The organism is Paenibacillus cisolokensis (assembly GCF_018403665.1).
GTDB lineage: Bacteria > Bacillota > Bacilli > Paenibacillales > Paenibacillaceae > Paenibacillus_AH > Paenibacillus_AH cisolokensis.
On record NZ_BOVJ01000064.1, the window covers coordinates 1 to 57,671 of the forward strand.

52 protein-coding genes, 2 tRNA genes and 9 pseudogenes (1 of these 63 running past the window's edge) are annotated in these 57,671 nt (G+C 56.6%); 41 read left to right on the top strand and 22 right to left on the bottom strand.

What is annotated here, in order from left to right:
• Positions 1-519 precede the first annotated feature (519 nt).
• From PACILC2_RS09190 to PACILC2_RS09225, 8 genes and pseudogenes are all read left to right on the top strand, one after another.
• Positions 520-1,065, top strand: a complete 546-nt coding sequence (locus PACILC2_RS09190; RefSeq protein WP_213528618.1) for a GNAT family N-acetyltransferase — start codon at positions 520-522, stop codon at positions 1,063-1,065.
• 85 nt (positions 1,066-1,150) lie between these two features.
• Positions 1,151-1,921: a DeoR/GlpR family DNA-binding transcription regulator gene (locus tag PACILC2_RS09195; protein ID WP_213528619.1), complete on the top strand. Its 771-nt coding sequence runs from the start codon at positions 1,151-1,153 to the stop codon at positions 1,919-1,921.
• Positions 1,922-2,246: 325 nt separating this feature from the next.
• Positions 2,247-2,360: pseudogene (locus tag PACILC2_RS26650) on the top strand (NUDIX hydrolase); the annotation flags it as partial.
• A gap of 297 nt (positions 2,361-2,657) precedes the next feature.
• Positions 2,658-3,332, top strand: coding sequence for an HAD family hydrolase (locus PACILC2_RS09205; RefSeq protein ID WP_213528620.1), 675 nt, complete (start codon positions 2,658-2,660; stop codon positions 3,330-3,332).
• Positions 3,333-3,464: 132 nt separating this feature from the next.
• Complete coding sequence (locus tag PACILC2_RS09210; RefSeq protein ID WP_235593167.1) at positions 3,465-3,914, top strand: GyrI-like domain-containing protein; 450 nt, start codon at positions 3,465-3,467, stop codon at positions 3,912-3,914.
• A gap of 50 nt (positions 3,915-3,964) precedes the next feature.
• Positions 3,965-4,777 (top strand): PhzF family phenazine biosynthesis protein, encoded by an 813-nt coding sequence (locus PACILC2_RS09215; protein ID WP_213528621.1) that lies wholly within the window; start codon positions 3,965-3,967, stop codon positions 4,775-4,777.
• A 45-nt stretch (positions 4,778-4,822) separates the two neighbouring features.
• Positions 4,823-5,077 carry a DUF2164 domain-containing protein gene (locus tag PACILC2_RS09220; RefSeq protein ID WP_213528622.1) on the top strand — a complete coding sequence of 85 codons (255 nt, stop codon included), beginning with the start codon at positions 4,823-4,825 and terminating at the stop codon, positions 5,075-5,077.
• A gap of 348 nt (positions 5,078-5,425) precedes the next feature.
• Positions 5,426-6,553 (top strand): annotated as a pseudogene (locus PACILC2_RS09225) (glycosyltransferase family 4 protein).
• A gap of 60 nt (positions 6,554-6,613) precedes the next feature.
• Here PACILC2_RS09225 and PACILC2_RS09230 read toward each other — a convergent pair.
• A complete protein-coding gene (locus PACILC2_RS09230; RefSeq protein ID WP_213528623.1) occupies positions 6,614-7,672 on the bottom strand; it encodes a YkvI family membrane protein in 1,059 nt (352 codons plus the stop codon).
• 156 nt (positions 7,673-7,828) lie between these two features.
• Between PACILC2_RS09230 and PACILC2_RS09235 the strand changes: the two genes are divergently transcribed.
• The 4 genes from PACILC2_RS09235 (at position 7,829) to PACILC2_RS29280 (ending at position 9,669) form a co-directional block, all read left to right on the top strand.
• Positions 7,829-8,398, top strand: coding sequence for a xanthine phosphoribosyltransferase (locus PACILC2_RS09235; RefSeq protein WP_062493427.1), 570 nt, complete (start codon positions 7,829-7,831; stop codon positions 8,396-8,398).
• A 79-nt stretch (positions 8,399-8,477) separates the two neighbouring features.
• Entirely contained in the window at positions 8,478-8,798 is a 321-nt protein-coding gene (locus tag PACILC2_RS09240) for a hypothetical protein (RefSeq protein ID WP_062493425.1), read from the top strand.
• 149 nt (positions 8,799-8,947) lie between these two features.
• Complete coding sequence (locus tag PACILC2_RS09245; protein WP_244863375.1) at positions 8,948-9,211, top strand: hypothetical protein; 264 nt, start codon at positions 8,948-8,950, stop codon at positions 9,209-9,211.
• Positions 9,208-9,669, top strand: coding sequence for a TFIIB-type zinc ribbon-containing protein (locus tag PACILC2_RS29280; RefSeq protein WP_372447090.1), 462 nt, complete (start codon positions 9,208-9,210; stop codon positions 9,667-9,669). Before PACILC2_RS09245 ends, PACILC2_RS29280 begins: the two co-directional genes overlap by 4 nt.
• Before the next feature lie 107 nt (positions 9,670-9,776).
• Here the strand turns inward: PACILC2_RS29280 and PACILC2_RS09255 are convergent, their stop codons facing one another.
• The 9 genes and pseudogenes from PACILC2_RS09255 to PACILC2_RS09295 form a co-directional block, all read right to left on the bottom strand.
• Positions 9,777-10,322: a methylated-DNA--[protein]-cysteine S-methyltransferase gene (locus PACILC2_RS09255; protein WP_213528624.1), complete on the bottom strand. Its 546-nt coding sequence runs from the start codon at positions 10,320-10,322 to the stop codon at positions 9,777-9,779.
• Positions 10,323-10,338: 16 nt separating this feature from the next.
• Entirely contained in the window at positions 10,339-10,908 is a 570-nt protein-coding gene (locus PACILC2_RS09260) for a bifunctional transcriptional activator/DNA repair enzyme AdaA (protein WP_213528625.1), read from the bottom strand.
• Between the two features lie 135 nt (positions 10,909-11,043).
• A complete protein-coding gene (locus PACILC2_RS09265) occupies positions 11,044-11,358 on the bottom strand; it encodes a PadR family transcriptional regulator (protein WP_213528627.1) in 315 nt (104 codons plus the stop codon).
• Positions 11,359-11,369: 11 nt separating this feature from the next.
• Positions 11,370-12,047 carry an RDD family protein gene (locus PACILC2_RS09270; RefSeq protein ID WP_244863376.1) on the bottom strand — a complete coding sequence of 226 codons (678 nt, stop codon included), beginning with the start codon at positions 12,045-12,047 and terminating at the stop codon, positions 11,370-11,372.
• Positions 11,960-12,214: a DUF1700 domain-containing protein gene (locus PACILC2_RS29285; protein ID WP_213528629.1), complete on the bottom strand. Its 255-nt coding sequence runs from the start codon at positions 12,212-12,214 to the stop codon at positions 11,960-11,962. Before PACILC2_RS29285 ends, PACILC2_RS09270 begins: the two co-directional genes overlap by 88 nt.
• Before the next feature lie 150 nt (positions 12,215-12,364).
• Positions 12,365-12,451, bottom strand: a tRNA-Leu gene (locus PACILC2_RS09280).
• Positions 12,452-12,561: 110 nt separating this feature from the next.
• The gene (locus PACILC2_RS09285; protein ID WP_280515299.1) at positions 12,562-14,637 is read right to left on the bottom strand and encodes an ABC transporter ATP-binding protein; all 2,076 of its coding nucleotides are present in this window, start codon (positions 14,635-14,637) and stop codon (positions 12,562-12,564) included.
• 11 nt (positions 14,638-14,648) lie between these two features.
• Positions 14,649-16,402 (bottom strand): annotated as a pseudogene (locus PACILC2_RS09290) (ABC transporter ATP-binding protein).
• Positions 16,403-16,898: 496 nt separating this feature from the next.
• A tRNA-Leu gene (locus tag PACILC2_RS09295) sits at positions 16,899-16,985 on the bottom strand.
• Positions 16,986-17,178: 193 nt separating this feature from the next.
• On the opposite strand from PACILC2_RS09295, the gene PACILC2_RS09300 reads away from it, so the two are divergent.
• Positions 17,179-18,012, top strand: a complete 834-nt coding sequence (locus PACILC2_RS09300; protein ID WP_244863377.1) for a divergent polysaccharide deacetylase family protein — start codon at positions 17,179-17,181, stop codon at positions 18,010-18,012.
• Here the strand turns inward: PACILC2_RS09300 and PACILC2_RS28540 are convergent.
• Positions 18,009-18,284 carry an N-acetylmuramoyl-L-alanine amidase family protein gene (locus tag PACILC2_RS28540; RefSeq protein ID WP_307860473.1) on the bottom strand — a complete coding sequence of 92 codons (276 nt, stop codon included), beginning with the start codon at positions 18,282-18,284 and terminating at the stop codon, positions 18,009-18,011. The two genes, PACILC2_RS09300 and PACILC2_RS28540, sit on opposite strands and share 4 nt — an antisense overlap.
• 14 nt (positions 18,285-18,298) lie before the next feature.
• Positions 18,299-18,520, bottom strand: a pseudogene (locus PACILC2_RS28545) (N-acetylmuramoyl-L-alanine amidase); the annotation flags it as partial.
• Between the two features lie 388 nt (positions 18,521-18,908).
• Between PACILC2_RS28545 and PACILC2_RS09310 the strand changes: the two are divergent.
• A complete protein-coding gene (locus PACILC2_RS09310; RefSeq protein ID WP_062493407.1) occupies positions 18,909-19,151 on the top strand; it encodes a YqzE family protein in 243 nt (80 codons plus the stop codon).
• Here the strand turns inward: PACILC2_RS09310 and PACILC2_RS09315 are convergent.
• The 4 genes and pseudogenes from PACILC2_RS09315 to PACILC2_RS29290 all read right to left on the bottom strand — a co-directional run bounded on the left by PACILC2_RS09315 (position 19,110) and on the right by PACILC2_RS29290 (position 22,934).
• On the bottom strand, positions 19,110-20,036 hold the full coding sequence (locus PACILC2_RS09315; RefSeq protein ID WP_213528630.1) for a hypothetical protein: 927 nt from the start codon (positions 20,034-20,036) through the stop codon (positions 19,110-19,112). The two genes, PACILC2_RS09310 and PACILC2_RS09315, sit on opposite strands and share 42 nt — an antisense overlap.
• A gap of 153 nt (positions 20,037-20,189) precedes the next feature.
• The gene (locus PACILC2_RS28550; RefSeq protein WP_307860483.1) at positions 20,190-20,708 is read right to left on the bottom strand and encodes a YqhG family protein; all 519 of its coding nucleotides are present in this window, start codon (positions 20,706-20,708) and stop codon (positions 20,190-20,192) included.
• Complete coding sequence (locus PACILC2_RS28555) at positions 20,642-21,130, bottom strand: YqhG family protein (protein ID WP_307860475.1); 489 nt, start codon at positions 21,128-21,130, stop codon at positions 20,642-20,644. The genes PACILC2_RS28550 and PACILC2_RS28555 overlap by 67 nt, the downstream gene beginning before the upstream one ends.
• A pseudogene (locus PACILC2_RS29290) lies at positions 21,024-22,934 on the bottom strand (DEAD/DEAH box helicase). Before PACILC2_RS29290 ends, PACILC2_RS28555 begins: the two are co-directional and overlap by 107 nt.
• A 333-nt stretch (positions 22,935-23,267) precedes the next feature.
• Between PACILC2_RS29290 and PACILC2_RS09330 the strand changes: the two are divergent.
• From PACILC2_RS09330 to PACILC2_RS09400, 18 genes and pseudogenes are all read left to right on the top strand, one after another.
• Entirely contained in the window at positions 23,268-25,841 is a 2,574-nt protein-coding gene (locus tag PACILC2_RS09330; protein ID WP_372447091.1) for an adenosylcobalamin-dependent ribonucleoside-diphosphate reductase, read from the top strand.
• 129 nt (positions 25,842-25,970) lie between these two features.
• Positions 25,971-26,708 carry a MarR family winged helix-turn-helix transcriptional regulator gene (locus tag PACILC2_RS09335; RefSeq protein ID WP_244863378.1) on the top strand — a complete coding sequence of 246 codons (738 nt, stop codon included), beginning with the start codon at positions 25,971-25,973 and terminating at the stop codon, positions 26,706-26,708.
• Entirely contained in the window at positions 26,675-26,947 is a 273-nt protein-coding gene (locus PACILC2_RS26660; RefSeq protein ID WP_372447094.1) for a GNAT family N-acetyltransferase, read from the top strand. The genes PACILC2_RS09335 and PACILC2_RS26660 overlap by 34 nt, the downstream gene beginning before the upstream one ends.
• A 146-nt stretch (positions 26,948-27,093) precedes the next feature.
• Positions 27,094-28,152: an AbrB family transcriptional regulator gene (locus PACILC2_RS09340; protein ID WP_244863379.1), complete on the top strand. Its 1,059-nt coding sequence runs from the start codon at positions 27,094-27,096 to the stop codon at positions 28,150-28,152.
• 296 nt (positions 28,153-28,448) lie between these two features.
• Positions 28,449-28,618 (top strand): annotated as a pseudogene (locus PACILC2_RS09345) (alcohol dehydrogenase); the annotation flags it as partial.
• 137 nt (positions 28,619-28,755) lie between these two features.
• Positions 28,756-28,893: pseudogene (locus PACILC2_RS28560) on the top strand (HTH domain-containing protein); the annotation flags it as partial.
• 81 nt (positions 28,894-28,974) lie between these two features.
• The gene (locus PACILC2_RS09350) at positions 28,975-29,694 is read left to right on the top strand and encodes a helix-turn-helix transcriptional regulator (protein ID WP_307860484.1); all 720 of its coding nucleotides are present in this window, start codon (positions 28,975-28,977) and stop codon (positions 29,692-29,694) included.
• A gap of 274 nt (positions 29,695-29,968) precedes the next feature.
• Entirely contained in the window at positions 29,969-31,474 is a 1,506-nt protein-coding gene (locus PACILC2_RS09355; RefSeq protein WP_213528632.1) for a response regulator transcription factor, read from the top strand.
• Positions 31,471-33,216: a sensor histidine kinase gene (locus PACILC2_RS09360; protein ID WP_213528634.1), complete on the top strand. Its 1,746-nt coding sequence runs from the start codon at positions 31,471-31,473 to the stop codon at positions 33,214-33,216. Before PACILC2_RS09355 ends, PACILC2_RS09360 begins: the two co-directional genes overlap by 4 nt.
• A 115-nt stretch (positions 33,217-33,331) precedes the next feature.
• Entirely contained in the window at positions 33,332-34,309 is a 978-nt protein-coding gene (locus tag PACILC2_RS09365) for an ABC transporter substrate-binding protein (protein ID WP_307860476.1), read from the top strand.
• Complete coding sequence (locus tag PACILC2_RS28565; protein WP_307860477.1) at positions 34,306-34,686, top strand: hypothetical protein; 381 nt, start codon at positions 34,306-34,308, stop codon at positions 34,684-34,686. The genes PACILC2_RS09365 and PACILC2_RS28565 overlap by 4 nt, the downstream gene beginning before the upstream one ends.
• A gap of 78 nt (positions 34,687-34,764) precedes the next feature.
• Positions 34,765-35,631: a carbohydrate ABC transporter permease gene (locus PACILC2_RS09370; RefSeq protein WP_213528635.1), complete on the top strand. Its 867-nt coding sequence runs from the start codon at positions 34,765-34,767 to the stop codon at positions 35,629-35,631.
• Entirely contained in the window at positions 35,628-36,455 is an 828-nt protein-coding gene (locus tag PACILC2_RS09375) for a carbohydrate ABC transporter permease (protein WP_062493375.1), read from the top strand. Before PACILC2_RS09370 ends, PACILC2_RS09375 begins: the two co-directional genes overlap by 4 nt.
• 36 nt (positions 36,456-36,491) lie before the next feature.
• A complete protein-coding gene (locus tag PACILC2_RS09380) occupies positions 36,492-39,383 on the top strand; it encodes a family 78 glycoside hydrolase catalytic domain (RefSeq protein ID WP_213528636.1) in 2,892 nt (963 codons plus the stop codon).
• Between the two features lie 148 nt (positions 39,384-39,531).
• Positions 39,532-40,340: pseudogene (gene pdaA / locus PACILC2_RS09385) on the top strand (delta-lactam-biosynthetic de-N-acetylase).
• Positions 40,341-40,684: 344 nt separating this feature from the next.
• Positions 40,685-41,689 (top strand): methionine ABC transporter ATP-binding protein, encoded by a 1,005-nt coding sequence (locus PACILC2_RS09390; protein ID WP_062493372.1) that lies wholly within the window; start codon positions 40,685-40,687, stop codon positions 41,687-41,689.
• On the top strand, positions 41,686-42,345 hold the full coding sequence (locus tag PACILC2_RS09395) for a methionine ABC transporter permease (RefSeq protein WP_062493371.1): 660 nt from the start codon (positions 41,686-41,688) through the stop codon (positions 42,343-42,345). Before PACILC2_RS09390 ends, PACILC2_RS09395 begins: the two co-directional genes overlap by 4 nt.
• 73 nt (positions 42,346-42,418) lie before the next feature.
• Positions 42,419-43,264, top strand: coding sequence for a MetQ/NlpA family ABC transporter substrate-binding protein (locus tag PACILC2_RS09400; RefSeq protein ID WP_244863380.1), 846 nt, complete (start codon positions 42,419-42,421; stop codon positions 43,262-43,264).
• An 88-nt stretch (positions 43,265-43,352) separates the two neighbouring features.
• Here the strand turns inward: PACILC2_RS09400 and PACILC2_RS09405 are convergent, their stop codons facing one another.
• The 4 genes from PACILC2_RS09405 to PACILC2_RS09415 form a co-directional block, all read right to left on the bottom strand.
• Positions 43,353-44,633, bottom strand: a complete 1,281-nt coding sequence (locus PACILC2_RS09405; RefSeq protein WP_213528637.1) for a serpin family protein — start codon at positions 44,631-44,633, stop codon at positions 43,353-43,355.
• Between the two features lie 104 nt (positions 44,634-44,737).
• On the bottom strand, positions 44,738-46,321 hold the full coding sequence (locus PACILC2_RS09410; RefSeq protein WP_244863381.1) for a sensor histidine kinase: 1,584 nt from the start codon (positions 46,319-46,321) through the stop codon (positions 44,738-44,740).
• A complete protein-coding gene (locus tag PACILC2_RS26665; protein WP_244863382.1) occupies positions 46,234-46,563 on the bottom strand; it encodes a hypothetical protein in 330 nt (109 codons plus the stop codon). The genes PACILC2_RS09410 and PACILC2_RS26665 overlap by 88 nt, the downstream gene beginning before the upstream one ends.
• The gene (locus tag PACILC2_RS09415; protein ID WP_213528638.1) at positions 46,560-47,276 is read right to left on the bottom strand and encodes a response regulator transcription factor; all 717 of its coding nucleotides are present in this window, start codon (positions 47,274-47,276) and stop codon (positions 46,560-46,562) included. The genes PACILC2_RS26665 and PACILC2_RS09415 overlap by 4 nt, the downstream gene beginning before the upstream one ends.
• A 220-nt stretch (positions 47,277-47,496) precedes the next feature.
• On the opposite strand from PACILC2_RS09415, the gene PACILC2_RS09420 reads away from it, so the two are divergent.
• A complete protein-coding gene (locus PACILC2_RS09420) occupies positions 47,497-48,555 on the top strand; it encodes a M23 family metallopeptidase (RefSeq protein ID WP_244863383.1) in 1,059 nt (352 codons plus the stop codon).
• Between the two features lie 58 nt (positions 48,556-48,613).
• Here PACILC2_RS09420 and PACILC2_RS09425 read toward each other — a convergent pair.
• Positions 48,614-49,306: pseudogene (locus PACILC2_RS09425) on the bottom strand (queuosine precursor transporter).
• Positions 49,307-49,599: 293 nt separating this feature from the next.
• On the opposite strand from PACILC2_RS09425, the gene PACILC2_RS09430 reads away from it, so the two are divergent.
• The 3 genes from PACILC2_RS09430 to PACILC2_RS09440 are packed head-to-tail and all read left to right on the top strand — an operon-like array spanning position 49,600 to position 51,763.
• Complete coding sequence (locus tag PACILC2_RS09430; protein ID WP_213528653.1) at positions 49,600-50,595, top strand: aldose 1-epimerase; 996 nt, start codon at positions 49,600-49,602, stop codon at positions 50,593-50,595.
• A gap of 30 nt (positions 50,596-50,625) precedes the next feature.
• Complete coding sequence (locus PACILC2_RS09435; RefSeq protein ID WP_244863384.1) at positions 50,626-51,327, top strand: DsbA family protein; 702 nt, start codon at positions 50,626-50,628, stop codon at positions 51,325-51,327.
• A gap of 1 nt (position 51,328) precedes the next feature.
• Complete coding sequence (locus tag PACILC2_RS09440) at positions 51,329-51,763, top strand: disulfide oxidoreductase (RefSeq protein ID WP_213528640.1); 435 nt, start codon at positions 51,329-51,331, stop codon at positions 51,761-51,763.
• 117 nt (positions 51,764-51,880) lie between these two features.
• On the opposite strand, the gene PACILC2_RS09445 is transcribed toward PACILC2_RS09440, so the two are convergent.
• A complete protein-coding gene (locus tag PACILC2_RS09445; protein ID WP_062493364.1) occupies positions 51,881-52,735 on the bottom strand; it encodes a helix-turn-helix domain-containing protein in 855 nt (284 codons plus the stop codon).
• A gap of 228 nt (positions 52,736-52,963) precedes the next feature.
• Between PACILC2_RS09445 and PACILC2_RS09450 the strand changes: the two genes are divergently transcribed.
• The 5 genes from PACILC2_RS09450 to PACILC2_RS09465 form a co-directional block, all read left to right on the top strand.
• Positions 52,964-53,956, top strand: coding sequence for a phytanoyl-CoA dioxygenase family protein (locus PACILC2_RS09450; protein ID WP_213528641.1), 993 nt, complete (start codon positions 52,964-52,966; stop codon positions 53,954-53,956).
• On the top strand, positions 53,953-54,993 hold the full coding sequence (locus PACILC2_RS09455) for a YkvI family membrane protein (RefSeq protein WP_213528643.1): 1,041 nt from the start codon (positions 53,953-53,955) through the stop codon (positions 54,991-54,993). The genes PACILC2_RS09450 and PACILC2_RS09455 overlap by 4 nt, the downstream gene beginning before the upstream one ends.
• Before the next feature lie 245 nt (positions 54,994-55,238).
• Positions 55,239-57,047 carry a 1,4-alpha-glucan branching protein GlgB gene (glgB, locus tag PACILC2_RS09460; protein ID WP_307860480.1) on the top strand — a complete coding sequence of 603 codons (1,809 nt, stop codon included), beginning with the start codon at positions 55,239-55,241 and terminating at the stop codon, positions 57,045-57,047.
• Positions 56,933-57,178 (top strand): alpha amylase C-terminal domain-containing protein, encoded by a 246-nt coding sequence (locus PACILC2_RS28570; protein ID WP_307860481.1) that lies wholly within the window; start codon positions 56,933-56,935, stop codon positions 57,176-57,178. Before glgB ends, PACILC2_RS28570 begins: the two co-directional genes overlap by 115 nt.
• 2 nt (positions 57,179-57,180) lie before the next feature.
• A protein-coding gene (locus tag PACILC2_RS09465) for a glucose-1-phosphate adenylyltransferase (RefSeq protein WP_213528644.1) crosses the window boundary here: on the top strand, positions 57,181-57,671 show its beginning. The gene runs 676 nt beyond the window's last position; 491 of the gene's 1,167 nt are visible here — the first part of the coding sequence; its start codon is at positions 57,181-57,183; its stop codon lies beyond the right edge, outside the window.

Here is a 57,671-nt window from a genome sequence, read left to right on the forward strand (position 1 = left end):
AAAGTGCAGGATTTTTGCCCCCGACAGATGTCTTTGGCTCAAATTACTGCGAAAGTGCAGGATTTTTTGATCACTTCCGCCTTACACGCCGCTTGGAGGCCGAAAATACTGTATTATCGCAGGAATTTGAGCGTTCGGGCTGTTAATAGTGGAAAAAATTGCACTTTTGCAATATTGGTTTTGAGCCGGGGAAAACTTATCGAATATCCCTCGCACACCAAGCTGACAAATGAGCCATGAACATGTGAGACAGCCACTTCGTTGGAGACATTCACTTGAGACAGCCACTTGAGACGGTCACTTGAGACAGTCACTTGAGACAGCCACTTGACACAGCCACTTGACACAGCCACTTGAGACAGTCACTTCGTTTTGCGGCATCGATGCGGCCAGGTTGTTAATCTTATAAATGATTTATGCTATTAAAGATAAATCGCTGTCGTCGCAACATTCGTCCCTGCTATAATGGAAGGAAGAATTTTAACGAAAAAGCATCATAGAGAAGGAAGGTTCGGTACCGTGATCATTCGAGATGCAAACGAGGAAGATATGCCCGCTATCCAGCGGATTTATGCCTGTCATGTGCGGCATGGACTGGCCACTTTCGAAGAGGTGCCGCCGGATGTGCCGGAGATGGCGGCCCGCCGCAAGCAAGTGCTCGGACTCGGCTTGCCGTTTCTCGTCGCCGAAATCGACGGCCGAATTGTCGGGTACAGCTATGCGTCATCGTTCCGGACGCGGTCGGCGTTTCGGTTTACGGTGGAGAATTCGGTCTATGTCGAGGACGGATGGGGCGGACGGGGAATCGGAAGCGAGCTGCTCCGCCATCTGATCGAACGTTGCGAGGCGGGGCCATGGCGCCAGATGATCGCCGTCATTGGGGACAGTGCGAACGAAGCCTCGATCGCGCTTCACAAGAAGCTCGGTTTTCGGACGATCGGCACGCTGACGAATGTTGGCTTCAAATTTGGCCGTTGGGTGGATACGGTTATGATGCAGCGCGAGCTCGGTGAAGGAGGCGGCACTTTGCCGCACGCTCCGGCGCCCGATCCGGGCCGGGTTTGAAATGTTCGTTTTGCAAATCGAATGTTCGTTTGTATACAATAAGAAAAAATAGTATTTTCTTTTATTGTAAAGCAGGGGGTTGAAAATGCTTGAACCGGACGCCTTCGAGTTGAATGCAAGGCAGCGTCTAATTCTGGAACGGCTGATGCTGGAGAAAGAAGTGAAAATATCCGAATTGAGCGAACGCTTCCGGGTGACGGAAATGACGATCAGGCGGGATCTGGAGAAACTGGAGGAAACCGGAACCGTGAAACGGACGTTCGGCGGTGCGATCCACATCGGTCAAGACCTGGCCTTGCAGGATCGGTCCGTTCTGAACATGGAGGCGAAACTGCGCATCGGCCGGAGCGCAGCGGCGTCGATTCGGCCGGGGGAGTCCATCTTCATCGACGGCGGTACGACGACGTTGCAAGTGGCCAAATGTTTGCCGCACGGGATGAAGATTACGGTCGTGACCAATGCGCTCAATATTGCGGCGGAGCTTCTGAACAAGCAGATTCCGACGGTCGTCACCGGGGGGATGCTGGTCGAAGCGACCAATTCGCTCGTCGGTCCGCTGGCGGCGCAATGTATAAATGACATGGCGTTCGACCGTGCGTTCCTCGGAACGACCGGCATCAGCGCAGGTCACGGCTTCAGCAATTCCAATCTGTACGAAGCGGAAGTGAAGCGGCTCGCGGCTAGCCGGTCGGCGGAAATGAACGTCGTGGCCGACAGTACGAAATTCGGCGTCCGGTCGCTCGCCTCTTTCGCGCCGCTTGCCGCCGCCAGCCGGATTTGGACGGACAGCATGCCGGAAGAGCCGCTGGCCGGCGCATGCGAGGAGGCGGGCGTCAGGATCGAGCTTGCGGAGTAGCAGGCCGGACGGTGATTCCATGCCCATCCGGCCGCTCCCGGCCGCATTCGCCGGTCCGGATCGGGCGCACCGCCGGGTAATAGCGCCGCCGTTCATTTCCCGGGGAACCGCAACGTACGCCACAACCGCCGCGCTTTCGACAGTATGCCGCTCAGATTTTCGACATTTTCTTTCAAGATGGTCGGTAAGTAAACGGATTTGGGGAGAGGGGATAACGATGAATCCGACATGGGACAGCGGGAAATATCCGGTGTTAAGCCGCGGCGTCGATTGGGGCCCCGTGCATGCGCGCCTCGTTCCGGTTGTGCAGGAAGAAGATTCGCCGATGGTCGGCAATGTGACGATCGTTCCGTTCGTCGGGGAGGCATGCGTTCTGATCCGTCTCACAAGCGGCCGCTGGGAATGCGTCGGCGGAACGTTGGAGCCGGGCGAGCGGTATATGGACGCACTGCGGCGGGAAGTGCGGGAAGAAATCGGCTCGGAGCTCGTAACTTTCCTCGTCGCCTCAGCCTTACCGGCCCCATCTTCCTCATCCGCGGTTCGTCCGGTGCGTCGGCTACGGCACCGTCAATCCGGTCGGCGAGCCGACCAACCCGCCGGATGGGGAGCAGGTGGCGGAAGTGGCGATTGTGCCTGTCAGCGAGGCGATCCGACGGTTCCGGGCCGACGGCCGCGAAGAACTGGCGGAGCTTTATCTGCTGGCCGACCATATTAAACGACTCGACCGGGGTGAGCGATGATGCAACGGAAGCTGGATGCGGTTTTGTTCGATCTGGATAATACGCTGCTGGACAGGGACCGAAGCTTCGACGTCTTTGCGGAAATGCTGGCCCGGCATTATTTTCCCGGGGAAACGCCCGAAAGGCACCGGTTCATCGCCGGGCAGCTCCGGGCTGCGGATATGGACGGGTACAAAGATAAGCACGAGCTGTTTCGCGAGCTGCCGGACATGCTGTCGTGGGCCGGAGCGCCGGCGGCCGACGAACTGTTCGCTTTCTATTCGCGGCACTATCCGGAGCAGGCGACGCTGATGGAAGCGGCCGAAGAGCTGCTGGATTATTGCGGGGAAAGATACAGGCTCGGCCTTATAACGAACGGGGGCAGCGACGTGCAAAATCGCAAAATCGATCGTCTCGGCATCCGGGCTCGGTTCGGTGCGGTTGTCGTGTCCGGGGATGTCGGCATCCGCAAACCCGATCCGGCGATTTTCCGGCTGGCGCTGTCCCTCCTGGATGTGCTGCCGGAACGCGCGCTATACATCGGCGATCATCCGCGCAACGACATGGCCGGCGCCTGCGAGGCAGGCCTGCATACGGTCTGGTTTGAGCGCAATCAGCCCTGGGACAACGCGATTTCGGCGGTGCCGCTTCGCAAAACGAAGAGTCTTCGGGAATTGATCGGTTGGTTGTAATTTGTTATGAATTGAAAAAATGTAGGAAAATCCGTTTTAAAATTGTGCCATTGGCGGACAATCGTGATAAACTGAGAAAGAAGCGCCATTCATGGCGTACATGCCTCGCGAACTGTACGAAGGGGGATAAGCATGTTGGATCTATGCACGATCGTGAACAAACCTGCTATAAACCTGGTCGGTATCAGTTACTGCGGGCCGTTCTCGACGCTTCCGGACGAGGCGATCCGTTTGCAGACCGAGTTTATCGCCCGAAAACACGAGCTCGGCTCCGCAATCAAGTCGCCCGCGCTCTACAGCCCATATTTCGGCAACGAGGTATTCGCCACCTATTGGGCCTGCTATGAAACGCGCCGTTTGGAAGTTGTCCCGCCGGGCATGGTGCAGTTTACCATCCCGGAGCATCGCTATGCGATGACTACTTGCACCAATAAACGAATCGGAGAAGCCTACGACCAGTTGTTCATATGGATGAAAGAGATGAAGCTGGAAAAGCTGGAGAATGCCGTTTCGATCGAAGTATTCTATATCGACGAGCATCTGGAAGAAGTGCCGGTTGAATTGTATATTCCAATCAAGTGATCGATGAAGAAGTCCGGGCCGTCCAAGCGGACGCCCGAAGGGGAGAAGTTATGAATAACGGTACGATTCATATTATCGATGCGTTTACCGCCGAGCCTTTCAAAGGAAACCCGGCGGCTGTTTGTTTTACGGAGAAGCCGCTTGACGACGAGCGAATGCAGCTTATTGCGGCGGAGATGAATTTGTCGGAGACGGCGTTTCTCGTTCCGGCAGGGGACCATTATTCGCTTCGCTGGTTTATGCCGAAAGCGGAAGTGGAGCTTTGCGGTCACGCGACGCTGGCCGCCGCCCACTTCCTGTGGGAAACCGGACAACTGGACGGCAAGGCGGCAGCGCGCTTCAGCACGTTGAGCGGCATGCTGACCGCCGTGCGGGACGGCAAGGGGATCATGCTCGATTTTCCTTCCGAACCGGTTACGCCGGACAAGGCGCCGGACGAATTGATCGAAGCGCTCGGCTTGATTCCGCGCTTTACGGGACGCAACCGGATGGATTATCTCATAGAGGTGGAAAGCGAGCGCGCGGTGCGCGAATTGAAGCCGGACAGCGCCCTGCTGAGTGCGCTGACGGCGCGGGGCGTCGTCGTGACAGCGCGGGCCGATGCGGGGGCCGGTTACGATTTCGTCTCCCGGGCGTTCTACCCGGCATTGGGCGTGCCCGAAGATCCCGTTACGGGTTCCGCCCATTGCGCGCTGACCCCTTATTGGTCCAAGCGGCTTAGGCGAACGGAGATGACCGCTTATCAGGCGTCGAGTCGCGGAGGATTTTTGCGCGTCATCGACGCGGGCGACAGAGTGAAGCTGATCGGGGAAGCGGTCACAGTGCTGAAAGGCGAGCTCGCGCTTGACGCGGGACGGAACTAGCCGCCCGCAAGTATTGCAGGGAATTGTCGGGAGGCGAATAACGGTATGGTATTCAAACTGCCCCGCGAAGAGAAAGAGGCGCTAATCGAGCGTATCAGGCTCTATTTTGAAGAAGAAAGGTCGGAGACGATCGGCCGGCTGGCTGCCGAGCAGCTGCTCGACTGGATGCTCGGCGAGATCGGTCCGTACGCGTACAACCAGGGTGTGGAAGACGCGCGCGTATTGATCGCGGAACGCAGCCAGTCGCTGGACGACGAGCTGTATGCGCTCAAGCGGATCAAGCCGGCGCAAAGGCGATAAGGCGGGCGCCGCTTGAAGGCGGCGTCTCGAACGAACGGCAACAGGGACGGCGGCGTAAGCGAACGACAAGTTGCCGGCAGCGGCGGGGGTACTTTTTCTCGCGGCAAAGTCTTATAATATATGAAGGAACGGGTTGCAGCACAGCGTTTGATTTCACGATAGCCAAGCCCGAAGCCCGGACTCAAGCTTATGAAGTGACTTTTCTTCGAAAAGTCTAAGCTTATGCTTACGAAGTGACTTTTCTTCGAAAAGTCTAAGCTTATGCTTACGATGTGACTTTTCTTCGAAAAGTCTAAGCTTATGCTTACGAAGTGACTTTGCTCCGCAAAGTCTTTAGGAGGTCAGCTTTTGAACATCCTGCAAGCGTTGTTTTTCCGCCGGAGCAGCCCGGCGGGGTGTCGTCCATGGTTCCGTACATCCGGGAGCGGTTCAATAAGGCAGGCTGGAAGATGGATTTGTTCTCTTTGCCCAAGCGGGTCAGAGGAAAAGGGCATGAGGAAATTGCATTCGAAACGTTCGATGCGGCCGCTTTTGCCGGTGATCCGGTCGTCGACAAATATATGCAGACGTTTCGCGACTATTTGTGGTGGACACGGCTGCGTATCCAGCAAAATTACGACCTCATTCATGCCCATCATCCGATCGCCGCGCTATCCATGAAACGGCTTTTTCCCGATACGCCGCTGGCGGTGACGATCCACTCCAGCTACGAACGCGAGCTGATTTTGAACGGCAAAATCCGCGAAGGCGATGCCGCGCACCGGTTTTGACGTCGCTCTATGGCGAGCTGGAGGCGAAGGCCGACCGGCTGCTGACCGTTTCCCATTCGTTCCGCTCGTACCTGGCTCCTTACGTACAGGATGCTGAGCGCATTCAGGTCATCCCGAACGGCTTCGACGAAAGACGGTTCAAGCCGGTTGCGCATGAGAACGAAGTGCCGCAGCTCATTACCGTTTGCCGTCTCGTTCCCGCCAAAGGGCTCGACGTTTTGCTGCATGCCTGCGCCAAGCTGAAGAGCCAGGGGCATCCGTTCATGCTCCATATTATCGGCGACGGACCGATTCGCAAAGAGTTGGAGCAGCTCGCGGTGTCGCTCGGTCTGTACGATGATATTATTTTTACGGTTATATGCTGCACCCCGAACAATTCATGCCGTTCTTCGATATATTCGTGCTTCCTTCCCGGGCGGAAGCGTTCGGTTCGGTATTTGCCGAGGCGGCGCTTTGTTGGCTGGCGCTCGTCGGAACGAATGTCGGGGGGATAGCGGAGCAAATTACGGATGGCGAGAACGGACTGCTCGTTCCGCCCGACGATCCCGACGCGTTATGCGAAGCGCTGGTGAAGGTCGTTACCGATCCGGCCTTCCGCTATAATCTGGCGCGCTCGGCATGGGAAAGAGCGAAGAAAGAATATTCGCTGCAACGCGTTATTAACCAGCTGAAGCAGGTGTACGCGGAGATGAAGCCCGATTCCTGACACCGGGTTTTCCGGACCCATTCGTTTGCCAGACCGCTTCCAGGGGCGTCTCTTGGGCGACTAGTTGCGCCCGGTAGGCGTCCCTTTCGCTTCCGTCCGTTGCCGGATGATCAAGGCAAGCCACCCGAGGCTGAAGAGGCCGAACAGCGGATAGAGGGTGGACAATAGAGGCTCGAAGCCGATCCGGCTGGCAAAAAAGCAGATCAGGAGAATGATCGCCGTCAGCAAGTTGCGCGGCCATTTCAGCCGTTCCTGCAGCTGCAGTGACAGGCCGTAGATGTCGGCGATCAAGGTCGTGAAAATTTCCGCGAAGATCAAAGCGGTATAAATCCATTGCAAGCCCTGGCCCAGCCCGCGGGCAATGCCGCCCATCGGGATGGCGAATTGCTGAACGCCGGGCATATGCATCGACAAGGCGATATGGCCGGCCAGCAGCATAAAGCCGATCCCGATTCCGCCAATCCAGGCCCCCGCCACAATCGTCTTCCGGTCGCCGATCTGGGCGCCGAGCGGCACGAGAACGGCTTGAGACATCGACAAGTTGAAGGCGGCGTACAGAAAAGGCGCAGCCCAGGCGGCCCACGGCGACAGATCGGTCTTGATCGTCAACCATCGGCTCGAGCCGGGGGATGCGATTGCGTCGGCCAGGACGATCACGGTAAACAGCAGCATAAGCGGTACGACAATGGTGTTGACGGTCAGTATCGATTTCATGCCTTTGCGCAGCAGCACATAACAGCCGGCTATCGTAATGAGCAGTCCAGAGACATACGAGATGTTCCAATGCTCGTAAAAGATCGATCCGGCTCCCGCCATCATGACGGCAATGACCCCGAGCAGAATGACCATCATAAAAAGGCTGACGAGGCGGCCGGCCCGCTCGCCGAACAGCGCTTTGTTCAAATCCTCGTAAGACTTGGCCTGAATTTCTCCCGCGAGCACCATCATTTTGGTGCCGAGCCAGATAAACAGCAGCGTCGCCACCGCAATGGTGAACGTCCCCCAATGTCCGAAACGGGTGAAAAACTGCAAAATTTCCTGCCCTGTCGCAAACCCGGCGCCGACGATCGTGCCGATATAGGTAAATGCGATTTGCAATACTTTGCCCGTCCTTTTCATTTCCCGCCCCCGCTTTCGAAAGCCTTGTACTATACAAGGTATGTCCGTGAATGGACGGGCATGACAAGCCGGCATTTTCGGGCTTCTGCTCCGCGCTTGCGAAAGTTCCGCCGGCTGTGGTAATGTAACGAATAAGATTTTGTGTGGAGGGGTCATATGGAGACGCTCAAGAAGAGAATTTTACAGGAGGCGTCGGTCATCAGCAGCGATGTGTTGAGACTGGATGCGCTGCTGAATCATCAGGTCGATCCGGTATTGACGACGGAGATGGGGCAGCAATTTGCCCGGCTTTATGAGGGGGAGAAGATCACGAAGGTTGTCACGCTGGAATCGTCCGGCATTCCGATCGCCTTCGCGACCGCTCAGGCGCTTGGCGTTCCGCTGCTGTTCGCGCGCCGGAAGAAGACGCTCATCGCCGATCCGGAATCGTATTGCGAACGGGTACCCTCTTTTACGCAAGGCATCGTGACCGACATTATGGTGTCCAAAAAGTTTCTTCACGATGGGGACCGGGTATTGTTCATTGACGACATCATTGCGAACGGAGACGCGGCCCGGGGGCTCATTAAAATTATTAAACGCTCCGGCGCTGAGCTGGCAGGAATCGGGGTCGTCATCGAAAAGACGTTCCAATCCGGCGCGAGAACATTGCGCGAACAAGGAATCCGAGTCGATTCGCTGGTCAAAATCGCCTCGCTCGACAACGGAACCATCACGTTTGCCTGAACGGGCGGCGGCTGATCGATCTTTCGCTGCCGGATCATTTCCTTTATAATATAAAGTAAGCAGAGGGGAGGCGCACAAAATGGCTATTGCAAACCGCGAGTTTTTTGAGTCCAAACTGTCGGATGCCAAAATTCACTTCGAGCGTGCGCTGGATTGCAAGCACACCGAATTCGACGATTTGTACCCTTATATGATCGAGCATCCGCAGTTCTTCTGGTATAAGCGTTACGTAGCCTGGTCCGAGCTGCTGACGGTCGTCAAGCTTTGCGAAGAGCTTGGCATCGAATGGCGGCACCAGTTTACGGACAAGCAGGCGGAGTATGTTTCGAATCGCGTCATGTCTTCCCGCGTGCTGGACGAATGGTATGAAACGAACGACACGAAGGAGCATGTCGGCTGATTCGCGCACAGACTCCCAAAATGCAACACTTCGACCATGCTGCCGCTGACCGGCAGCGTAAATCGCGACAGTCCCCCATATCGCAAGCGTCAGGCGCGATGTGGGGGCCTTTTGCCAATGGGGACGCATTTACAATATGGAGGAAGAGCATGGTTAGCGAAGAGCAGTTGGATCGGTTCAGGCAAAGCGGCGAAACGGTTCGGGTCGTTCGGGACGGCATCGAGAGCAACGATGTGCTCGGCATCGTGGTGGCCTGGGACGACGAGTCGGTCGTGATCCGCAAACCAAACCGCCGTGTCGTCAAAGTGAGCAGACGCTACATTTATCAGCCGGCTTCCGAAAACGGGCGAATCCTTTTGACGAATGAGCCGTATAAGGAAAGAGGGCATGAAAGCGAGGAGGGATTGCGATGAAATGTCCGGTTTGTGAAGATGTGCGCATGCGCGAAGTCGAGAAAAACGGCGTCATGATCGACGTATGCCCGGATTGCAAGGGCGTGTGGCTGGACCGGGGAGAGCTGGACAAGCTGATGCGTGGCGTGCACGAGCTGCAGGAAGAGATCGGGCGAATGGAGCAGGAGCCGTACGATCGGCCTCCGCAAGCGGCTCCGGGAGCGGCGCCACACGCTCCGTACGGCGGTCCGCCCCCAGGCTACGGCCCCCAGCAGGGGTATGGGACGCCCCAGCAAGGATACGGTTACGATCAACGCGGCCATTACGGACACGGCAAATCGAAATACGACAAGCACGGTTATCCGTATAAAAAGAAAAAAGCGTGCTCGATGTCCTCGGCGATCTGTTCGACTAGAGAAAAAAACGCGAGAAGCCTTGTCAAATCAAGGCGTTTCGCGGTTTTTTCATGTTTGGCCTAGGAGGAGACGAACCGATCGATTCAAATGGCTCACAAGTATAGGGAGGCGATAGAACCTAACCGATCTCGGCTTGTCCGTAATCAAAATGCCTTGTTCGTATGGGCTTATTAGGCATGAAGAAGCTGTCCCTCTCCGCGCGAACCGGTCCGTTCCAGTTCCAGCAATTTTGTTTTCATGTCCAGGCCGCCCCGGTAACCGGTAAGCGCTCCGTTTTTGCCGATGACGCGATGACAAGGTACGGTAATTAAAACGGGGTTTGCCCCGATTGCGGCGCCTACTGCGCGAACCGAAGCCGGTTTCTGAATGTGCAGCGCGATATCGGAATAAGATCGGGTTTGTCCGTACGGAATCTGGCGAAGTGCGTTCCATACCGCTTCTTGAAAGGGAGTTCCCCGTAAAACAACGGGAAACGAAAAGGATTGGCGTGTTGCTTGCAAATATTCGACGATCTCAGTCGAGTAGGGACGCAGCGATTCGTCATCCCGAACCAGCGTTCTGCCTGGATAACGGGAGGATGCCCAATCTTTCAGTTCCTCGAACGGCTGGTTATTTGAACCGACGAAGCAAAGCCCGCCTTCCGTCATGGCGAGATGCAGCTTCCATTCCTCATGAGCAAGTAACGACCAGTAAATGAATCCGTTGTCCGGTGCCATTCATTCATCGCCTCCTTTACAGGTTAGCGTGCTGCTTATGCCATTTGCGGTAGCTTTCCGGGGTATAGCCGGTCATTTTTTTGAACAGCGTAATAAAGTAGGGCGTATTCGGCAAACCTACGCATTCGCCGACTTCTGCGACCGTTTTATCGGTGCGTCTCAACAAGTCCTTGGCGTTATCGATGCGGAATTGTTGAATGAAGGCTGCGGGCGTCATTCCTTTCACCTTTTTGAATGTACGGTGCAGGTGATACGGCGTACCGTGGCAAATGTTTGCAAGATGTTCCAGCTTTAAATTTTCGCCATAGTTCCGTTCGATGTACTCCGTTACGACGGCAATCCATTCTTCATCCGGCAATCGCTGTCCTGTCGGTTTGCACCGTTTGCAAGGGCGAAATCGGGTTAGCGCTTGTTCGGCCGAATAATAAATGCCGATGTTTTCTCTTTTCGGCGGTTTCGATTTGCAGGACGGATAACAGAAAATGCCTGTCGATTTGACAGCATAATAAAATTGGCCGTTGTAAGAAGCGTCATTATTGAGGATCGCTTGCCACTGCTCGTCTGTTGCAGGTGCGGGCTCTTGCATATTCGTTCGCCTCCGATAACAAGTATACCCCCTGCAGGCCGATTATGCGCGCATTTTGGAATGAAAAAGCAAGATAACGAAATCGATGAATCATTTTGCCGGATATTCGCTTCGGGAACATGGCGGCATTTTGCTTCATACCCGGATTCCGATGGCGGCAACGTTTTCGACCAGTTCCTTCCACTCCCGGATCATCCGGTTCAAATATGCCTGACCTTCTTCCGTCAGATGATAATATTTTCGGGCCGGGCCGTTCGGAGACTCGATTTTCGTTATGCTGGCATATCCGCTGGCATTCAGCCGACGCAATATGGTGTAGATCGTCCCTTCGTAAACATCCGGGAACGATAGCCGGACCGATTTCATCAATTCATAGCCGTATAACGGTTCGTCCTTGAGCTTGTACAAAATGCACATTTCCAATACGCCTTTTTTCAGTTGAGCGTCCATACCATGTACCTCTACTTATCCGCCACGACGGTATCCGACAACATATCGTGCAACGTTTTGCGGTCGCGGGTAAATATCATCGTGAACAGCGAAATCAAAGGGATGACGGGAATGGAGTTCATCAAGATTTTGCCGACAACCTCCCGGACAATGATCGTGCCGCTCTTGACCGAATCCGTATCGGATTTTCGCACATAAATGTTCATGACTTTCTTGCCGACAGTCTGACCTTTCAACCATAATGTGCAAACGAAAGCGTACAACAAGTAAAAACCGATGCATACCGCAGCTATGAAACTGAGGGCGGGATTGATCGGATCCCGGGTGCTGTCGACAGGGGAAGGGCGGTTATCGATGACGGCTGACGGCGATCCGGTTCGATCGTTCCGGTCGGAACCGACATGCTGCTTCATTGGCGCCGGGCTTTCCGTCAGTTCGATTACATCTATTGAGGTCGATGTGTATACCGGGTAGCTCGAGTAAATGACAGTTCCGATCAGCGGTGACGGATAGGATACGGACAAAAGCGGAGTGACGGCGAACAGCTTCCCTACGAAGAAAGCGAGAACAAGAACGGGAACGACGGCGATGACGGAGTCGATCAGAAACGCGAACAACCGTTTCTCGGGAACGGCAATACGCTTATCCGGCTGATCTTTTTCTCTTCCTTCGAGCAACGATTTCGCCAAAATGCAGGAGGGCCCAATTCGTCGGAAATTTGCTCTTCCGTTTTGCCATCCTCCATTCCGGCGTGGAAGAAGCTTTCGTAATCGGATAAAATGTCTTCCAATTCGTCGGGGGATATTTTCGTTTCCAAATGTTCTTTCAATATGGCCAGATAGTCTGATTTCTTCATAGCGGCCTCCTGTACTAATTATTGATTAGTAGTTGATTGTAGCGTAACACACTACTATTCCATGATCAATAGCGATTTTTTTCGCCTGGGCAAACAAAAAAGCTCGTAAATCGCCGCAAGGACAATTTTACGAGCAGTTCATTGTGAATATGGTGCGGTCGAGAGGACTTGAACCTCCACGGCTGTTACACCACTAGAACCTGAATCTAGCGCGTCTGCCAATTCCGCCACGACCGCAGATGACTCGCTTCCGTGTGGGAAGTAATGATGTCAACAAAAATAATATATCACAAATAAAAGTAGCGAGTCAAGCATTAATTTGAATAAATAATTTCTTTTTGCCGTCATCAAACGGTCGACGCCAGTTCGCCTTGCTGGATTTGATACATCTGATAGTACTTGCCGCGCCGTTTCATCAGCGTGTCGTGATCGCCGCGCTCGACAATTTCGCCCCGGTCCAGCACCAAGATCAGATCGGCGCTCTTGATGGTCGACAGCCGGTGGGCGATGACGAACGTCGTGCGGCCTTTTTTGACCACTTCAAGCGCGTTCTGAATGACCGCTTCCGTCTCTGTATCGATATTCGAGGTCGCTTCATCAAGAATGAGAATGGCCGGGTCGAACGCCAGCGCGCGGGCGAACGAGATCAGCTGCCGCTGACCGGCGGACAGCGTTCCGCCTTTCTCGATAACCGGCTCGTCGATTCCTTTGGGAAGCTGGCCGAGCAGCCGGTCCGCGCCTACATCACGCAGCGCTTTCTCCACCTGTTCCCGGGAGATCGAAGGGTCGTTCAGCGAGACGTTGGACGCAATCGTCCCCGTGAACAAGAACGGGTCCTGCAGCACGATGCCCATATGCCGGCGCATCGTCTGCCGCGGCATGTCGCGGATGTCGACGCCGTCGATCTTGATGCTGCCGCTTTCGACGTCGTAGAAACGGAAGAGCAGGTTGAGGATGGAGCTCTTGCCAGAGCCCGTATGACCGACCAGCGCAACCGTCTGACCTTGCTTCGCTTCGAACGAAATGCCTTTCAGCACATATTCGTCCTCTTTGTATGCGAACCAGACGTTTTCGAATTTCACGTTGCCTTTATAGCGCGCCATTACCTGATCGGATACGTCTTCACCCGGTTCGTCCATCAGCACGAATACACGCTCCGCGGATACCAGCGCCGTCTCCAGATTGGGCAGCTGATTCACGATGCCGACAATCGGGTTGAACAGACGGTTCAAATAATCGACGAACGCGTACAGCACGCCAAGCGTCACGGCATCTTGCGGCCCGCTTATCGAAACGCCTCCGAAATACCAGATCAAGGAGACAAATGCGATATTCCGGATGACGCCGACCAGATTGTGGCCGGTCAGCGCATTCAGACTAAGCAGCCGGTTTTTGAAGTCGAACAGCTTGTTGTTGAACGTCTCGAGCTCCTCTTCCATCATCCGTTCCTTGCGGAAAGCTTTAATGACCGGGATGCCCTGAATCGACTCGTTGATTCTGCCGTTAATTTCGCTGATCGTCGAGCGAATGGTATGGTTGTACCGTTTGGCGGCTTTGCCGTAAATATAGATCCAGACGGCCAATACCGGGATAATGAACAGGCATATGGCCGCGAGCCGGACATCGAGGATGAACAAAGCCGCAAATATCCCCGCCATATAGACCGTACCCGTAAAAAAGTTCGCCAATACCGTCACGTACAGCTCGCGAATCGTTTCCGTATCGTTCGTAATCCGCGAGACGACCTTTCCGGCCGGAAGATTGTCGAAATAGCGGATCGGCAGCCGGTTCATCTGGCCGAAAACATCGATGCGCAATTTGCGGATAATGCGGTTGGCCGCCGCCTGCAAATAGTACCGCTGTCCGTAGGAAAATACCGCCGAAACGAGAATCAGCCCGAAATAAATCCAGCACAGACGGAGAATGCCGCTGAGCTCGGGAAGAAAGAAGCGCAGCAGCTCTTGCCGGCTTAATTTCTGCGCGGGGTAGACCGCCGTCTCCGCGCCTGCCGCGATAGCGACGCTGCCGTCGTCCGTTACGCTCCGCGCCCCGTCGGCCGCGATGGGCTGCCCGATAAAATAATAATCGCGTCCCACCTGCAGAATCCGAGCTTCAGGGCCGCGGCGTTCGCCGTCGGCAAAGCGGTCTTCCCTTTTGTACAGGGCGCCGTCATACGCTACCGCGTAGGCTCCCGCCGATTCCGTCTGATACCACCGGCGCTCGATGCCCGATATATGCTCGTCGATCAGCCGTTTCGCCACCAGCGGCCCGACCAGGTCGGTGCCGACGGCGACGGTCAGCATGAACAACGCAATAAACAGCTGCGTTCGAAAATGCAGCGCGTATTTGACCAGGCGCATGACCGTCTTGCCTTTGCCGATTGTCGTACGGTCGGCGTCCAGGTCATAATGTTCCATTTCCATGCTCATTCATGTCACCCGCTTTCGGATTTCGCTTCCACCTGCTGCCGTTCGAACTGTTCCTTGTACCAGCCGCCCAGCCGCATCAATTCATCGTGCGTTCCCCTTTCGACAATTCGGCCGTCTTCCAGCACGATGATCAGGTCGGCGTGCTGAATAGCGGAAAGCCGGTGGGTTGCGATCAACGTCGTTTTGCCTGCCCGGGTCGACCGGATATTCGCGATAATTTCCGCCTCGGTTCTGGCATCCACAGCGGATAGCGCGTCGTCCAGTATGAGAATGTCCGGATTGGCGATTAGCGATCTTGCGATTGAGACGCGCTGCTTCTGGCCTCCCGACAACGCTACGCCTTTCTCGCCGACCAACGTTTCCAGCCCGTTCGGCAGAAACGCAAGATCTTTTTGAACGCCGACATGGCCAGCGCATGATCCAGTTCGTTGTCCGTCGCATCGGAGGAACCGAACAAAATATTGCTTTTCACCGTCCGGGAGAACAAAAACTGCTCCTGCGGCACATATCCGTACCACGATTTCAGCCGATCCATATCGATCCGCTCGATGGGCACGCCGGAAATGGTGATCGAGCCCTGGCCGGGCGGATACTCACGCAGCAGCTGCTTGATCAGTGTCGATTTGCCGCTGCCGGTCCGTCCCGCAATGCCGAGCGTCTGTCCCGGTTCCAGCACGAACGACACGTCTGTCAAATTGTCGGCGGATGAGGAGGGATAGCGGAACGTCACGTTCCGGAATTCGATCCTGCCCGGCCGTTCCACCGGCTCGGTATTCTCACGCTCAGGCTCGGGCACATCCGGCTTGTATCCGAGCGTTTCGTAGACCCGGTCGAGCGAAGCGTTGCCCCGCTGCATGATGTTGATTAATTCGCCGACGGCGAACATTGGCCAGATCAGCATTCCGAGGTAGACGTTAAAGGCGACCAGTGCGCCGATCGTCAACTCATTGTGAAACACCAGATACGCGCCGTAACCGAGGCCGATCAAGTAACTGACGCCGACCAGCACTTTGATCGTCGGTTCGAATAGCGCATCGATGCGAACGACGGCCAGATTTTTGTGCAGCACGTTTTGCGTGACGTCGGCGAACTGCTTCTCCGCAGCCCGTTCCTGGGTGAAAGCGCGAATGACCCGGATGCCCGAGACCGTCTCCAGCACGCCGTCGTTCATTTCGCCAAACGCATCTTGCGCTTCCGTGAAGCGCTTGTGAATCCATTTGCCGTAAATACTGACCAGAATGGCCATAATAGGCAGCGGCAGGATGGCCGCCAGCGTCAGCTTCCATGAGACCAGCACGGTCATCGTCACCAGCAGCGTCGCCATCCACAGCGTCGAATCGAGCAGCGTCAGAATGCCGAATCCGGCCGTCATCGATACGGCCTGCAGATCGTTCGTCGCCCGGGCCATCAAGTCGCCCGTCCGGTTCTTCTCATAGAAAGTCGGCGTCATCTTCAGAAAATGGCGCATAAGCCGCGAACGCAGCATCCGTTCCACCACGAACGAACCGCCGAACAATTTATATATCCATATATAGGAAATGATGTACACACCGATCGTAATGCCCGCCAGCTGCAGCAGCGTTACGGTAATCTTCTCCCATGTCATATCGTTCAGCTGAATGGCGTCAATCGAACGGCCGACAAGCATCGGGGGAATGATCTCCAATATTCCCGCAATCGTAAGCAGCGGAATGGCGATCGCGTACCGTTTCCACTCCAGTCTGAAAAACCAGCCGAGTTTTTGCATTACCGAAATCATCAGAAACTCTCCTCTCTCGAATTGCGACAACGGTTCGGCAGGGGCGTTTTGCGAACAAAAAAACACACCGCCCGGAAGCGATGTGCTTTGCTCTGCATAGCAAAAGCGCATGCCACGGTGAACCGTGACATGCGCCTGAATACTCGTTCGGAGTTTACGCGAAACGAACAGCGGTCGCGTTATCCTCTGTTCGAATCCGATAGATCCGGAGTCAGGGCCGTCACGTTAGGGAGTATGAAATTGCGGGCCGAGTCGTGAAGATGCCCTAATGAAATAAATACGTTGATCGCTTTCATGACAGTCCTGCTCCTTTCCGTTAAAGTCAAATGGATATAAATGCAAGTTACCACAGTATCTTCAATCGTGTCAATTGTTTTTTTCGATTTGGCATAAACGGTTTTGAATCTCTGCAACTAAAAAACCTTCAACCATGAGTGTCCGGTCAAGCGGAGCGAATCAGGTTGAAGGCTTGTTCGTCATCGTCTGGGATGCAATATGGTGCGGTCGAGAGGACTTGAACCTCCACGGTATTGCTACCACTAGAACCTGAATCTAGCGCGTCTGCCAATTCCGCCACGACCGCATATCGTATCGCAATCACGATAGTTATCTTAGCATGCGCTCCGGCGGGCCGTCAAGCGACGGGACGAAGTTCTAATTTTCAGTCAATATTTGCCGTTCTGTTGGCGGATTTCTCCTTGCTGCGGCTACATATTTTACCCGTCTGACACAAAGAATGAGGAGGAAAACAAGGTACCGAAAGGAGCTATGGCAGGATGAAACGGAAAGCGCAAAAATGGGGAAAAGCAACGATTATGGCGGCATGCGCCGCCTTCATGCTCTTCGCCGCTGTTTTCCCGGCCGATGCGGCGCCAGCCGGCGTCAAAACCGGCAAGGAAACCGGCGTCCGCAAACGGATCGCTCTTGTGATCGACGATTTCGGAAACGGGATGTCCGGGACGAAGGAAATGATGGCACTGCCGGTCAAATTCACGGTCGCCGTCATGCCGTTTATGCCCACCTCGAAGGCGGATGCGGAGGAGGCTCACCGGCTCGGACACGATGTGATCGTCCATATGCCGATGGAGCCGGTGCGGGGAAAGAAGGAGTGGCTCGGACCGGGCGCCATTACGACGGATCTTGACGACAGCGAAATCCGCAAGCGGGTGGAAGCGGCGATCGATCATATTCCGTATGCGATCGGTATGAATAATCATATGGGCTCGAAAGCGACGGCCGACGAACGCGTCATGCGCATCGTTCTGACGGTGTGCAAGGAGCGGGGGCTCATCTTTCTCGACAGCCGGACGACGGAACATTCGGTCATTCCGAAGCTGGCGGCCGAAATCGGGGTGCCTTATGCCGTCAACAACGTCTTTCTTGACAATTCGTATAAGCCGGCCTATATCGCCAAACAGGTTAACGTGCTGAGCCGGCAGCTGCAATCCCGGAGCGATTGCGTCGTCATCGGTCATGTCGGCCCTCCGGGACTTTACACATCTAAGGTCCTGCGCAGCTCGTTGCCGGCATTGCAGCGGACAGCCGATTTCGTCAAGCTGCCCGACATCGTGCGCGGACTTCCGGCTTTCCCCGAAGGATTGCGTCTTTAGTCCTGTTTGGCGGCCCGCTCGCGATACTGGCGAATGCCGGAGACGATCGCCTGAGCGATCGCCGTTTGCTGCTGCGGGTCGGTGAGCATGGCGCGGTCTTCGGCATTGGTGATGAAGCCCATCTCCACGATGACGGCCGGACGCTTGACGCTGTTAAGCAGGTAGAACGGCTTGCCGAGCTTCGGCTTCGCACGCGTGCCCTGCTGCCGATTGAGCGCCTCCTGAATGCATGTTGCAAGCTTGACGCTTTCCTCATTGTCCTGGTGAAGCACGAGCGGACCGCGTTTACTTTTTTTCTGGCGGCATTTACGTGCAGGCTGACGAGTATTTGCACTTTGATTTCATCCGTAAGCTGTCTTCTTTGGCTCAGATCGCGCCGGTGCCGCGAGCGGCTCGCATGCCAGCGGTTGTCGTCGCTCAAGGCGTAATCGCCGGTCCGATTCAGCACGGTCGGAATGCCTTCGCTGTTAAGAAGCAGGTAAACCTTTTTGGCGATCGCGAGATTGATGTTTTTTCCAGCACGCCGCCGTAAGAAGCCCCGCCGTCAATTCCGCCGTGTCCGGCGTCCAGCAGTACTTCGGCCGTCGGAAGCGCCCGTTTATAGGAGGGGGGATCGGAAGCATAGGCCGGATGAACGGACAGGGCGGCAATCATCTGAACGATCAACACTGCGCTAACGCATGCAAGGAACCGGCGAAAAGAGGAACGATTCGTCATGTGTCGCATCGATAATGTCATAACCTCCTGTGAAGGACCGGGATCGTTTTCTAAATATTGTGCGCAGCGGCAGGGAAGTCCATACGTGCGAGAGTTTGTTCGTTTGGAGAAGGCGCCGGGCGGGCACAATAGAATTATGGGAAACGGGAAATTTACGAAGGAAAAGGGAGGCATTAACGATGGCGGATGCAGACGAGTATATCAAATATATAACGGAACGATTCGTGCAATATATCGAAACGCCCAAGGAAGAAAGACGCCGGAGCCGGTCCGAAGCCAGGTCGGCAAGAGGGCCGTGGCATGTGCGCTGGTTCGGAATGGCGCCGGCATCGATCGCGATGTGGTGGAACAATCGGCGTTGGCGTTCGTTCAAAGACAAATTATCGGTAAAATTCCCCTTCAGACAGAAGCAGGTCAAATAAGACGTTTCGCGTTCCTTCGCCTTCAAGCGTAATGTAAGTATGTTCGGTCGTGCCGTCGGACCATTGGTCGTAACCGGCGACAGCCCATACGAAGCGGGTCGTATTCCGGTACAGCTCTGCGGTGTACCGGATTTCCGCGCGCTTGTCCAGCATTGCGGGCAGCAGATGCCGTTCGCTTGCCGCCAGCGGCGATCCGGTCAGCCAGGGCATCCGGTCGTACCTTTCGAAAGAAGCGTTGCGGCGGACGGACACCTCCCAGGCCGGTCGGGGCTTGTCGATGGCGGTATCTTTTACCGTTTCGATCGACGCCGTTTCGATCGACGCTGCGGCGGAAACGCCGTTCGGCTCGCCCGCTTCGCTCACGGCTTCGCCCAGCAGCTTGTCGTCGATCGGCAGCGTTTCCCCGCTCATCGCATCGGCGTACAGAACGGCGCCATCCGGCTTCGTAATATGCCAGACCGCCAGCAAAGGATGATAATAAAGCGGTACGGCCTTATAGCGGCCGATTCCTTCCTTGCTCATTCCGTGTCGAAGAACAGCGGAATCGAACAGCGGATGGGGGCCGGAGCCGTACTCGACAAGACGGTACGGTTCCGCTTCGCGGTCCGTCGCTTCCACAATCAGATAGCCGGCAATTGCCGGACCGTTCTTGACGGTTACGTACCAGCTGTGCGTGCCGGGACCGAGCGGCGAGATGCTATAAGCGGCCGATTTCCACAATTCGTAGCCGCTTTCGGCGGACAAAGCCTCGATCCATTGGCTTACCTGTTCATGCAGCGTTGCCGGTCTGGCCGCGCTTGCGGCCGGCGGCATCAATCCTGCGGCGGCGAGAAAGATAAGGGCGGCCGCATAGGCGGGCACCCATTTGCGCATCGTTTGACTCAAGGCTCGTTCATCCTCCCGTTTTTCGTCGTGACGGACGATGTACCGTCCATTGTAGCGGACAAGCAGGGAAAAGAGTGTAGGAACCTGTCGCGTCCGGCTGCCGCATCGACGTTCTATTTTGCCGGATTGCGCAGGAAAACGTCTAATGCGGACTTATCCGATCCCTTCCAGATGAAAGATACCGCAATTTATGACGGATGCCGTCACTCTCGGCTCGTACTGCCAGCGGATTTCTTCCTTCCGCCGCTCGTACTGTTCGGCGATCGCCGCCTTAGACTCCTCCTCGGCGCCGGCGATAAGCGGTTCGTAGTAATGCGCGACCTGCGCCAGTTCCTCTTCCAGCCGCTGCGAAGCTTCTTTGGCCCATTCGTAATCGTAACCGCGCAGTTTCTTCTCCAGCGAGCCTTCAATCGCGGCCAGCGCCTTGCCGAGCGTCAATCCGTTCTTCGCCAGATGAATGTTCGGAGGCAGGCGCGGCGTCATCCGCAGATTGACGAGCCGTTCTTGGAACCGTTCGACGAATTGGCCGGTCGCGAGCGAAACGCCGAACGAATGAATCTCTTCCCGCTTCCGGTCGGAAGCGAATTCGACCTTCATATTGACGCCTAGCCATGCGGTGTAAGGCGTCGATTCCAGCGGGTGGCGGCTTCGCCGCTCCGGCTCCTGGAACAGACAGACGAAGCGGCCTCCCGCCCGGGCGGCGCCAAAATTTGCTCCAGCCGCTGCGAGCCGAAGTGAAGCACTTCCTCGGGGACGCGCGCCGGCGCCGCGGGCGAGCCGTGCACGAAGCCGAGGGAACGCGCCATTGCGGCGTCGGCCGCCGCATCCATGCCGGAGCGGCCCGCATGGTCCGCCGGTGCGGCATTGGCGTTCGTTTCATATTTCGACTTGTCCGTAATGAATCGGAACGTCATCGTCTCGGGCTCCGCGCCGGTACGGTCTACGAAGCTCCAGTAGTAGGGACGGTTCGTCAGGGCACGGTCGGCTTCAGGCGACAGCTTGACCGTGAAGTGGGCCGGCGATTTTTCGATAATGTGGCAGCCGGTCGCATCCAGATAACGTTGGACGAACCGGTGAATTTGCTTCTCGTTCACGATCTTTCCTCCACCTTCCGCCCGGCTTTCCGCCCCGGCCCAAGGAGGGGGGAGCGTCGCCGGACCGCTCCGCGACCTGGACTTCGCCGCGAATCCGGTTCAGCGACGAGCCGAGCGAATCGATGCCCGCGCGCAAATCGCGGCTGTTGTCCGATTCCAGCATGAGGCGGGCAAGCTTGTGCTCAAGCGATTGATCGTCCTGCTCGAACCGTTCGAGAATATGATCCAGGTCACCGATGACCATCTCGAACAGATTGATTTTCTCGTGAAGCAGGTGGACGATATGCTCTTCGATCGTGCCGAGCGTGCACAGGTTGTAGATTTTAACGTCCTTCGTCTGGCCGAGACGGTGAATCCGTCCGATCCGCTGCTCGACCCGCATCGGGTTCCACGGCAGATCGAAATTGATAATATGGTTGCAAAACTGCAGATTGATGCCCTCGCCGCCCGCTTCGGTGGCGATCAGCACTTGCGCCTTGCCCCGGAACAGGTCCATCATCCAGTCTTTTTGCCCCGGTTCATGCCGCCCCGATACGGCACGGCGGTCAGGCCGTGCGTCCGGAAAATTGCAGCAGCGCTTCCTGCGTCGCCCGGTATTCGGTGAAAATAATCACTTTATCGTTCATTTCTTTCACAAGCTCAAGCGCCTTCTCGGCCTTGGTGTTCGCCTTGATTTGGCGGATCACTTCCACCAGCTCCCATATTTTCGCCCGTATCGGCGAATCCTCGGCGGTCTTCTTGAACAGATTGACCAGCGTGACGAACACGGCGTCGCGGCTCGAGCATACTTCGCGCTGCAGCGTGACAAGCGACAGCATGCTGGACAAGTCGCCGCCGCTCTCTTCGTACCGCTCCCGGACAAACCGGGTGACCGCGTCGTAGAGCGCCTGTTCCTCCTGCGAGAGCAGAAGCGGCACATTTTTGACAAAGCGCTTTGTAAAATGAATATTACCCTCGCTGCGCCGGTTCCGAATCATCACCGAGGAGAGCGTCTCCTGCAGCTGGTCCTCATTTTCGGCAGCCGCTTGCCGAGCACGAAATTGGCTGCGAATTCGCTTTGTCCGCCAAGCTGGCCCGGTTTGAGCAGCGTGATCAAATTGTAGAGCTCGTCCAGATCGTTTTGAACCGGAGTGGCCGTCAGCAGCAGGCAATATTTTTTGCGAAGCTGAATGACGAACTGATAGTTGCTCGTCTTTTTGTTTTTCAGCTTATGCGCCTCGTCGATAATGAGCATATCGTAATCCTGGCCGAGCAGCGTATCGCGATGGGGCTCGCGCTTCGCCGTATCCATCGAGGCGACGACGATGTCGTACTCCCAGGAGTACGCCCGCTTCTGGGCGACGGCCGGAATGCCAAACTTCTGATTCAGCTCCCGCACCCACTGCAGGACGAGGGAGGCCGGCACCAGAATGAGCGCCCGCTTCACCAGTCCGCGCACCATATATTCTTTCAGCACGAGTCCCGCCTCGATCGTCTTGCCCAACCCGACCTCATCGGCGAGAATGGCGCGGCCGCCCATTTCGTGCAGCACTTTGCGGGCCGTTGCCACCTGATGCTCCATCGGTTCGAACGCCGGCAGGCAGCGCAGACATTGCAGCTCGTCGAAGTCGGCGACACGTTTCGATTGCTCCGCCTCGAGCGCCAGCTGGTACAGCCCCCAGTCGTCCCAGGGGCCGTTCTTCTCAAGCCGCGACTGAAGCTCTTCGAACCAGGAACGTTCGCAGCGCAAATCGACGAGCGGATGCAGTTTGCGGACGACATAGGTATCGTCGGACCGCGGGGCGGAGGGAGGTGGAGGAAACATGACTAGGCTAGCGCTCCTTTCAAGTGTCGTTTCATCATGTTTCCAGTATGGCCTTTCCGGAGGCGATTCATAAGAATTCGTTAAAAAAGAGTGCGGACAAGCAAATGGAAGCTAGAGAGGGGGAGAATGGGGTTGATGGGCGAAAATCCCGAAAAATCCATATGAAGATCAATATATAGTATAGTATAATGAGAAACGCACACAATATATGGTGCCAAATTCATACAATGCCGTTAAAAAGATATGGTAATTAGCTTGACAAATGGGAGGCGGTTCGCTAGTGGAAATGGCGACGCGGAAGAGCCGGCTTGAAGGGCTGAGCGAAAAATCTTTTTGGACCGTTATGCATGGAAAAACGCGGATACGAACCAGACGAAGGTCGGCGACGTGGTCCTCGTGCTGACGAAAGACGACCCGAAATTCCCGGCGAAGGAAGTGGGCGAAGTCATCGCGCGCGAAGGCCAGACGGTGACGGTTCGGACGCGCAGCGGGGAAATCGTACAGTCATCGGTCGACAAACTGACGCTTACGATAGAGAAAACGCCGGAAGAAATGTGGGACCGCCTGGCGGCGGCGATGGCATCGGTGGAAGAAACGGAAGTGAAGCGGAAGGAATGGCGTGAGAAGTTCCGCTATATTCTCGACGACTGGAAGCTCGTGCCGGGCGGCCGGATTGCGGCGGGCGCGGGAGCCAGCGAAGAGTTGACGCTGTTCAACTGCTACGTCATCCCTTCGCCGCATGACAGCCGGGGCGGCATTATGAAGACGTTGACGGAGATGACCGAGATTATGGCCCGCGGCGGCGGCGTCGGCATCAATCTGTCGTCCTTGCGTCCCCGCCGGGCGATCGTCGCAGGCGTGAACGGTTCCTCGAGCGGTGCGGTATCGTGGGGCGGCCTGTTCAGCTATACGACCGGCCTGATCGAGCAGGGCGGAAGCCGGCGCGGCGCGCTTATGCTGATGATTAACGACTGGCATCCCGATCTGCACGACTTCATTACGGTGAAGCAGACGATGGGACAAGTGACCAACGCCAACCTGTCGGTATGCGTCAGCAACGCGTTCATGCGCGCGGTCAAGGAGGATCTGGACTGGGATCTCGTCTTCCCCGATACGCAGGATCCCGAGTACGACGAGCTGTGGGACGGCGATCTGGAGAAGTGGCGCCAGCGCGGCAAGAAGATCGTGCACTACAAGACGGTTCGCGCCCGCGACATCTGGCATACGATCATCGAATCGGCGTGGAAATCGGCCGAGCCGGGCGTCGTGTTCATGGAATATTACAATCAGATGTCGAACAGCTGGTACTTCAATCCGATCATCTGTACGAATCCGTGCGGCGAGCAGGGGCTGCCGGCCTGGGGCGTCTGCAATCTGTCGGCGATGAACCTGTCGAAGTTCTACGATGAAGCGGCCGATGACGTCGCTTGGGACGAACTGTCCAAAGTGACGCGCTGGTCGGTGCGCTTCCTGGACAACGTCATCGACAAGACGCCGTACCATTTCCCGGAGAACGAGCGGAATCAGAAGAACGAGCGCCGCATCGGTCTCGGCACGATGGGGCTGGCGGAGCTGATGATCAAGCTGCGCATTCGTTACGGCAGCCCGGAATCGCTGGAATTTCTCGACAAGCTGTACGGCTTCATCGCCCGTGAGGCGTACCTTGCGTCTACGGAAATCGCCGCGGAGAAAGGCTCGTTCCCGGCATTCGATGCGGATAAGTTCGTACAGAGCGGTTTTATGAAAAATATGATCGCCCAATATCCGGAAGTCGGCGAAGCGGTCCGCAACCGCGGCATGCGCAATGTGACGGTCATCACCCAGGCGCCGACGGGCAGCACCGGGACGATGGTCGGCACGTCGACCGGCATCGAGCCGTATTTTGCCTTTGAATATTTCCGGAAAAGCCGGCTCGGCTACGACAAGCAGCTGGTCCCGATCGCTCAGGAATGGAAGGACGCGAATCCGGGCAAGGAGCTGCCGGACTTCTTCGTGACGGCGATGGATCTGACGGCGGAGGATCACATCCGCGTGCAAGCGGCGATCCAGCGCTGGGTGGACAGCTCGATCTCGAAGACGGCGAACTGTCCGGCCGACTTTACGATCGAAGAGACGAAGCGGCTCTATGAGCTCGCCTTCGAACTCGGCTGCAAGGGCGTCACGATCTATCGCGACGGCAGCCGCGACACGCAAGTGCTGTCCACGAAGAAGGAGGAGAAGTCCGACGCCGCGACGGCAGCGGCTGCGCCTGCTGCGGCCGAAACGACGGCCGCAAGCGCGCAATCGGACGAAGCGGCGCTCGGCGCGCTTAACGCTTCGCTGAATGCCGGCGTATCGCCGCAGGCGGAGCAGGTGTTTGACAAGCAGTACAAGCGCCGTCCGCAAGTGCTGCGCGGTGCGACATACAAAGTCAATACGCCGTTCGGCATGGCGTACATTACGATTAACGACATTAACGGCACGCCTGGCGAAATTTTCCTGAACGTCGGCAAAGCCGGTTCGGACGTATTCGCGATGGCGGAAGCGCTTGGCCGCGTCTGCTCGTTGTTCCTGCGTTACGGCGATCACGGGAACAAGGTCAAGCTGCTGATCAAGCATCTGAAAGGAATCGGCGGCTCGGGCGCCATCGGCTTCGGCGCCAATCGCGTGGAGTCGATCGCCGATGCGGTGGCCAAGTCGCTGGAGCTTCATATCGGATTGGCGTCCGAGGAAGCGGCGGCTTCCGAAGCGGGAACGGCATCCGGCGTAGCGGGAGGCGCGGAAGCGGGAGCGGGCGGTCACGGCGGCCACGACGTTTCGGCTGCCGCAGGCTCGCGCGACCTGTGCCCGTCTTGCGGCACCGCCTCGCTGATCAATATCGAAGGCTGCAAAACATGCAGCAACTGCGGCTACAGCCGCTGCTCGTAAGAAAAAGGACCCGAAAGGGTCCTTTTTTCTTTTTGGTCTCCCCATTTGGCTGACATTGAACAACGCTCTTGGATTGCAAGCTGCGCCGGTTTCCATTTGGCATCAGATTGTTTAATTAGCCGCATATAGTTGACTAAGTCAAATAATGGTGCTACATTAAACTTACAATATGGAGGTGGCTTCCGCATGAGTTCTGTGATACCGGTGATTCGCAAGTTCAATCGATTTTATACGAACGTTCTGGGCCTTCTTGATCAACATTTGCTGGAAACTGACTTCTCGCTGTCGGAAGCCCGGGTACTTTTCGAAATCGGCCATACGGATCGCTGCACAGCTAAAATGCTCATAGACAAACTGAGGCTGGATGCCGGCTATTTAAGCCGAATTTTAAAACGTTTCGAAGAGCAGGATCTCATCTACCGGATACAATCCGATGAAGATCGCAGGCTGTACTATTTGCGCCTGACGGATCGGGGAAGAGATGCGCTTGCCAAGCTGGATGCGCGGTCTGACGACCAAATCCGGTTGATGATCGGCCATTTGCCGGAACAGGCTCAAAGAAACATTGCTAAAAATATGGCTGCCATTGAAAATGCGTTGTCCGACGATCCCCAAATCCGGCAGGAGGTTCGGATTCGTTGCGATCTGAAGCCTGGAGACGTAGGGAGTCTGATTCATCTCCACGGGTGGATTTATGCGAAGGAATGCGGCTATAACCATGTGTTCGAAAGCTACGTATGTCAGACTTTCGTTGACTTTTTAAACATTACAGTCCCGATAAGGATCGATTCTGGTTTGCGGAAGCAGGGGATGAAATCGTCGGCGCGATTGCAATCGTCGGCCATCCCGATCGGCGGGCGCAATTGAGGTGGTTTATCGTTCACCCGGAATATAGAGGATTGGGACTTGGCAAAAGGCTGCTTCAGGAATCGCTGCAATACTCCAAAGAAAAAGGATTCCGGCGAGTGTTTTTGGAGACGACGGAGGATCAGAAAACGGCGATTGCGATGTATGAGCGTGCGGGTTTCCGAAAAATCGCAGAGCATGAAAATCATTTATGGGGCGTGCATCATATTGAACAGACATACGAGCTGCAACTGCCGTAACGAAGTCGTTCGGGAAAATAAAGCGCGACACCGATGCGCAAGTCGCTCGAGCGGCGGGGACTATAGAGTTGCGGCTGCAGCTATGCTTGATTGGCAGCGTTCGACGTTCCTTTTGCGCCGCACAAGCGCAGAGGAGGTTGCGTCTCTTGAGTAAGGAGCTGAGTGAAGGCCGGCCATGGCCCCGATTCGTTCTGACGCTGGCGACGGCGATTGCGGGCGGCTTCGTGTTCGACCTGCTGCATCTGCCGATTCCGTGGCTGCTCGGGCCGATGATCGCGGTGCTCATCGGATCGAATCTGCTTCGGGAACATTACGCCTGGCCAGGACGAATCCGCAATGGCGGCATGATCGTCGTCGGCTATACGATCGGCCTGGCGATGACTTCGGCGGCGCTGCGCGAAATGGTTCGCCATTTGCCTTCCATGCTGTTGATGACCGTGTTTCTGCTGCTGTTTTGCGCGGGCTTGGCGTTTGTCGTCTCGAAGCTGTCGGATGCGGATTACCGGACGGCTCTGCTTGGCAGCATTCCGGGCGGATTGACGCAAGTTGTGACGCTCGCGGAGGAGACGGAAGGCATTGATTTGACTATCGTGACCGTGACGCAGGTCATCCGGCTGATGATGATCATCATCTGCGTTCCGCTGCTCGTTTTCAGTCCGATTTTCGAGACGGCGGGGAAGGGCGCGGCGGATACGGCTCCGGCGGCCGTTCAAACGGTGGCTAGTTGGAGCAGCTTGTGGCCGAACGGCCTCGCATTTGCCGCCGTTTGCGTCGTACTGGCGCTCGTCGGCCACAAAATCAAATTTCCGACCGCGTTTTTGCTCGGGCCGGCGATCGGCACGGCGATTATACAGCTGACCGGCCTGCACGGACCGGCGCTGCCGTCCGCCCTGATCAATGCCGCACAACTCGCGATCGGCACCAACGTCGGTTTGATGCTGAAGCCGGGACGACTGACGCATAAAGTCCGTACATTCTCGCTTGCGATCGGAAGCGGGTTGTCGCTTATCATGGGAGCGCTCGGCCTGGCCTATCTTCTGACGACGTTCGAATCGGTGTCCGCGGCGACCGCCCTGCTCAGCCTCGCTCCCGGAGGCATGGACCAAATGGGCATCATCGCGCATGAAATCGGCGCCGACCTGTCGATGGTGGCGGGGTACCAGGTGTTCCGCACCTTCTTCATCTTTTGGCCGTGCCGCCGCTGATCCGGCTGCTGTTCCGGTTTTTGGACGGCCGGGCGGCCGCAAGGCAAGGATCACGATGAGCGGCGCATGCGCAATGATCATAGCAGATGGTATTGTCCGTTCGCACGGTCCTTGTATGCTCGATTCACGAGTTTGTATTATTAAACATAAAGAAGATCGCCATATCCTGGCCAAGAGGACGGGATAACGGGCGATCTTTTTTGTCAGATATCGATTACAGATTCCTTTCTAACAATGTCCCCAGTTGTTCTGCCAAGACATGATGCGGGACAGGTTTTTCATTCGTGAACCACCGTTCACTCGTTGGCGGAATCCGGGAAACGCAAGAGATGCTCGATTTTCCGCTGAACACGGCATTGCCCCTAAGATTGAGGTCATCCGTGCCGACCAAGTGGACGAAGCGTATGAGCGTGTGCTCCGCAGCGATGTGCGGTATCGGTTCGTTATTGACATGGCCACTTTGTAATCGATCCTATTCGTGGTGTAAATGAGCTTGCGGATCTCATCTGATATATAAGAAGGAAGTCCCCTTCACCTTGGCGAATTTTTAGAAAATATAGGAATTGAGACCTAGAAGGTGGAGGGGGATTTATGACGGAGAAGATGATTCGCATCTTTAAAATTTTAAACGCGATACAAGCGAGGCCGGGCATTTCGGCGAAAGAACTGGCCGATGTTTGCGAAACGACCGAACGTACCATATACCGGGACTTGCGCCTTATCGATCTTATTGCCCCCATAACCAATGAAGGATACGGAAAAGGTTACCGGTTCGCCGGAAATTTTGCCATTTATCCTTTGAATTTTACGGAGCAGGAAGCTTTGGTCTTCTCGATGCTCCCCTCGGTGATCGATACCAGCAAGCTGCCCCCGGGATTTGAGTCGGCTCATGATAAAGTGATGGCGACGCATTTTAAAGAAAAATCCCGTCATAAAGACATTATTGAAAACATCGCGGAAGTCATCCAGATGGGGACGCCGGCCTATCGGGAGGAAAGTGAGAATTTTCTGTATCCCGTCATTCAGGCCATTCTTGCCCAAAAAACGATCGACGCGGTTTACCATACCCAAAGCCGAAACGAAACGACGGAGAGAAAGATTGATCCGTACTTTTTGGTTCCGCGGGATCAACGTTTTTATTTGATCGGGTACTGTCATCTTAAAAATGAAGTTCGGACGTTCCGCTTGAGCCGGTTTCGAAAGGTGGTCATCACCAACAAGAGCTTTGATAAGGGAGATTTTACGATCACGCAGTACCTGAAAAACACCTGGTCCATTGAGCGCGGCGAAGAGCACATCCACTTCAAGGTGAAATTTTCTCCGGCTGTCGCTCGATACGTGAAGGAAGAAGAGATGTTTGTTCGGCCGAAAATGACGGACCTTGCGGATGGAAGCCTTTTATTCGAAGTCACCGTTAATCATGAACGCGAGTTTCTGAATTGGATCTTCCAGTATGGTCCGGAAGCGGAAATTTTGGAGCCGAAGGCGATTAGGGAAAAAGTAAAAGAACAGCTTGAGCGTTGGACGACCCGGTATCGTTAAACAGCGCACGAAGATACATATCGTGATGTGGCATACGAGCCATAAAAACGAGATTGCCGGGAGTTATCTCGGCGGTCTCGTTTTGCGGCCAAAAATGATGACATCCGCCAGAAAATAACGGCCATAGGAAAATCGGTTTGCTTCGTTTACGATGAGGTTACGGGATTTCAGCCCGAAAGCGTCACCTGAGAGCCTGAAGGAAATCCGCCTTCGGGCCCGTTGTCATTGCTATAATGAATTCATCAACGCCTTGCAGAACAGGAGGAAACACGGCATGTTAAAGGCGGTTGTATTCGACGATGAATATATCGTGCTTGAAGGATTAAGGTCGATGATCGACTGGCAACGCTACGGAATCGAATTGGCCGGCACGGCGGGCGACGGCCTGACGGCATTGCAGATGCTGCGCGACGAGGCGCCGGACATCGTGCTGACGGATATTCGCATGCCCGGTATGGACGGGCTGCAGTTGATCGAGACTGCCGCAAAGGAATTGCCCGACACGATGTTTCTCATTTTCAGCGGATTTAACGAATTCGAGTACGTCAAGCGGGCGATCGGCCTCGGCGTCGTCGATTATCTGGACAAGCCGATTACGGTATCCAAAATCGAGGACGCTTTGCTCAAAGCGATCGAACGGATTGCCAAACAGCAGGAATTCAGCGCCTTGAAGGTCAAGTGGGAGGCAAGCCGGGCGCAGCTGTTGGAGAAAGCGACGCTCGATCTGCTGCTCACCGGCGCGAAAGCGGTGGATCAGTGGAAGGAGGCTTTTGGCCCGGATGCGGCCCGTGTCGTCGGCCTGACCGTCCTCGCATTTGCGGAAGCGCATCCCGGGGTGCCAGAACATCCGACATACCGAATCGTGGATGTAACCAACGGCGAGGAACGTCTGTCGGTCGCGTTCCACTACGCGCTGCCGCCGGAATTTCTGTGGGAGAGACTGTTCGAAATGTCCAACCAAGCTTCAAGCGCCTTCGGTACGGGAAAGCTGTACCTGTCGCTGTCCGAAGCGCCGAACAGCTACAGAGAAGCGTTGCGGGCTTTGCGTTACGGGCGGTTCCTGGAGGAGAACGGTTGGACGAGAATCGAAGACGTCGAAGGAAACGAACCGCTGCCCGCTGATTTGTCGAAGCACGAGGAAGCGGTGATCGTCTCGCTCCGCACCGGGGACCGGGAAGGACTGTCGAAGGCGCTCGACGGCTTCGAAGCGTGGGTGGAGGCGCAAAAACCGGACCCGGATCAGGTCGAACAAGAGATTCTGAAACTTGTATACCTGGGACGAAAGATTGCGGAGGAAAGCGGCAAAAATTTGCGCAAGCTGGAAGCGGTCGGACACGGGCAGCTGTCCGCCATGCATACAAGGGAAGACATGTTCCGTTGGCTTCGAAGCCGGCTCGACGGGCTGCTCTCCTTGACGCCCGAACCGCGTCCCGCCACTAAACATCCGGCAATAGAGAAAGCGTTGTCATATCTGGAGGAGCAGTATGGGCAAGACGTATCGCTGCAAGAGCTGGCGGAGCATGTCGGCTTGAATCCGACCTATTTCAGTCTTTTGTTCAAGGAAGAGGTAGGGATCACCTATATTAAACATCTCACCCGAATTCGCATGGAAAAGGCGAAAACGATGCTGCGGGAAGGGATGCGTGTCGGGGAAGTGAGCGAAAAGGTCGGCTATTTGAACTACAGACATTTTACCGAAATATTCAAAAAGTCGGTCGGCGTAACGCCCGGACAATACCGGGAATCGTTTCATCCGGCATGCAAGGGTGGGGTTTCATGAACCTTATACGCTTGCTCGGCAGATTCCGTTTCAAGAAAATCCGCAACCGGCTGTTCGCCGCCATGATCGTGCTCTTTCTGCCGTCTATCATGCTGCTCGGTTATATTTCGTATAACATCACGAACAAGACGCTGACGGAACGCAACGAACAGACGAACCGCGATCATCTGCGGACGTCCAGCGAAGTCGCGGATCTGCTGTTTCACAACATTAATAAATTGCACTATTCAATCGTGGTGAACGACGAGATTCGGGAAGATCTTCGCCATAGCGGGAACGATCCGGAGGTGAGACCGGACAGCCAGAACGTACGGACGTCGACGCGGCTGCAGCGGCTTGTTAGCGGAAGCTTCGGGGATACGCGATACGTGAAATCGATCTGTATCTTCGATCTCCGTTTTCAGACCGCTTGCTTCGGCCTCTCGGACGATGCGGGTCCCTACGAGACTCCGGATAAAGCGCAGAAAATCATGGCTGCGGACTGGTACCGCGACGCTTACGAAAATAAAGGGAAGGTTGTGTATTATCGCTCCGACATCTTCGGCGAAGCGGACGATGTATTCTCGACCGTCAAGCTGTTCCGCGATGCTGGCGACGCCTCCGGTCAGCCGATCGGCATCCTCGTCGTGAACGTGTCGAAATCCATTTTCGGCAAAATTTTCAGCGGTAACCGTGAGCTGGGGTCTTACATGGTCATCGATTCGACGCCGGGGGCGACGACGGCCGTCTTCAGCACCGCCGAGGCGGTACAATTAAAGGACGGAACCATCGGCGAAACGTTGGACCATATCCGCAGCCAAGGGTATCAGGTGAGCCCGTTTTACAATCAGATGACGAATTGGACGTTCGTGCATCTCGTGAAGACGAAAGAGCTGTTAAAGGAGTCTCAAAATATCCGCTGGGCGACGACCGCCATCGCGGCCGGGTTTGCGCTCGTCGCGTTGATCTATTCCTATATGATTTCCGGAAGTATCACGAAACCGTTGCTGCAGCTTCGAAAGATGATGCTGGACTGGACGAAGGGGGTCCGCAACTTTCCGACCGCTTTCGCGCAGGACGAGGTCGGCGTCATCGGCGAGACATTCAAGCGGATTGCCTGTGAAAACGACGAACTGACCGAGAAGCTGATCCGCTCCGAGCTGAAGGAGCGCGAAGCGGAGCTTAAGGCGCTGCAGACGCAAATCAAACCTCACTTTTTATATAATACGCTCGATTCGATCTATTGGATGGCTATGCTTCAGAACAATCGGGATGTCGCGCAGATGGCCGTATCGTTGTCCGAAAGCTTCAAGCTCAGTTTGAACAAAGGCAAGGAAATGATTCCGGTGTACAAGGAGCTGCAGCATATCGAACATTATTTGAAAATTCAGAACATCCGCTTCAAGAACCGTTTTCGTTATATCGAAGAGGTCGATGAATCGATTCGCGGACTGGAAATTTTGAAGCTGTTGCTGCAGCCGCTGGTCGAGAACGCCATCTACCATGGCCTTGAATCGAAGATCGGGGAAGGAACGATTCGTCTGACCGGGGAAAGAGACGGACAGTATGTAATTTTCAAGGTGGAAGACGACGGCGTCGGCATGACCGATCTCGAGCGCACGAAGCAAGGTTACGGACTCGGCAATGTAAAGGAGAGGCTTAAACTGTATTATGGCGAAGACAGCACCTTGGACGTATGGAGCCGCCCCGGCGAAGGCACGCGGATTACGCTCCGTTTCAATCCGTATCCAAACCCAAAATAAGCTGACACGGACCATAAAAATGAAGCGCTTACACAAAACATTCCCCGCACGTACAATAAAGTCGACGAATAGCGAAAAGCTGTCTCGAATCTGGGAAAACAGGGGGAAGAACCGGATGAATAAACGTTTCAAACCGATAGCTGCATTGCTGAGCGCCTTGCTGCTGGCCGGACTGTTGGCGGCGTGCGGAGGCAAAGCGTCGCCAGGCGATACGGAGAGCGGCACGTCCGCTCCGGGGACCGACTCAGCGACGAATGAAACCCCGAAGGAAGTGAAAATAACGCTTTTGGTGGACAATACCCAGGACTCCGTAAACTCGGCGAACGCGTATATCGAAGGGTTCAAGAAGATCAACCCGCACATTACGATCGAGCTCGAGACGAGACCGGGCGGATCGGAGGGCGACAATATCGTGAAGACGCGTCTCGCGACAGGCGATATGACGGATGTGTTCTTCTACAATTCCGGCTCTCTCATGCAAGCGCTGTCTCCGGAACAAAACTTGCTTGATCTGACGAACGAGCCGTTTCAGGCCAACGTGCTGGATTCCTTCAAGCCGACGGTCACTTACAACGGCAAGGTGTACGGGGCGCCTATCGCTTCCACGACCGCCGGAGGCTGGTTTTACAACAAGAAGGTGTACGAGGATCTCGGACTGAACGTGCCGAAGATGTGGGCGGAGCTTATCGCCAACAACGAGAAGATCAAGGCGGCGGGAATTACGCCGGTCATCGGAACGTTCAAGGATTCCTGGACGTCGCAGCTGGTCGTGCTGGCGGATTACTACAATGTCCAGGCGCAGGTGCCTACTTTCGCGGAAGATTTCACGGCGCACAAAGCGACCAATGCCGGTACGCCGGCGATGCTGCGCAGCTTCGAGAAGCTGCAGGAGCTTCACGACAAAGATTTCTTTAACAAAGACTTTCTGGCCACGACGTACGACGCAGGCTTGAAGATGCTGGCGGAAGGCAAGGGCGCGCATTATCCGATGCTCTCGTTTGCGACGCCGGCCCTCTTGCAAAACTTCCCGGACCAGATCGAACAGATCGGATTTTCGCTCAGCCGGGCGACGACGCGTCGCAGAACGGCTTGACGGTATGGATGCCGGGAGCGGCGTATATTTACAAGGAAAGCAAGCATATCGAGGAAGCGAAGCAGTTCGTGGCCTACGTCGCTTCCGTCGAAGGCACGAAAGCAGCGGCAGCCGTATCGAAGCCTACCGGCCCGTATGTCATCGAAGGCGCGACGGTTCCGGACGACGTGCCGACGCTGGTGAAAGAGATGCTTCCCTATTTCGAAAATAACAGGACGGCACCGGCACTCGAATTCGTTTCGCCGATCAAAGGACCGAGCCTGGAGCAAATTACCGTCGAGGTGGGCGCGGGAATCAAGAGCGCCGTGGAAGGCGCGGAAGCGTACGACCGGGACGTCGAAAAACAAGCGAAGCAGCTCGGATTGGAAGGCTGGTAATCTGTTCAGAGAGAGAAGTTCGGCCCTGTGTTGATCCCGCAGGGCCGATTCACTTCAGGAAACTTGGGAGAGATTCGGATGAACCGTATTTTTAAACGGACGTACTCATACTGGTTTTTGCTGCCCGCCGCGCTTATTTATTTCGTCATCTTTATTTTACCTACCGCGATGTCCTTCTTTTTCAGCCTGACGAGATGGACATTGATCGAATGGGAATTTATCGGATTCGAAAATTTCGTCACCTTCTTCCGCGAGCAATCGCTGAACATCGGCTTCAAGAACACGCTCGTTTATGCCGTCGTGACCTGCGGGCTGAAGGTGATTTTGGGATTGCTGCTGGGGGTATTGCTGACCTCGAAGCTTCGAACGCGAAACTATTTGCGTTCCGTTATCTTTTTTCCCACGCTGGTCAGTACGATCGCCGTCGGTATCGCATTCAGCATGATGATGCACCCGAGCCAAGGCATCATTAACACCGCGCTTGCCGCGATCGGCATCACCGGCCCCGATTGGCTGGGCGATACCCGTCTGACTCTTCTGTCCGTCGCGCTCGTCGACGTATGGAAAGGCGTCGGTGTCGCCACGGTTATTTATATTGCGGGCATTATGTCCATCCCTTCGGAATATTACGAGGCGCTTCAGATCGACGGAGGGAACGGGTGGCGCAAGTTTTGGAACATCATCTTGCCGCTCAGCCGTCCGGCCACCAATTCGGTCATTATTCTGGCATTTATCGGCGGCCTTCGTTCCTTCGATCTCGTGTGGGCGATGACGAAGGGCGGTCCGGGCTTTACGACCGACTTGATCGCTTCGATCATTTACAAGCAGTACCAGGGCGGCTTCTACGGGCTCGCCACAGCCGGCAACGTCATCCTGTTCCTCGTCGTCTCCGCGCTGGCGTTCCCGCTGTATGCGTATTTGAATCGCAAGGAGGTAGACCTGTGAGAGCCTTGAGACAGACCGCTATCGAAATCGCAGGCATCCTGTTTACCGTCGTTGCGTTCTGGATTCCGTTCTACTTCATCTTCGTCAATGCCGGCAAAGATGCGCAAGAGTCGTCCTTGTTGAACCTGTCCTGGCCTTCGACCGCGATGTTCTGGGAGAACATCAAAACCGTCGTGGCGGCCCGCGATTTCATGCTGATCCGGGCGTTCTACAACAGCACGGTGCTTACGGTCGTCTCCATTGCGATACTGGTCGTGTTATGCGCCATGGCGGGCTACGTGCTGCAGCGCCGTTCCGACCGGGCGACGCCCGTATTCAACTTCCTGATTCTCGCCGGACTGATCGTTCCGCCGGCGATCGTGCCCACGATCTGGGTGCTGGACGGCATCGGATTGTTCAAGACGATGAGCGGTCTCATCCTCGTAGAAGTGGCGCTCAATTTTCCGTTCGCCGTACTGCTTTATAAAGGCTTTATGGCGGCGATTCCGCGCGAGATCGACGAAGCGGCGGTCATGGACGGCTGCGGCGGGCTCCGTCTGTTCTTCCGCATCGTCTTGCCGCTGCTGCAGCCGGTGACCGCCACGATTATCGTTCTTTCGTCGGTGACCATTTTTAACGATTTTACGAATCCGCTCTATTTCTTGCCCGGCTCGGACAACGTGACCGTGCAGCTGACGCTGTACAATTTTCAAAGCCAATACGTCACGCAATACAACTTGCTCTTTACGAACATTTTGTTGATTACGATTCCGCCGCTTCTGCTGTTTATTTTCTTCAACAAACGGATCGTCGCGGGCATGACGGCAGGCTCGGTGAAAGGATAATCATTTGCGAATTCCAGAAAAAAGGGGAATGGATCGATGAACAGGTTGCATGTGAGAGCGACTTGCGAATACCGGACGAATTTGTTGGGAACCGACATCCGGCGTCCGCGATTCAGCTGGATAATCGATGCCGGCGGCCGCAGAAACGTCCGGCAACAAGCGTACCGCATCCAGGTGGCGGAGGCCGGCAGCGGCTTCGATGAGCCGCTCTGGGACACGGGGCGCACAACATCGGAGCGTTCCGTTCATATCGAATATGGCGGTCCCGGGCTGAAACCGCGGACGGCGTACCGGTTTCGCGTGAAAGTATGGGATACGACCGGAGCGGAATCGGATTGGAGCGAAGAAGGCGGCTTCGAGCTCGGTCTCGGAGACCCTTCGGCTTGGACGGCGTTATGGATTACGCCGGACGCATCGGCGATCCCCGCAGACTCGAAGCCGGTCTTTCTGCTGCGCAAAACGTTCGAGCTTCGCTCCAATATCGCGCAGGCGCGCGTCTATGCGACGGCGGCCGGCGTCTATGAGCTCTATGTGAACGGCCGGAAGGCGTCGGACGATCTGCTCGCGCCAGGATGGACCAGCTATCATCACCGGCTGCAATATCAAACCTACGACGTCACCGCACTGCTTCAAGCGGGCGGCAACGCGATCGGGATTATGCTTGGGGACGGATGGTATCGGGGCGGTCTCGGCTTCGATAACCGAAACTACATGTACGGGGAGCAGCGGGCCGCGCTCGCCGAGCTGCATGTCAGGTATGCCGACGGCACGGAGGAGATCGTCGGTACGGACGGCAGCTGGAAGGCGTCGCTCGGACCGATCCGATATTCGAACATTTATCACGGAGAGACGTACGACGCGCGTTTGGAGCAGCGGGGCTGGAGCGAATCGGGGTTCGACGACGCCGAATGGTCGGCCGTCACGGCGGTCGACCTGCCGTATTCGCATCTCGTGGCCCAAGAAAACTGGCCTACGGCCGTTACGGAAGTGCTTCGCCCGGTGTCGTCGTTCGTGACGCCAAAGGGCGATACGGTACTTGATATGGGGCAAAACATGGTCGGCCGTGTCCGCTTCAAGGTTCGGGCCCCTGCGGGTACGAAGATCGTGCTGCGGCACGCCGAAGTGCTCGATAAGGACGGCAATATCTACTTCGGCAATCTCCGCCCCGCGAAGCAGACGGTGGAATATATCGCCGCCGGTCGCGGCGAAGAGAGCTACGCCCCGCACTTCACCTTTATGGGTTTCCGATACGTGATGGTGCAAGGGTATCCGGGGCAGGAAAACGGCTTGCCGCTCGACGCCTTCCAAGGGGAAGTCATTCACTCCGATATGTCGCCGGCGGGTGAGTTCGAATGTTCGGACGAGCGGGTCAATCAGCTGCAGCGCAATATTAGGTGGGGGCAGCGGGGCAACTTCCTCGACGTGCCGACCGATTGCCCGCAGCGTGACGAGCGGCTCGGATGGACGGGCGACGCGCAAGTGTTTATCAGCACGGCGCTTTTCAATTTCCAGGGTGCGCCCTTCTTTACGAAATGGCTGCGCGACCTGAAGGCGGAGCAGCACGAAGACGGCGGCGTGCCGTTCGTCATTCCGGATATTGTCGGGGGCGCCAACTCCGCGGCATGGGGCGATGCGGCCGTCATTTGTCCCTGGACCGTCTACCGGTATTATGACGACTTGCGGTTGTTAGCCGAACAGTACGAAAGCATGAAGCGCTGGGTCGAATACATCCGCAGCCAGGGCGATAACGAATATTTGTGGGATACCGGCTTCCATTTCGGCGACTGGCTCGCGCTCGACGCGAAGGAGAACAGCTATATCGGGGCGACGCCGACGGCGCTTGTGGCGACGGCATATTACGCGTATTCGACGCGCATCGTTCGCGACGCGGCGCGTGTTCTCGGCCGGGAAGAGGACGCCGCGCGGTACGCGGAGCTGCATGACAACGTCGTGCAAGCGTTCCGCGACGAATTCGTGACCAAGACGGGGCGCATCGCGTGTCCTACGCAGACGGCCCATGTTCTGGCGCTGGTGTTCGATCTCGTCGAGGAGAGCGTGAAGGCGCGTGTGGCGGAGGATTTGAATGCGCTTATCGTCGAAAACGACTACCACCTGACGACCGGTTTCGTCGGCACGCCGCACCTGTGCTTCGCGTTGTCGAACAACGGCTACCACACGACGGCGATCCGGCTGCTGCTGCAAGACAGCTATCCGGGCTGGCTTTACTCGGTTTCCAAAGGCGCGACGACGATTTGGGAGCATTGGGACAGCATCAAACCTGACGGTTCGTTCTGGAGCGACGACATGAACTCGTTCAATCATTATGCGTACGGCGCGATTGGCGACTGGATGTACCGGAAGGTCGCCGGACTCGACATGGACCCCGACGTCGCCGGCTATAAGCGGATTCGCATCGAGCCCCTGTTCGGTTCCGCCTTGCTGACCCAGGCGAGAGGGGCGCATGATTCCATGTACGGACGGATCGAGTCCGGCTGGCGCGTGAACGGCGAGCGGGTGGAGGTGGATGCGGTCGTTCCGGCGAACGCGACGGCGGTCGTCGTGCTGCGCGGCGCGAAACGGTCGACTGTGACGGAAGGCGGCGAACGGCTCGAGGACGTCGAAGGCGTCTTGTCGATCGCGGAAGGAGCTGACGGTCTGGAAATCGAGGTCGGGTCGGGAAGCTACCGCTTCGCTTACGAGGCGCCGGGCCTGTTCCGCGAAACGTACAGCGAGAAGACGAAGCTTAACGAGCTGCTTATGGACGAGAAGGCAGTCGCCGTGCTGCGGCGCCATGTGCCGCATCTGCTCGAGGGCGCGTTGGCGGACATCGCGAGAACGGCGTCGCTGAGGCAAATTCGCGAGAATGGCATGATGCGCGTGCCGGCGGAGAAGATCGAGCGGATTTTAGAGGAATTGGCAGCGATATAAGTATTTTCAATGGCCGCACTCGTCTTTTTTACTCAGGGGCTCGATCGGCGGCATCTGGCCGGAATTTGAGTTCCGCGTATATTCCGGACGTTTGTAGAAAAAATAACGGAAGCACGGATTGGGAATGATTTGCAAGGAGGATATCCGCATGAAATTCCGGTCAGCCGTTGCGCTGTGGGCGGCGCTAGTCCTGCTTCTGGCAGCGAACGGAGCGTTTGCCGCCCCTGGTGGCGCTTTTCATTTCGGCTTTAAAAAAGCGTAGGGGGCAAGCTGCCTTCCATCGACGAGGAAGGCTTCAAGAACATTCTTGTCCGGCATGGCGCCATTTTCCTTGGCGATACGTCGAAGAAAGAGCTGTATTTGACATTTGACAACGGATACGAGAACGGATACACGTCCCGGGTGCTCGATGTGCTGAAATCGAAAGGCGTGCCGGCGGCCTTTTTCGTCACCGGGCACTATGTGAAGGATCAGCCTGATCTGGTGCGCCGCATGGCGAGCGAAGGCCATATTATCGGCAACCATTCGTGGTCTCATCCCGATATGAGCGCCATCCCCGCCGAACGGATTCGCGACGAGCTGGCCAAGGTGAAAGACGAGGTCGCGAAGCTGACCGGCCGGCAAGAGATGCGTTACCTGCGCCCTCCGCGCGGCATCTTCAGCGACCGGATGCTGGATGTAACCAGGCAGCTTGGTTATACGAACGTATTCTGGTCGATCGCTTACAAGGATTGGGACGTGAACGCCCAGCAAGGCGCGGATTACGCGCTGCGGTCGGTTGTGAAACAGCTGCATCCCGGCGCGGTCATTCTGCTGCACACCGTCTCGCGCGACAATGCGGAAGCGCTCGGCGCCATCATCGACGAAGCGCGCAGGCAAGGCTATACGTTCAAGAGTCTGGACGAGCTTACCGTCAAACGGTACGACGCGGCCGACTCTCCAAATCCGGCGGCGTAAGCCGCATCGAAGCCTAATTGCGAGGGCCCCCTTTGCCGGTCGAACCGGCAGAGGGGGCCTTTGCATGTTTCGGGAGACGCGGCCGCCAACCGGTGCCGGAAACGGTCTGCCTGACTTTGACAGCTTCGTATCCGGGCGTTCGGATTGCGGCTCTTCTCCTTTTATGATTTAATGATATGGGTTATTTCAACACGGATAAATCTCCTAAAATAAACTATTGAAAAAGCGCGGCAACTAATATATATTAATCCAATAGTATAACTTGGAGATTTATGCTTGAAAACCAATGATGCGTCGCTGTCATAGTCGGCCAAATCGTAACGTTTGAAAAGGAGGGAGAGGCGCTGATCGAGCTTCACCAGGTAAACAAGCTCTACCGAACGCCCGCAGGCGTGACCGAGGCGCTGACAGATATCGAGCTGACCGTGGAGAAGGGCGATATCTTCGGCGTCATCGGCCATTCCGGCGCCGGAAAGAGCACGCTGCTGCGCTGCGTTAACTTGCTCGAACGTCCGACATCGGGCAAGGTTGTCGTGAACGGGAAAGAGATGACGGCGCTGCGGGAGAAGGAACTGCAACAGGAACGGCGGCGGATCGGTATGATCTTCCAGCATTTCAATCTGCTTTCGACCGCCACGGTAACGGACAACATCGCGTTTCCGCTGAAGTTGGCCAAATGGCGGGCGCCGCAAATCAAGGAAAGGGTGGACGAGCTGCTGGAGCTTGTCGGGCTGCGGGATCATGCCGCCAAATATCCGTCCCAGTTGTCCGGCGGCCAGAAGCAGCGGGTCGGCATTGCCCGGGCGCTGGCGACGAATCCCGATGTGCTGCTGTGCGACGAGGCGACGTCGGCGCTTGATCCGCAGACCACCCAATCGATTCTGCAATTGCTGCAGGACATCAATGAGAAGCTGGGCATTACGATTCTGCTCATTACGCACGAGATGCACGTCATCCGTTCGATCTGCAACCGCGTGGCGGTTATGGACGGGGGGCGCATCGTCGAGCGGGGCGACGTGCTCGACGTCTTTCTGAAGCCGCAGCATCCGGTCACCCGCGAATTCGTCGGACAGGTGTCGGAACGGCCGGACGGCGGCTTCGCGAGCGCACGGCACGACGGAACGGTTCTGCGCATCCAGTTTGTCGGAGAATCGACGTACGAGCCGGTGCTGTATGAGGTCGTCCGTGAGACGGACGCCACATTCGCCATCCTGCAGGGGACCGTATCGCGCATGAAAAACACGCCGTACGGCCAATTGCTGGTCGAGCTCCGGGGCACGTCTGGCGATACGGACCGGATCGTCAGGCGGCTGCGCGAGCGCGGCGTCGATGTGGAGGTGATGTCGTGACGTTCGAAAATGTCCGCTGGGATGAAGTGTGGCAGGCGACGAAAGACACGCTGATCATGCTTGGATTTTCGCTGCTTTTCACCGTCTTGATCGGTCTGGCGCTGGGCGTGCTGCTGTTTATAACAAGCCGCGGGCAGCTGCTGCAGAACGGCTTCATCTACCGGGTGCTGTCTGTTATCGTCAACATTACGCGTTCCGTACCGTTCGTTATTTTGATGATTTCCATTTTCCCGCTGACCAAATGGCTTGTCGGTACGTCCATCGGCGTCAAAGGCGCGATTCCGCCGCTTGTCATCGCAGCGGCGCCGTTCTTCGCCCGGCTCGTCGAAGCCGCGCTGCGCGAGGTCGATCGCGGCGTGATCGAAGCGGCGCAGGCAATGGGCGCATCGAAGTGGACGATCGTATGGCGGGTGCTGCTGAGGGAAGCGCGGACAGGGATTATCGCCGCGATTACGGTAACGGCCGTTACGCTCGTCTCCTACACCGCGATGTCGGGCGTCGTCGGCGGGGGCGGCTTGGGCGATCTGGCGATCCGCTACGGTTACCAGCGTTTTCAGCCCGATGTCATGATCGTTACCGTCGTGCTGCTCATCGTGCTGGTCCAATTGCTGCAATCTGCCGGCGACCAGCTTGTCCGAAAGTATAGCCGCCGTTAAAGAGAGATGGATCGGATCGTATGTTTAAAAAATTCAGTCGAGAAAGGAAGGAGTTTGAAATGAAAAAATCGGATTGTCGATTTTGACGCTTGTGCTGGCCGGAGCTTTGGCCGCTTGCGGCGCGAAAAACGATGCGAATAATCAGGGAAGCGCGGGAGAGAGCGGTTCCGAGCCCGAAAAGCAGCAGGAAGTGACGTTGAAGATCGGGGCTTCTCCCGTTCCGCACGCCGAAATTTTGAAAGAAGCCCAGAAGCTGCTCGAAGGAGAGGGCGTCAAGCTGGAGATTATCGAGATGAACGATTACGTTCAGCCGAACGTTCAACTGTATGAGAAGCAGCTGGATGCGAACTTCTTTCAGCATACGGCCTACCTGGAGGAGTTCAACAAAGAACGCTCCTACGATCTGGTAAAGGTGACGGGCGTGCACATCGAGCCGATCGGCGTTTACTCGAAAACGGTGACGAGCATCGACGAGCTGAAGGAAGGGGCGAAGATCGCCATCCCGAACGATCCGACCAATGGCGGCCGCGCGCTCACCCTGCTAGCCAAGCACGGGCTGATCAAGCTGAAGGAAGGGGTGGACGTGGACGCGACGATCGCGGACATCGAACAGAACGACAAGAAGCTGCAGTTCGTCGAGCTTGAGGCGGCGACGCTGCCGCGGGCCCTTGACGAAGTTGACGCCGCGGCGATCAATACGAACTACGCGCTGACGGTCGGTCTGGTACCGAACGACGATGCGCTGATTATCGAGGATAAAGACACCCCGTTCGCGGACATGCTGGTCAATATCTTGGTCGCCCGTCCTGACAACAAGGACAGTGAAGCGATCCAGAAGCTGGCCAAGGCGCTCAATTCACCGGAAATCAAAGCCTTTATGGAGGAGAAATACGACGGCGCGGTCGTCCCGACGTTCTGACCGCAACACAAACCCGACTAAATGAAAAAGCCGCTTCCGACGTTCTTAGCGACGTGACGAAGCGGCTTTATTCGTTGTGCGAGTACGGTTATTTCCCTTCGATCTCCCGAATCGATCCGGCGAACAGCCAGGCGCCCGTCTGCATATCCTCGATGGCGAAGAAGAACGGGCGGTCGACGGTCAGGCTTACCGTCTCTTGGGGAGCGCCGGATGCCACGCCGACCGACGTGGCGGCCGCGGCTTCGGTGCCTTGCTCGTTTACCTCGATGACGCTTTTATGCTTCACTTCATCGATGTAGAGACCCTCTTTGTCCGCTTCTCCGAAGCCGGAGAAATCGGCTTGAGCCGGATCGAACGCATCCTTCATGCCGAGAGCGATCAGCGTACCGTTCAGCTTCTCTTCGAAGTCCGCCTTGAATTTCGGCAAGCCGAGCTTCACATGATGGTTCTCCATCGGACCGGACCAAGCCGAACGGTCGGTCCATATCTGCTCGTGCAGCGACGCCAGATCCGCGCTTTCGTCCGGGACGATGACGAGCATCGCCATCTGGCCTTCGCCGTAAGGAATGCGAACCGCTTGCCACCGGTCGGTTGCGCGGTATTCCATATATCCGGTCCGGTGCATCATCTGAACGTTCGCCGTCGTACCGTCTTCTTGCCGGAACCGTTCCTCCCGCGTCTCCTCCGGATCGAACGGCTTTTGCCATTGCCCCTTGAAATAAATCGTATTGATCAGCATGATTCGCATATCGGGATCGACCCGGTCGACCAGCTTGTCGATCATGCCGCGCGTGCTTTCTTCGATCCAGTCGTTGATCCGCTGCGGCGCAGCGTCATCCGTGAAATTGACCGATCGAGCCTCGGCGTTGAAGCTGTTCCGGACAATCTTCATATAGTCGTCCGGCAGCTTTATCCCTTCCTGCGTCCACAGCGAATTGGCCGCCAACAGCGCAACGCCTTTGCCGGTGCGGGTCAACAGCTCGCCCAGGCTGCGATAGCCGCCCGCGATCTCTTCTTCGGCAAGCCGGCCGAGACCGAGCGTCTCCGCCATCTCGGTGCGGGTATTGCCGGCGCTTCCGAAATAGGTCATGCCGAGCGCCATCGATATGCTGTAAGGGGATATCAAGACGTTGCCGTCCGTTTCGGCCGCCGCGAGCTCGCGGTGAAGCTTCATGCCGAATTCGTTGACCGCTTTTACAAGCCTGTCGTCCGCGGCATCGGCCAGCTTTTGCCGCTTGTCCAAGGAAATCGTCTCCGCATCCGGGCGGGGAGCGGACGGCGTTTCATCCGTCGATCCGCAGGAAGCGAGCAGCGCCGCACTCAGCAGGATGGAGATGACGGCGGCTCTCGTTCGATGAAATCCGGACATTTGCGACCTCTCCTTTACGCATGGTTTATCCAACCTATAACAGATGACGCATCGGGAAGCCAAATGTTGCAGCGACGGCGAAAAACAAGGAATCCAGATCAGGCTCAGGACGTTCCGCTCGGCTCCATGTCCGGCTCGTTCGGCCCGTATGCCGGCGGTTCGGCTTCCGCCGGTTTTCCGCCGGCCGGGAAGACGAGGCGGATCGTCGTCCCTTCGCCGGGCGCTGTCGCGACATCGATGGCGCCGCCCATCGCTTCGACGAGCGCTTTCGTAATGGCCATGCCGAGCCCGCTCCCTTCCGGCGAGCTTTCGGTATCGGTCCCGCGGTAATAGCGCTCGAACAGCTTCGAGGCGGTCTCTTCGTCCATGCCGTTGCCGTCGTCGCGGAACGCGATCGCGAAGCCGCCGCCCGGCAGTTTCTCCAGGGCGACATCCACCCGCGTGCCCGGCGGATTGTGCAGCAGCGCGTTGGCGACCAGGTTGTCGACGATGCGCTGCAGCCATGGGCCGTAAATGGCGGCGCGGACAGGATCACGGCTTGGCCGGAATGCGGCCGATCCCGGGCGGAATGCCGGATGTGCGGCTGTCCGCGCGACCGCTTCCGCGAGGAACAGATTCAGGTCCGCCGTCTCCGTCCCGGGCAGCCGACCGCCGCCGCGAAGACGGTACGTCAGGTTCAGATCGTTGATCAGATTGTCCAAATATTCGGCTTTCCGCCGGATGACGCCCGAAAATTCCCGCACTTCCTCCCGGGTCCATTCGTACGCTTCCGCTTCCAGCATATGGGCATAGCCGCGAATCGACGATAGCGGCGTCTTCAAGTCATGCGAGACGCCGGCGATCCATTCTTCGCGCATCTGCTCGTCCCGCCGCCGGCGAATATCGTTCTGGCGCAGCGTTGCAGACAAATTCGCAAGCGACGAGAGCAGCTCGCCGAACAAACGGAAGCGCCGCTTCAACCGGCCGCGCCGGTTGCGGCTGACCGGATGTCCTTGCCGGCCGGCCGGCTCGGCGTAGATGCCGCGCGCGAGCGAGCGCAGCCAGTCCGCCATATGCAAGAGCGGTGCGACGAAGCTGCGCGCATAAGCGAACGACAGCAGCATGTAGACGAGCACGGCGCTCAGCAGCAGTCCGCCGCCGCCGAGCAGCAGCGCCCGCATTTCCGGCGGCAGCGCCTGCATCTGACCCGGAGGGCCAGCCGCCCCTGGCTCCGGGACGGTCACGATCCAGGTGCGTTTCGCGGCAGGATCGAACCGATAGTCGATCCGCGCGCCGTACCGGTCGGGGTACATATAGCGCAAAGCCATTTCCTGAGGCGTGAACCGATCCGGCGCCGTTTCCGGCCGGCCGTACGACGCTATCTCCGCACCCGTCTCGTCCAGCAGCTGCACCCAACCGCCGGCCCGGTCGATCTCGCTTTTCAGCCCGGAAGGAATAACGAGCGCGCCGCTCTCGTACGACGCTTCCGCCGCGATGCGTTGCAGCAGCTCTTCTTCCTTGAACCGCATGCCGTAAATGAGCGTATGCTCCACGCCGTCCTTTACGTCGATCCATATAGACAAGCGATACGGAAACGGCAGCTTGCCGACCCAGTAAGCGTTCAACTCGCCGGGCATATAGGCGTCGGGAACGTCCGGCGGCGTATTGAACGCGTCGGTGACCCGGCCTTCGCTGTCGATGCGCTGCACCCATCCGCCGCTCTCGCGTATTTTTCGAGCAGCTTGGCATCGAAGACGATTCGGCCGTTCTCGACTTTCAAGGTCTGAATCAGCTGCTGCACGCCCGCCTGGCCGAATTGCCGTTCCGCTTCGATGCGGGTCAGTTCGTTCATCGTCCATTGGAACGAAAGGACGGCCAGCGCCATCAGCAGCAGACCGGCGAACAGCAGTTGGGCGACGAAGCGGACCGTCAGCTTCCAGCGGATGCTCATCGCTTCCCGCTCCGTCCGACCAGCTTGTAGCCGAGCCCGCGCACATTGACCAAATATTCCGGCTTCCCGGGCTCCGGCTCGATTCGCTCGCGAATGCGGTGAATATGGACCATGACGGTATTGTCGTCACTAATCGCCTGTTCGCCCCATACCTTCTCGTACAGCTCGCTTTTCGTAAAGATCCGGTTCGGGTTCCGGCATAGGAAAAGCAGCAGCTGAAAGACGAGGGAAGGACACGGAACCGTCCGTCCTTCCACGATAAGCTCGCCGGCGTCGGCATGAACCTGAAACCGGCCGTAATCGTATATTTCGGCCGTCTTCGCCGTCGCGTCGGACGCCGGCTTGAACGAGCGCCGCAGCTGGGCTTTGATGCGTGCCGCGACTTCAAGCGGATTGAACGGCTTCGTAATATAATCGTCGCCGCCGACCGCGAACCCGGACAGCTTGTCGAAGTCCGAAGAACGGGCCGACAGGAACAGAATCGGCGCGTCGGTCGTCCGGCGGATGAACGGGCACAATTCGATGCCGCTTTGGCCGGGCAGCATGACGTCGAGCACGATCAGGTCGTACCGTTTGCGTTCGCAGGCGGCAAGCGCAGCCTCTCCCGTCGCCGCGCTGTCCACATTGGCGAATCCTTCCTTGCGCAGCACCGTTGTCAGCATATGTACAATGGATTGCTCGTCATCGACGAGCAAAATCGAGGCGTCGTTCATATTTCCATCTCCCCTGGCTTTCAATCAAGATCCGCGTTATTATATCGATTCGATTGTAACATGGCTGTCTGTCGAATAGGAAAACGGAACCTTAACGGAACCTTAACGCGTTCCGCGACGGCGCTTCGCAAAGTTAAGCGGAACGTAAGCTCCCGTTATCGGGCGCATAAGACAAAGGGGGTACAGTTGAGACATCGGAGAACGAAGGAGTGATAGATACATGATCTTGAGCAAACGAATGATGGCCGTGCTGCTGCTGGTGCTCACGATGCTTGCAGGCTGCGGCGAGCGGGTCGGGGAAGGGCCGAAAGAGGAAACTTCGGTCCAAGAAGGGGAGGCAGTTTCTCCCGGATCGGTTGACGATCAGGAGACGGCCGAACCGGATGCGCAGGAAACGGAAGGGGGTACAACGGACATGATCGAGCCTGAACAGCTGGCCGCTTCGCTGCTTGCGGGCGAATACGAGCGTATTTACAACCAAATGTCGGAAGATATGCAGGAGGTGGTTTCCAGAGAGGACTTCGAATCGACGGCCAAGTCGTTTACTGCCGGGGTACAAGCTTTCCATCCGGAATCGGTTGTCAAGCTCAATGGCGCCGAACGATTCGTCTGGCTCGACGATACCCGCACGAAAGGGGTGCTCGCGGCGTTCGGTCCGGACGGCTTAATCGAAGGGCTGCAAGTATTGCCGCTGGAGACATTTCCGGAAACCGACGGCCAATTGACCGAACAGCGTTACGCGCTACCTTTTAAAGGCCACTGGTTTGTATTTTGGGGCGGGACGAACGTCATGACAAACTACCACTATGCTTATGAAAGCCAGCGTTATGCGTTCGACTTTGTGAAAGCCCGCAACGGCATGTCGTACGAAGGAGATCCGCAGCTTAATGAAAGCTATTTTGCATTCGGGCAGGATGTGCTGGCGGCCGCAGACGGCGAAGTCGTCGGCGTGGTGAATGACGTCAAAGACAACAAGCCGCTCGTCGAGACGAACGAGAACGAACCGGCGGGCAATTATGTGGTGATCGATCATGGCGGCGGGGAATACTCGATCACAGCGCATTTTCGCCAAGGGTCGATCGCCGTGCGGGAAGGGGATCGGGTCAGGAAAGGCGATCTGCTCGGTCAGGCCGGCAATTCCGGCAACTCCAGCGAGCCGCATATTCATTTCCAGATATCCGACAGCCCGGATCTTATGACCGGCAAATCGCTGAACGTGAAGTGGGACGGCGGTTTCAATATCGTGCAAGGGGAAACGGTGGAAGGCGCGCAGGATTAACAAGGCAAGGAGCGAGAGCGGGCGAGCGTCCCAACCAAAGGAAGACGCCCGCACCCGCCTAGGCGGCGGGCTCGTCCTCACGCCTTACGGGAAAGCTGCGGGCGGCATACAGAAACGGAGTGGAGCAGACCGACACGATAAACTTGATGATATAGGTGGAGAGGAAGATCGACAGCCAGATGCCGAATCCGTATTCGCTGTAAAAAGCGATTGTGCAAAAATAAGGGTGTCGACGAACTGGCTGATCGCCGTACTGCCGTTGTTGCGGATCCATAGCTGTCCGGGCGACGGGAAGATTCGTTTGAGCAGCGTATAGAGACGCACGTCGAGAAATTGGCTGACGAAATAAGCGCAGAAGCTGGCGATCGCAATTTGCGGCATGAAGCCGAAAATGACGGACAGAGCTTCGTGGCCGATATCTTCTGGTTGCCGTTCAAACAGCAGCGCGAGCTGCATAATGATCGTCGAGGCGGCCAATGAAAAAGTCCGATCCAGACTGCTTTCTTGGCTGCGTTCTCTCCGTATTTTCGTTCAGCAGGTCGGATGCGAGATAGATTGTGCCATACATCGTGTTGCCTAGCGTCAGGACGATCGAGAACATATCGATCGTTTTGATCACCTGAATATTGGCAACGACCGAAGCCATCGCGACCCAGCCGTAAACGCCGGATTTCCCGAACAGCCGGTAGGCTGCCAGAAACAGCGTAAAATGAACGAGCATATACAAAATGCCCAATGACAGATTGAACATGAAACGAAACCTCCTAAAGACTTTGCGAAGCAAAGTCCGCTTCGGAAGCATACGCCAAGACTTTGCGAAGCAAAGTCCGCTTCGGAAGCATACGCCAAGACTTTGCGGCGGCCTTTACAGTACCTAATCATTATACGGTTCCCGCAAACGGTTTGAAAAGCGGAAAGACATCCTCTCCTCCGGAGGCTCTTATTGAATTGGCTATCGTTCTTTTCTATAATGAAAAAGACGTATGATTCAATCTGAAATTGCGCAATTATTCGTTCCATTTACGAGCGGAAGGGGGCTTCATGATGTCATTTCAGGCATATGAAGGAACTTATCAAGGCGAGCGTGCGGTATGGCTCAAGGCGGGACCTTACGAGGCGGCTCTGCTGCCGGACATCGGCGCCAATCTGATCGCGTTTCGCGATACGGACAAGGGGTGGAGCTTCATCCGGGAACCGCAGCCCGGGGAGATGGCGGAATTCAAGGCGCGTCCTATGGTGCACGGCATTCCGGTGCTGTTTCCGCCCAACCGGTATCAGGACGGGACGTTTACGATCGGCGGCAAAACATACATATTCCCGGTGAACGAGGAGAAGACCGGAAATCATCTGCACGGCTTCTTTTACGATGCGCCTTGGGAAGTACGGGAGAGCGGCACGAACGCGGAGGAAAGCTTTGTCGTCGCCGGCCAGGCGGTGGACGAGAATCATCCGGCGTATCGCTATTTTCCGCATCGGTTCGATCTGTCGATCCGCTATGCGCTTTCCGGGTCCGGATTGACGCAGACGGTCGCCGTCACGAACCGGGGGGACGAGCCGATGCCCTGCATGCTCGGTTTCCATACGGCGGTGAACGTGCCGTTCGCTCCCGGAAGCGGGCAGAACGACTGCAAAGTTCGGATCACGATCGGCGAGCGGTGGGCGCTGGACGACCGCATGTTACCGACCGGCGAGACGCAGCCGCTGGACGAAGGCGAGGCGGCTCTGAAGCGCGGGGACGGCACGCCGTTCTATGCGCCGATGGACAACCATTACAGCGCCGAGCCGGTTGACGGCCGTAATGTTATGACGGTGACCGACCATGCTGCCGGCTACCGCTTCGTATACGATGCGGGTGTCAAGTATAAACAGTGGATGGTCTGGAATAACGGAGCGGCCGGGGGGTTTTTCTGTCCGGAACCGCAAATCAACATGCTAAACGCGCCGAACCTCGACCTGCCGCGCGAGACGACAGGGCTTCTGATGCTTGCGCCGGGCGAGACGTGGAGCGAAACGAGCCGGATGTATACGGAACAGCTCTAGTCAGCGCTGCAACACGAAAGGATGACCCCATTGAGCAAAAAGAAAAAGAAACCGTCCGGCTCCGGCCAGCGGCAGGCGACCGCCGCCAAGCCGCCAAGTTCGGTCAAGCCCCTGATCTGGATGACGGTCATTATTGTTGCCATCATTGTCTTCATTTTTCTTGGCATCAGAAGCGGCAATGCGCCGGTCAAGTTCGACTATGGCTCGTACCCGACGCTCGGATCGGCCGACGCGCCGGTCAAAATCGTGGAGTTCGGCGATTACAAATGTCCGCACTGCGCCGAATTCTCGCAAAATTTCGTGCCGCTGCTCGAGCAGGATTTTATCGAATCGGGCCGGGTTTCGCTTCATTTCGTCAATTTCACCTTTATGGAGAAGGACTCGCGAATCGCCGCGGTGGCGGCCCAGTCCGTTTATCATCAGGATAACGACGCGTTCTGGAAATATTATAAGGCATTGTTCCGGAACCTCGACACGACGTGGACGACAGACGCGCTCGTCCAGCTCGCGAAAGACGAGGAGCTCGGCATCGACTACGACAAGCTGCGCCAGGATATCGAAGCGGAGACGTACGGCGACGAGGTGGACGGTCACAACGCGCTGGCAAGAAAAGGGAAGGTAACCGGCACGCCAACGCTCTTCCTTAACGGCAAGCAGCTGGACAGCAGCCATGTGATCGATTACGCGGTGCTGAAGCGGACCATCGAGGAAGCGTTGAACGGGGGGACCTGATATGGCGGAAGGGCGGTTCACTGTCGTGCTGAGGCGGTACGGCCTGTACTTTGCCTGGATCGTGTCGCTCATCGCCACAGGCGGCAGCCTCTATCTGAGCGAGGTGCTGCTGTTCGCGCCGTGCGATCTGTGCTGGTTCCAGCGGATTTTCATGTATCCGCAAACGATTATTCTCGGCATGGCAAGCTATCGCGGAGACAAAAACGTGATTCGCTATCTGCTGCCGGTCAATATCGTCGGGGGCTGCATCTCGCTGTATCATTACGCCTTGCAGAAGGTGCCGGCCATATCGGAGTTCGCGGTATGCCGTTCGGTCGTGCCGTGCGACGAGGATTATTTGAACTGGTACGGAATCGTCACGATTCCGCTCCTCGCCTTGATCGCATTCGTTCTGATCGCTCTTCTGCTATGGTTCGGCAGGAAAGAGGAAGCGTAATCGGCGCGCCCTTGCCGCCGGACAATTCGGAACGTCAGCTTATCCGTTTTTCGGCCGGCAAGCCTGCAAGCCGCAGCGCGCGCCGGCCGCGCTTGTATGGCCGCGTTCCGCGATGATCTAGGACCGGCCGTCCCCCCGCAGCCGGCTCTTCCGAAAAGCGCTCGGCGTAACGCCGTACGCTCCTTTAAACTGGTTCAAAAAGTGGTTGTAGTTTTGAAAACCGACATCAAGCGCGATTTCCGCAGCGCTGCTGTGCGTATGCTGAAGCAGCAGGGCGGCCTGGCGGAGCCGCATCCGGTTCAACGTTTCGAGCACCGGTTCTCCGGTCTGGCGCTTGAACAGATGAGCGAGACGGGAAGGCGACAGGCCGACGAATGCGGCGACTTGCGCGACCGTAATCGGTTCGGTCATACGCTCGGTCAAATAAGCCAGCGCCTTCTCGATGCGCGGATCGAGCGGGACGGAGGCGTGCTGCGCCAGCAGCAGCAAAATTTCCTCTATCGCCCCCTGGCACAGCTCTTCCCAGAACGGCTTCATCTGTCTCGCATCGAAGATGATCCGCTGGAATGCGCGATAGATTCGCTTTCGGGCGAAGGAGCTTTCCACGGTCTGCAGGACGAAGCCGGGTTCGAGCTCGGGGAGCTGGACCCGCTTCAAATCGTTCGGCGAAGGGATAAAATGCGCCCAGACGACATCCCATATTTGACCCGCTGGCGTTCCGTATTCATGCGGCGTATCCGCCTTCAGCAGACATACGTCGCCGCCCCGGCAGCGAAACGTCCGTCCGCCGATCCGAAACTCGCCTTCGCCGGAAACGGTATACGTAATGAGCCAATCCGACATCCCTTCCGGTCTTCGCGTCCAGTACCCTTCCGCTTCGATGTAATGGTCGGCAAGCAGCACGCCCTGTCTGCCCGGCGATTTCGCCGATCGTTTTAAAGCCGATCGTTTTATAAGAGAATGCGCATCCACCCGATTGACCTCCGATGATCCAGATTTGCAAGTCGATCCTTTGCCCCATCTGTTTCGAGCATATCATTCGGCCCGCCGCCTGACAATCTGTTACCGATGCAAGGCAGCAGAATCATAGGAATAGTTAGCAGGTTTGTTGCTTCAATTGCATACCGTTCCGTACTACGATAGTGACAAGGAAACATCTCAACTGCGTATCCGATAACGATAGGAAAGGAGCGGGTTGCAATGGTCGACAAGCTGGCGGGCGCGAATTTGTCGGAAGCGGATCTCCGCCATTTTGAGACGGAAGGCTATTTGATCGTAAGAGGGTTGTTTGCGGCCGATGAGGTGGAGGCGCTGCGCCGCAATTTCGCGGAGATGCATGCGCAGCGTTCCATTCCCGGCTGCTTCGAAGCGCTGCCGATTGAGGAAGCGCGGCGTCAGGGATCGATATTGAAGGCTTATCCGCGAATGATGCATCCGCACAGAGTCAACCGGTTGTCGATGGATTATATGCTGGATCCGCGCGTAATGGATATACTGGCGGCGCTGCTCGGCGAGGAGCCCATTGCGGCGCAGAGCATGTTTTACTGGAAACCGCCGGGCGCGGAAGGGCAGGCGCTGCATCAGGACAATTTCTATCTGAAGGTGGAGCCCGGGACGTGCATTGCGGCCTGGACGGCGATTGACGATGCGGATGAGGAAAACGGCGGACTGTTCGTCGTGCCGAAGTCGCAGCACGAGCCGATCCAGTGTCCGCATCAGGCCGACCCGTCGCAATCGTTCACGGTAGACGAGGTCGATGTGCCCGAAGGATTAACGCCGATGCCGACGACGCTGAAGGCTGGCGATGTGCTGTTCTTTAACGGCAGCGTCATCCACGGATCGTATCCGAACCGCTCGAAAGACCGTTTCCGCCGGGCGTTCATCTGCCACTATGCCGGCGAGTCGGCGGAGAAGATCGGCAATGGTACTCGCCGCTCTATAACAGGCAGGGCGAAATCGTCGAACGGGAGGACAATGCGGGAAGCGGGCCGTGCGGCACCGAATTCGCCGCAACCGGGCCGCACTGAATCCACATACGGGCTGCCGGTTTCGCCGTTCCGTCGAATGCCGAGGAAGAGAGGGGACTTTCAGATCCCCTCTTTTTCGTGTTTTGTCATAGATGAACGAGACAAGCATATTTCTAAAGTATACGGGCTTCTAAATTTATCCGGGAAACGGCAGGGCTTAACATGATGAGGAGAGCCATACTGATTGCGCAGGTTGCGATGACCTATATGGGAACCGTCATCGGCGCCGGATTCGCAACCGGCCAGGGGACGATCCAGTTTTTTACGGCCTACGGTTTTTACGGCTACGCCGCCATCCTGATTTGTACGCTTTTGTTTATATGGCTTGGTACGAAAATGATGCTGATCTCCGCCCGTATCGGCGCCTTTTCTTACGAGGAACTGAACCAGTTTCTTTTCGGGCCGTTTTTCGGAAAGGCCGCGAATCTGATCGTATTCGTTATTTTATTCGGCACGACGGTCGTCATGCTGGCCGGAGCCGGCTCCATTTTCGAGGAACGGCTCGGCGCTTCTTATATTGCGGGCATTGCCGCCACCGCTGCGCTGACGTACGTCGTCATGCGAAGACAGCTGCAAGGCATACTGGCCGTCAATTCGATTGTCGTGCCGATGATGCTGCTGTTTACCGCGCTTATCGGCATCCACACGCTTCGCTCGGCCGATTTCACGTCATGGCACGCGGTACAGACGGGAACGGAACAACATTGGAGATGGCTGGTCAGCTCGCTTTCGTATGCGGCGCTGAATCTGGCCATGGTCGAAGCCGTTCTGGTCCCGCTCGGCGGGGAGGTGAAGGACGAGAAGGTGTTGAAATGGGGCGGAATTTGGGGCGGGATCGGACTCGGGCTGATGCTGGTCGTCAGCCATACCGCCCTGCTTTCGAAAATGCCGGAAATTATGGAATACGCCATTCCGATGGCCGAGGTTATCCAGGCTTTCGGTCCTGTCCTTTACGCTTTGTTCATCGTTATCGTGTATGGCGAAATTTTTACGACGCTGATCGGCAACGTGTTCGGCATAACCCGGCAAATCGGAACGATTTTGCATTTCTCCAACGACATCCTGGTCATCTTGATCCTTTTCGGCTGCTTTCTGATCAGTCTGATCGGGTTCAGCTCTCTGCTCGCGTATTTGTATCCGTTGTTCGGGTTTGTCGGCATCGCCCTTCTTGTCTCGCTTATGCTGTCCCGGATACCGAAATAGCCGCTGACATGTGGCGGGCTTTCCGGCTTCATTTTTACGTATAGGCCCGGATGCCGGGACATATAAGAATATTAGGCGACGGTTTCTTTACCATCTCCTCTTTCATTCACGTCAATTAACATGACACATCTTGAACCTCCTCACGTATACCGGCATAAAATAATACAAAGGAGCTGACGGACTTACACAATTGTTTCGATTCACGTCATATTATCTATCGCCCGAAAAGGGGGGATCCCATAACCGTGACACTCCGGACCGTACAAACCGCCAATTATTATGGCATTCGCCCTGACGACCTTTATTTGTTTAACGAAGGCACTTTGTATCACAGTTACCGGACGTTCGGAGCTCATCGGCTGCAGTGGGACGGGACGGAAGGGGTCCGATTCGCCGTATGGGCGCCCAACGCGTCGGATGTGCGGGTTGCCGGATCGTTCAATCATTGGGACGGAAGCGGCCATCGGATGGAACGGCTCGGGGAGAGCGGCGTTTGGGCGCTGTTCATCCCCGGTCTCGCGGAAGGCGCGCTGTACAAGTACGAAATTTGCGACGCCGACGGACGGAAGCGGCTGAAAGCCGATCCGTACGCCTTCTTCGCGGAACGGCGTCCCGGAACGGCCTCGATCGTCGCCGATCTGAGCGGTTACCGTTGGCGCGACGGCGCCTGGCAGCGCCGCAAGCGGGAGCGATTGCCATACGACAACCCGCTTCTCATCTACGAAGCGCATCTCGGTTCGTGGCGGCTCGCCGGGAAGGAGCAGTTCCGCACTTACGGGGAACTCTCCGCGGAGCTGGCCGATTACGCCGCCGATATGGGGTATACGCATATCGAGCTGCTGCCGCTTGCCGAGCATCCGTTCGACCGGTCATGGGGCTACCAAATTACCGGTTATTTCGCGGCGACGAGCCGATACGGCACGCCGAAGGAGCTGATGGCGTTCGTCGACCGCTGCCACCGGCGCGGGCTTGGCGTCATTCTCGACTGGGTGCCGGGCCATTTTTGCAAAGACGACCACGGCTTGCGGCTGTTCGACGGTACGCCGATCTATGAGGGGCCGGACCCGCGACTGGCCGAGAAGCCGGAGTGGGGAACGCTCGCCTTCGATTTCGGCCGGACGGAGGTAATGAGCTTTCTGATCTCCAACGCGATATTTTGGATGGATCTGTATCATATCGACGGCCTGCGCGTCGATGCGGTCGCCAGCATGATCGACCTGAATTTCGGCAAGCCTCCCGAACTGGCTGCGCACAATGCGCACGGCGGTACGGAAAATCCGGAAGCTCTCCGATTTCTCCGCAAGCTTAACGAAATCGTCTTTCACTATCACCCTCATGCCCTCATGATCGCGGAAGATTCCTCCGCATGGCCTGCTGTCACTTCTCCGACGTATTGGGGAGGACTCGGCTTCAATTTCAAGTGGAATATGGGCTGGATGAACGACATGCTGCGGTATATGGCGCTCGACCCGGACGAACGAAAACATCATCACCATTTGATCACCTTCTCGCTGTTGTACGCTTTCTCCGAAAATTTCGTGCTTCCGCTGTCACATGACGAAGTCGTGCACGGCAAGCGCTCGCTGCTGCACAAGATGCCGGGCTCCTATGAGGAAAAATTCGCCCAGCTCCGCCTGTTTTTCGGCTACTGGATGACGCATCCCGGCAAGAAATTGCTGTTTATGGGCTCGGAATTCGGCCAATTCGACGAATGGAAAGATACCGAAGCGCTTGACTGGTTTCTGCTCGATTACGAGCTTCACGCGAAGATGAAGCTGTATTCCCGGAAGCTGAATCGCCTGTACAAGGAGCGGCCGGCGCTGTGGGAAAAGGATACCGATCCGGGCGGTTTCGAGTGGATCGATGCGCACAACGCCGGGCAATCGGTCATCTCGTTCGTCCGCCGGGGGAACAGGCACGGCGACTGCGTCGTGGCGGTATGCAATTTTCCCGTCAGGCGTATCGGGATTACCGGATCGGCGTTCCCGCCCCCGGCCGCTACAGGCAGCTTGTCAATAGCGACGACAGGAGCTTCGGCGGCGCTTCGGCCTTGAGAAGGAAGCCGTACGTCAGCGAACCGGTGCCGATGCACGGCCGGAACGACAGTATTCGGATCGGACTTCCCCCGCTTTCTTTTCTGCTGCTTGCCCCCGCTTCGGCAAAACAAACGGATAGGAGATGGTGACGATGGCCCGCAAAGAAATGATCGCCATGCTGCTGGCCGGCGGTGAAGGGAAGCGTCTGGGCGTACTGACGACGGATTTGGCCAAGCCGGCCGTTCATTTCGGCGGCAAATACCGGATCATCGATTTCGCCCTCAGCAACTGCGCGCATTCGGGCATCGACACGGTCGGCGTGCTGACCCAATATCAGCCGCTTGTGCTGAACCGCTATCTCGGCATCGGCAGCCCGTGGGGACTCGACCGCCAGGACGGAGGCATGTCCATTCTTCCGCCCCATATGAAGCCGAAGGGAGGCGCCTGGTACGAGGGCACCGCCAATGCGATCTATCAAAATATGGACTTTATCGATTCCTACGATCCGGAATATGTGCTGATCATTTCCGGCGATCACATCTACAAAATGGACTACGGGCAAATGCTGGCGGCCCATAAACGGACGGAAGCCGATGTGACGGTGGCCGGCATCGAGGTGCCGTGGAAAGAAGCGAGCCGATT

What these genes read in the sequence shown, in the direction of transcription:
- PACILC2_RS09195 (WP_213528619.1), top strand. Translation starts at nt 1,151, where the DNA reads ATGCTTGAACCGGACGCCTTCGAGTTGAATGCAAGGCAGCGTCTAATT.
- PACILC2_RS09205 (WP_213528620.1), top strand. Translation starts at nt 2,658, where the DNA reads ATGATGCAACGGAAGCTGGATGCGGTTTTGTTCGATCTGGATAATACG.
- PACILC2_RS09210 (WP_235593167.1), top strand. Translation starts at nt 3,465, where the DNA reads ATGTTGGATCTATGCACGATCGTGAACAAACCTGCTATAAACCTGGTC.
- PACILC2_RS09215 (WP_213528621.1), top strand. Translation starts at nt 3,965, where the DNA reads ATGAATAACGGTACGATTCATATTATCGATGCGTTTACCGCCGAGCCT.
- PACILC2_RS09220 (WP_213528622.1), top strand. Translation starts at nt 4,823, where the DNA reads ATGGTATTCAAACTGCCCCGCGAAGAGAAAGAGGCGCTAATCGAGCGT.
- PACILC2_RS09230 (WP_213528623.1), bottom strand. Translation starts at nt 7,672, where the DNA reads ATGAAAAGGACGGGCAAAGTATTGCAAATCGCATTTACCTATATCGGC.
- PACILC2_RS09235 (WP_062493427.1), top strand. Translation starts at nt 7,829, where the DNA reads ATGGAGACGCTCAAGAAGAGAATTTTACAGGAGGCGTCGGTCATCAGC.
- PACILC2_RS09240 (WP_062493425.1), top strand. Translation starts at nt 8,478, where the DNA reads ATGGCTATTGCAAACCGCGAGTTTTTTGAGTCCAAACTGTCGGATGCC.
- PACILC2_RS09245 (WP_244863375.1), top strand. Translation starts at nt 8,948, where the DNA reads ATGGTTAGCGAAGAGCAGTTGGATCGGTTCAGGCAAAGCGGCGAAACG.
- PACILC2_RS29280 (WP_372447090.1), top strand. Translation starts at nt 9,208, where the DNA reads ATGAAATGTCCGGTTTGTGAAGATGTGCGCATGCGCGAAGTCGAGAAA.
- PACILC2_RS09255 (WP_213528624.1), bottom strand. Translation starts at nt 10,322, where the DNA reads ATGGCACCGGACAACGGATTCATTTACTGGTCGTTACTTGCTCATGAG.
- PACILC2_RS09260 (WP_213528625.1), bottom strand. Translation starts at nt 10,908, where the DNA reads ATGCAAGAGCCCGCACCTGCAACAGACGAGCAGTGGCAAGCGATCCTC.
- PACILC2_RS09265 (WP_213528627.1), bottom strand. Translation starts at nt 11,358, where the DNA reads ATGGACGCTCAACTGAAAAAAGGCGTATTGGAAATGTGCATTTTGTAC.
- PACILC2_RS29285 (WP_213528629.1), bottom strand. Translation starts at nt 12,214, where the DNA reads ATGAAGAAATCAGACTATCTGGCCATATTGAAAGAACATTTGGAAACG.
- PACILC2_RS09285 (WP_280515299.1), bottom strand. Translation starts at nt 14,637, where the DNA reads ATGGAAATGGAACATTATGACCTGGACGCCGACCGTACGACAATCGGC.
- PACILC2_RS09300 (WP_244863377.1), top strand. Translation starts at nt 17,179, where the DNA reads ATGAAACGGAAAGCGCAAAAATGGGGAAAAGCAACGATTATGGCGGCA.
- PACILC2_RS09310 (WP_062493407.1), top strand. Translation starts at nt 18,909, where the DNA reads ATGGCGGATGCAGACGAGTATATCAAATATATAACGGAACGATTCGTG.
- PACILC2_RS09355 (WP_213528632.1), top strand. Translation starts at nt 29,969, where the DNA reads ATGTTAAAGGCGGTTGTATTCGACGATGAATATATCGTGCTTGAAGGA.
- PACILC2_RS09360 (WP_213528634.1), top strand. Translation starts at nt 31,471, where the DNA reads ATGAACCTTATACGCTTGCTCGGCAGATTCCGTTTCAAGAAAATCCGC.
- PACILC2_RS09365 (WP_307860476.1), top strand. Translation starts at nt 33,332, where the DNA reads ATGAATAAACGTTTCAAACCGATAGCTGCATTGCTGAGCGCCTTGCTG.
- PACILC2_RS09370 (WP_213528635.1), top strand. Translation starts at nt 34,765, where the DNA reads ATGAACCGTATTTTTAAACGGACGTACTCATACTGGTTTTTGCTGCCC.
- PACILC2_RS09380 (WP_213528636.1), top strand. Translation starts at nt 36,492, where the DNA reads ATGAACAGGTTGCATGTGAGAGCGACTTGCGAATACCGGACGAATTTG.
- PACILC2_RS09405 (WP_213528637.1), bottom strand. Translation starts at nt 44,633, where the DNA reads ATGTCCGGATTTCATCGAACGAGAGCCGCCGTCATCTCCATCCTGCTG.
- PACILC2_RS26665 (WP_244863382.1), bottom strand. Translation starts at nt 46,563, where the DNA reads ATGAGCATCCGCTGGAAGCTGACGGTCCGCTTCGTCGCCCAACTGCTG.
- PACILC2_RS09415 (WP_213528638.1), bottom strand. Translation starts at nt 47,276, where the DNA reads ATGAACGACGCCTCGATTTTGCTCGTCGATGACGAGCAATCCATTGTA.
- PACILC2_RS09420 (WP_244863383.1), top strand. Translation starts at nt 47,497, where the DNA reads ATGATCTTGAGCAAACGAATGATGGCCGTGCTGCTGCTGGTGCTCACG.
- PACILC2_RS09430 (WP_213528653.1), top strand. Translation starts at nt 49,600, where the DNA reads ATGTCATTTCAGGCATATGAAGGAACTTATCAAGGCGAGCGTGCGGTA.
- PACILC2_RS09440 (WP_213528640.1), top strand. Translation starts at nt 51,329, where the DNA reads ATGGCGGAAGGGCGGTTCACTGTCGTGCTGAGGCGGTACGGCCTGTAC.
- PACILC2_RS09450 (WP_213528641.1), top strand. Translation starts at nt 52,964, where the DNA reads ATGGTCGACAAGCTGGCGGGCGCGAATTTGTCGGAAGCGGATCTCCGC.
- PACILC2_RS09455 (WP_213528643.1), top strand. Translation starts at nt 53,953, where the DNA reads ATGATGAGGAGAGCCATACTGATTGCGCAGGTTGCGATGACCTATATG.
- PACILC2_RS28570 (WP_307860481.1), top strand. Translation starts at nt 56,933, where the DNA reads ATGCAATTTTCCCGTCAGGCGTATCGGGATTACCGGATCGGCGTTCCC.